General features: G+C 72.1%; 48 protein-coding genes and 3 pseudogenes (2 of these 51 only partly in view). 20 read left to right on the top strand and 31 right to left on the bottom strand.

From position 1 onward, the window contains the following. On the bottom strand, positions 1–695 hold the 5' end (the start) of the coding sequence (locus AS594_RS31640; protein ID WP_079148780.1) for an acyl-CoA synthetase. It extends 862 nt beyond the left edge of the window; only the first 695 of its 1557 coding nucleotides appear in the window; it begins with the start codon at positions 693–695; the stop codon falls past the left edge of the window. Further along, positions 692–1804 (bottom strand): NAD(P)H-dependent flavin oxidoreductase, encoded by a 1113-nt coding sequence (locus tag AS594_RS31635; RefSeq protein WP_069935620.1) that lies wholly within the window; start codon positions 1802–1804, stop codon positions 692–694. Before AS594_RS31635 ends, AS594_RS31640 begins: the two co-directional genes overlap by 4 nt. A gap of 229 nt (positions 1805–2033) precedes the next feature. On the opposite strand from AS594_RS31635, the gene AS594_RS31630 reads away from it, so the two are divergent. Beyond that, the gene (locus AS594_RS31630; RefSeq protein ID WP_069936016.1) at positions 2034–3791 is read left to right on the top strand and encodes a serine hydrolase domain-containing protein; all 1758 of its coding nucleotides are present in this window, start codon (positions 2034–2036) and stop codon (positions 3789–3791) included. A 73-nt stretch (positions 3792–3864) separates the two neighbouring features. Here AS594_RS31630 and AS594_RS31625 read toward each other — a convergent pair whose 3' ends face one another. From AS594_RS31625 to AS594_RS31615, 4 genes and pseudogenes are all read right to left on the bottom strand, one after another. Then, entirely contained in the window at positions 3865–5415 is a 1551-nt protein-coding gene (locus AS594_RS31625; RefSeq protein ID WP_069775304.1) for a phytoene desaturase family protein, read from the bottom strand. 77 nt (positions 5416–5492) lie between these two features. Beyond that, entirely contained in the window at positions 5493–7745 is a 2253-nt protein-coding gene (locus AS594_RS31620; RefSeq protein ID WP_069935619.1) for a serine/threonine-protein kinase, read from the bottom strand. Continuing rightward, positions 7727–8064, bottom strand: a pseudogene (locus AS594_RS46410) (oxygenase MpaB family protein); the annotation flags it as partial. The gene AS594_RS31620 and the pseudogene AS594_RS46410, both read right to left, overlap by 19 nt. 28 nt (positions 8065–8092) lie before the next feature. Beyond that, on the bottom strand, positions 8093–9283 hold the full coding sequence (locus tag AS594_RS31615) for an MFS transporter (protein WP_069935618.1): 1191 nt from the start codon (positions 9281–9283) through the stop codon (positions 8093–8095). Positions 9284–9416: 133 nt separating this feature from the next. On the opposite strand from AS594_RS31615, the gene AS594_RS31610 reads away from it, so the two are divergent. Continuing rightward, positions 9417–10238, top strand: a complete 822-nt coding sequence (locus AS594_RS31610; RefSeq protein WP_069935617.1) for a class I SAM-dependent methyltransferase — start codon at positions 9417–9419, stop codon at positions 10236–10238. Between the two features lie 109 nt (positions 10239–10347). Here AS594_RS31610 and AS594_RS31605 read toward each other — a convergent pair whose 3' ends face one another. Both AS594_RS31605 and AS594_RS31600 read right to left on the bottom strand, forming a co-directional pair. After that, entirely contained in the window at positions 10348–11787 is a 1440-nt protein-coding gene (locus AS594_RS31605; RefSeq protein WP_069935616.1) for a hypothetical protein, read from the bottom strand. A 208-nt stretch (positions 11788–11995) separates the two neighbouring features. After that, positions 11996–12832 carry a class II glutamine amidotransferase gene (locus tag AS594_RS31600; RefSeq protein WP_069935615.1) on the bottom strand — a complete coding sequence of 279 codons (837 nt, stop codon included), beginning with the start codon at positions 12830–12832 and terminating at the stop codon, positions 11996–11998. A gap of 523 nt (positions 12833–13355) precedes the next feature. Between AS594_RS31600 and AS594_RS31595 the strand changes: the two genes are divergently transcribed. Further along, complete coding sequence (locus tag AS594_RS31595; protein WP_069935614.1) at positions 13356–13778, top strand: DUF7144 family membrane protein; 423 nt, start codon at positions 13356–13358, stop codon at positions 13776–13778. A gap of 181 nt (positions 13779–13959) precedes the next feature. Here AS594_RS31595 and AS594_RS44820 read toward each other — a convergent pair whose 3' ends face one another. After that, entirely contained in the window at positions 13960–14124 is a 165-nt protein-coding gene (locus AS594_RS44820; RefSeq protein ID WP_167368056.1) for a hypothetical protein, read from the bottom strand. Positions 14125–14387: 263 nt separating this feature from the next. On the opposite strand from AS594_RS44820, the gene AS594_RS31590 reads away from it, so the two are divergent. Next, a complete protein-coding gene (locus AS594_RS31590) occupies positions 14388–15047 on the top strand; it encodes a DUF4389 domain-containing protein (RefSeq protein WP_069935613.1) in 660 nt (219 codons plus the stop codon). A 159-nt stretch (positions 15048–15206) separates the two neighbouring features. Here the strand turns inward: AS594_RS31590 and AS594_RS31585 are convergent, their stop codons facing one another. Together AS594_RS31585 and AS594_RS31580 are read right to left on the bottom strand one after the other, a co-directional pair. Then, positions 15207–16274: a zinc-dependent alcohol dehydrogenase family protein gene (locus AS594_RS31585; RefSeq protein ID WP_069935612.1), complete on the bottom strand. Its 1068-nt coding sequence runs from the start codon at positions 16272–16274 to the stop codon at positions 15207–15209. Positions 16275–16558: 284 nt separating this feature from the next. Continuing rightward, a pseudogene (locus AS594_RS31580) lies at positions 16559–18885 on the bottom strand (phosphoketolase family protein). 340 nt (positions 18886–19225) lie between these two features. On the opposite strand from AS594_RS31580, the gene AS594_RS31575 reads away from it, so the two are divergent. Beyond that, on the top strand, positions 19226–20626 hold the full coding sequence (locus AS594_RS31575; RefSeq protein WP_069935611.1) for an MBL fold metallo-hydrolase: 1401 nt from the start codon (positions 19226–19228) through the stop codon (positions 20624–20626). Further along, positions 20623–21375 carry a sulfite exporter TauE/SafE family protein gene (locus AS594_RS31570; protein WP_069935610.1) on the top strand — a complete coding sequence of 251 codons (753 nt, stop codon included), beginning with the start codon at positions 20623–20625 and terminating at the stop codon, positions 21373–21375. Before AS594_RS31575 ends, AS594_RS31570 begins: the two co-directional genes overlap by 4 nt. Positions 21376–21458: 83 nt before the next feature. Here AS594_RS31570 and AS594_RS31565 read toward each other — a convergent pair whose 3' ends face one another. Continuing rightward, positions 21459–21740, bottom strand: a complete 282-nt coding sequence (locus AS594_RS31565; RefSeq protein WP_018845516.1) for a metal-sensitive transcriptional regulator — start codon at positions 21738–21740, stop codon at positions 21459–21461. A gap of 73 nt (positions 21741–21813) precedes the next feature. Between AS594_RS31565 and AS594_RS31560 the strand changes: the two genes are divergently transcribed. Next, the gene (locus AS594_RS31560) at positions 21814–22377 is read left to right on the top strand and encodes a rhodanese-like domain-containing protein (RefSeq protein WP_069935609.1); all 564 of its coding nucleotides are present in this window, start codon (positions 21814–21816) and stop codon (positions 22375–22377) included. A 128-nt stretch (positions 22378–22505) separates the two neighbouring features. On the opposite strand, the gene AS594_RS31555 is transcribed toward AS594_RS31560, so the two are convergent. The 6 genes and pseudogenes from AS594_RS31555 to AS594_RS31540 all read right to left on the bottom strand — a co-directional run bounded on the left by AS594_RS31555 (position 22506) and on the right by AS594_RS31540 (position 26079). Further along, entirely contained in the window at positions 22506–23684 is a 1179-nt protein-coding gene (locus AS594_RS31555; RefSeq protein ID WP_069935608.1) for an acyl-CoA dehydrogenase family protein, read from the bottom strand. Positions 23685–23739: 55 nt separating this feature from the next. Beyond that, complete coding sequence (locus AS594_RS47320) at positions 23740–24006, bottom strand: DUF72 domain-containing protein (RefSeq protein WP_276207442.1); 267 nt, start codon at positions 24004–24006, stop codon at positions 23740–23742. Next, entirely contained in the window at positions 23922–24707 is a 786-nt protein-coding gene (locus AS594_RS31550) for a DUF72 domain-containing protein (RefSeq protein ID WP_276207441.1), read from the bottom strand. The genes AS594_RS47320 and AS594_RS31550 overlap by 85 nt, the downstream gene beginning before the upstream one ends. A gap of 15 nt (positions 24708–24722) precedes the next feature. After that, entirely contained in the window at positions 24723–25139 is a 417-nt protein-coding gene (locus tag AS594_RS46405; protein ID WP_069936015.1) for a CBS domain-containing protein, read from the bottom strand. Between the two features lie 93 nt (positions 25140–25232). After that, positions 25233–25349 (bottom strand): annotated as a pseudogene (locus AS594_RS48005) (CDGSH iron-sulfur domain-containing protein); the annotation flags it as partial. A gap of 79 nt (positions 25350–25428) precedes the next feature. Then, a complete protein-coding gene (locus AS594_RS31540) occupies positions 25429–26079 on the bottom strand; it encodes a HemK2/MTQ2 family protein methyltransferase (RefSeq protein WP_069775323.1) in 651 nt (216 codons plus the stop codon). Positions 26080–26137: 58 nt separating this feature from the next. Here AS594_RS31540 and AS594_RS31535 point away from each other — a divergent pair, with 58 nt between their 5' ends. Together AS594_RS31535 and AS594_RS31530 are read left to right on the top strand one after the other, a co-directional pair. Further along, on the top strand, positions 26138–27691 hold the full coding sequence (locus AS594_RS31535) for an FAD-dependent oxidoreductase (RefSeq protein WP_069935607.1): 1554 nt from the start codon (positions 26138–26140) through the stop codon (positions 27689–27691). Further along, positions 27688–28701 (top strand): iron-containing redox enzyme family protein, encoded by a 1014-nt coding sequence (locus AS594_RS31530; RefSeq protein ID WP_069775326.1) that lies wholly within the window; start codon positions 27688–27690, stop codon positions 28699–28701. Before AS594_RS31535 ends, AS594_RS31530 begins: the two co-directional genes overlap by 4 nt. A 111-nt stretch (positions 28702–28812) precedes the next feature. On the opposite strand, the gene AS594_RS31525 is transcribed toward AS594_RS31530, so the two are convergent. Continuing rightward, positions 28813–29013 (bottom strand): hypothetical protein, encoded by a 201-nt coding sequence (locus tag AS594_RS31525; protein ID WP_069775327.1) that lies wholly within the window; start codon positions 29011–29013, stop codon positions 28813–28815. A gap of 179 nt (positions 29014–29192) precedes the next feature. On the opposite strand from AS594_RS31525, the gene AS594_RS31520 reads away from it, so the two are divergent. Continuing rightward, a complete protein-coding gene (locus tag AS594_RS31520) occupies positions 29193–29501 on the top strand; it encodes a hypothetical protein (RefSeq protein WP_069775329.1) in 309 nt (102 codons plus the stop codon). Between the two features lie 7 nt (positions 29502–29508). On the opposite strand, the gene AS594_RS31515 is transcribed toward AS594_RS31520, so the two are convergent. Together AS594_RS31515 and AS594_RS31510 are read right to left on the bottom strand one after the other, a co-directional pair. Beyond that, positions 29509–29811, bottom strand: a complete 303-nt coding sequence (locus tag AS594_RS31515) for a type B 50S ribosomal protein L31 (protein ID WP_069775330.1) — start codon at positions 29809–29811, stop codon at positions 29509–29511. Between the two features lie 62 nt (positions 29812–29873). Beyond that, positions 29874–31001, bottom strand: coding sequence for a GlxA family transcriptional regulator (locus tag AS594_RS31510; RefSeq protein ID WP_079148778.1), 1128 nt, complete (start codon positions 30999–31001; stop codon positions 29874–29876). Positions 31002–31072: 71 nt separating this feature from the next. Between AS594_RS31510 and AS594_RS31505 the strand changes: the two genes are divergently transcribed. The 4 genes from AS594_RS31505 to AS594_RS31490 all read left to right on the top strand — a co-directional run bounded on the left by AS594_RS31505 (position 31073) and on the right by AS594_RS31490 (position 37774). After that, positions 31073–32419: an MFS transporter gene (locus AS594_RS31505; RefSeq protein ID WP_240509122.1), complete on the top strand. Its 1347-nt coding sequence runs from the start codon at positions 31073–31075 to the stop codon at positions 32417–32419. A gap of 153 nt (positions 32420–32572) precedes the next feature. After that, positions 32573–36478 carry an nSTAND1 domain-containing NTPase gene (locus AS594_RS31500; RefSeq protein ID WP_069935605.1) on the top strand — a complete coding sequence of 1302 codons (3906 nt, stop codon included), beginning with the start codon at positions 32573–32575 and terminating at the stop codon, positions 36476–36478. A 14-nt stretch (positions 36479–36492) separates the two neighbouring features. After that, the gene (locus AS594_RS31495; protein WP_069936013.1) at positions 36493–37353 is read left to right on the top strand and encodes a C40 family peptidase; all 861 of its coding nucleotides are present in this window, start codon (positions 36493–36495) and stop codon (positions 37351–37353) included. A 28-nt stretch (positions 37354–37381) separates the two neighbouring features. After that, positions 37382–37774, top strand: coding sequence for a hypothetical protein (locus tag AS594_RS31490; protein WP_240509121.1), 393 nt, complete (start codon positions 37382–37384; stop codon positions 37772–37774). 61 nt (positions 37775–37835) lie between these two features. Here AS594_RS31490 and AS594_RS31485 read toward each other — a convergent pair whose 3' ends face one another. Beyond that, a complete protein-coding gene (locus AS594_RS31485; RefSeq protein ID WP_069936012.1) occupies positions 37836–38339 on the bottom strand; it encodes a GtrA family protein in 504 nt (167 codons plus the stop codon). Positions 38340–38750: 411 nt separating this feature from the next. Here AS594_RS31485 and AS594_RS44805 point away from each other — a divergent pair, with 411 nt between their 5' ends. Next, positions 38751–39191 carry an ANTAR domain-containing protein gene (locus AS594_RS44805; RefSeq protein WP_069775336.1) on the top strand — a complete coding sequence of 147 codons (441 nt, stop codon included), beginning with the start codon at positions 38751–38753 and terminating at the stop codon, positions 39189–39191. Between the two features lie 110 nt (positions 39192–39301). Here AS594_RS44805 and AS594_RS31475 read toward each other — a convergent pair whose 3' ends face one another. The 7 genes from AS594_RS31475 to AS594_RS31445 form a co-directional block, all read right to left on the bottom strand. Beyond that, on the bottom strand, positions 39302–40939 hold the full coding sequence (locus AS594_RS31475) for a phytoene desaturase family protein (RefSeq protein ID WP_069935604.1): 1638 nt from the start codon (positions 40937–40939) through the stop codon (positions 39302–39304). A 31-nt stretch (positions 40940–40970) separates the two neighbouring features. Beyond that, on the bottom strand, positions 40971–41429 hold the full coding sequence (locus tag AS594_RS31470) for an SRPBCC family protein (protein ID WP_069775375.1): 459 nt from the start codon (positions 41427–41429) through the stop codon (positions 40971–40973). Positions 41430–41596: 167 nt separating this feature from the next. Then, the gene (locus AS594_RS31465; protein WP_069936011.1) at positions 41597–43255 is read right to left on the bottom strand and encodes a catalase; all 1659 of its coding nucleotides are present in this window, start codon (positions 43253–43255) and stop codon (positions 41597–41599) included. Positions 43256–43449: 194 nt separating this feature from the next. Further along, positions 43450–44658: a type III PLP-dependent enzyme gene (locus AS594_RS31460; RefSeq protein WP_069775377.1), complete on the bottom strand. Its 1209-nt coding sequence runs from the start codon at positions 44656–44658 to the stop codon at positions 43450–43452. Then, complete coding sequence (locus tag AS594_RS31455) at positions 44655–46418, bottom strand: IucA/IucC family protein (RefSeq protein WP_069775342.1); 1764 nt, start codon at positions 46416–46418, stop codon at positions 44655–44657. The genes AS594_RS31460 and AS594_RS31455 overlap by 4 nt, the downstream gene beginning before the upstream one ends. A 176-nt stretch (positions 46419–46594) precedes the next feature. Next, positions 46595–48337 (bottom strand): IucA/IucC family protein, encoded by a 1743-nt coding sequence (locus AS594_RS31450; protein ID WP_240509300.1) that lies wholly within the window; start codon positions 48335–48337, stop codon positions 46595–46597. A 116-nt stretch (positions 48338–48453) separates the two neighbouring features. After that, positions 48454–49644 (bottom strand): ATP-grasp domain-containing protein, encoded by a 1191-nt coding sequence (locus AS594_RS31445; RefSeq protein ID WP_069775348.1) that lies wholly within the window; start codon positions 49642–49644, stop codon positions 48454–48456. A gap of 311 nt (positions 49645–49955) precedes the next feature. Between AS594_RS31445 and AS594_RS31440 the strand changes: the two genes are divergently transcribed. After that, positions 49956–50810, top strand: coding sequence for a (2Fe-2S)-binding protein (locus AS594_RS31440; protein ID WP_069935603.1), 855 nt, complete (start codon positions 49956–49958; stop codon positions 50808–50810). A gap of 22 nt (positions 50811–50832) precedes the next feature. On the opposite strand, the gene AS594_RS31435 is transcribed toward AS594_RS31440, so the two are convergent. Next, a complete protein-coding gene (locus AS594_RS31435) occupies positions 50833–51057 on the bottom strand; it encodes a hypothetical protein (protein ID WP_069775350.1) in 225 nt (74 codons plus the stop codon). Between the two features lie 143 nt (positions 51058–51200). Here AS594_RS31435 and AS594_RS31430 point away from each other — a divergent pair, with 143 nt between their 5' ends. Together AS594_RS31430 and AS594_RS31425 are read left to right on the top strand one after the other, a co-directional pair. Continuing rightward, positions 51201–51659, top strand: coding sequence for an RrF2 family transcriptional regulator (locus AS594_RS31430; protein ID WP_069775351.1), 459 nt, complete (start codon positions 51201–51203; stop codon positions 51657–51659). A 162-nt stretch (positions 51660–51821) separates the two neighbouring features. Further along, positions 51822–53033: an acyl-CoA dehydrogenase family protein gene (locus AS594_RS31425; protein WP_069935602.1), complete on the top strand. Its 1212-nt coding sequence runs from the start codon at positions 51822–51824 to the stop codon at positions 53031–53033. A gap of 98 nt (positions 53034–53131) precedes the next feature. On the opposite strand, the gene AS594_RS31420 is transcribed toward AS594_RS31425, so the two are convergent. Then, entirely contained in the window at positions 53132–53620 is a 489-nt protein-coding gene (locus AS594_RS31420) for an isochorismatase family protein (RefSeq protein WP_276207440.1), read from the bottom strand. A 426-nt stretch (positions 53621–54046) separates the two neighbouring features. On the opposite strand from AS594_RS31420, the gene AS594_RS31415 reads away from it, so the two are divergent. After that, positions 54047–56209, top strand: coding sequence for a hypothetical protein (locus AS594_RS31415; protein WP_069935601.1), 2163 nt, complete (start codon positions 54047–54049; stop codon positions 56207–56209). Positions 56210–56326: 117 nt separating this feature from the next. After that, positions 56327–56885, top strand: partial view of a GT4 family glycosyltransferase PelF gene (gene pelF, locus AS594_RS31410; protein ID WP_069775355.1) — the 5' end (the start) only. The gene runs 941 nt beyond the window's last position; 559 of the gene's 1500 nt are visible here — the first part of the coding sequence; it begins with the start codon at positions 56327–56329; its stop codon lies beyond the right edge, outside the window.

Raw genomic sequence — 56885 nt, 5'->3', positions numbered from 1 at the left:
AGCGGATGACCGATGTGCAGGGCGGCTCCCGCGAACTGGAGTACGGCGGTGTGGTAGAGCGGCGAGCAGACGAGGTGGACGTTGTCGTCGAAGGGGCGGATGCCGAAGATGGCGAGGAAGCCGCCCAGGTAGGACTCCTCCGGGAGCTTCCCGGACAGCGGGCGGCGGATACCGCGCGGGCGACCCGTCGTTCCCGACGTGTAGTTCATGACCCAGCCGAGTGTGCGGTCGGCCGGCGCGGTGTCGGGCTGCCCGTCGAGGAGTCCGGCGTACGGACGGAACCCGGGAACGTCGCCGACGGCGTAACGGCGGTTCCCGGGAAGCTTCGCTTCGTCGGCCGCGTGGGTGGCGGCTTCGGCGAAGCGCTCGTGCGCGATGACGACCTTGGCGCCGGAATCGGCGACGATCCAGGCGATCTCAGGACCGACGAGGTGGTGGTTGACCGGGACGAGGTAGAAACCGGCCTGGGAGGCGGCCAGGTAGGCGGTGAAGAACTCGACGCCGTTGGGGAGGACGACGGCGAAGGCGTCACCCTGCCGCATGCCCGCGGCGCGCAGTCCGTGGACGAGCTGGTTGACGGCGGCGTGCAGCCGTCCCGCCGTCCACTGCTCGCCGTCGGGGGCGGTGAGCACCGTACGGGCCGGGTCTGCCGCCGCCTGGGCCCAGAAGCCGTTGGGCGGCTGGGTCACGGTCATGACCGGTCACTCCTTCCGGCGATGCGGTTGATGCGGTCCACGGCGCGTTCGAAGCCGCGGGTGAGGTCGTCGAAGACGGCCTGGACGCTGCGCTCAGATGTCATACGGCCGACGATCTGGCCGACGGGGGTGCCGAGGAGAGGCCCGATCTCGTACTTCTGGATGCGGGACACCGCTTCCGCGACGAGCAGTCCCTGGAGCGGCATGGGGAGCGTCCCGGGTCCGTTCGGGTCGTCCCAGGCGTCGGTCCATTCGGTGCGCAGCTGGCGGGCGGGCTTGCCGGTCAGCGCGCGGGAGCGGACGGTGTCGCCGGAACCGGCGGCGAGGAGTTTGGCGGTGAGGGCGCGCGAGTGGAGGTCGGCCTCCTCGGTGGTGAGCCAGATCGAGCCGAGCCACGCGCCCTGGGCACCGAGGGCGAGCCCGGCGGCTATCTGTTCGCCGCTGCCGATGCCTCCGGCGGCGAGTACGGGCAGGGGGTGGACGGCGTCGACGACTTCGGGGACGAGGACCATGGAGGCGATCTCGCCCGTGTGGCCGCCCGCTTCGTAGCCCTGAGCGACGACGATGTCGATGCCCGCTTCGGCGTGGTGCCTGGCGTGTTTCGCGCTCCCGGCGAGCGCGGCGACCAGGACGCCGTGGTCGTGGGCGCGGGCGATGACGTCGGCCGGCGGGGAGCCGAGGGCGTTGGCGAGGAGTTTGATGGGGTGGCCGAAGGCGACGTCGAGCTGATTGCGGGCGACCTCCTCCATCCAGCCGGTGATGCGCCACCCCGACGCCTCCCCCTCGGCCAGTTCGGGTACGCCGTGCTTGGCGAGGGTCTCCTCGACGTACCGGCGGTGCTCCGCGGGGATCATCGCCTCGACGTCCGCCTCGGTGACGCCCTCGACCTTCTTCGCGGGCATGACGACGTCGAGGCCGTACGGCTTCCCGTCGGTGTGCTCCGTCATCCAGCCGAGGTCGCGCGCGAGTTCGTCCGGTGCGGTGTAGCGGACCGCGCCGAGGACGCCGAATCCGCCTGCGCGGGTGATGGCGGCGGCCACCGCGGGGAAGGGTGTGAAGCCGAAGATGGCGTGCTCGACACCCAGTTTCTTGCTCAGCTCCGTCTCCATGAGCGGCAGGATGCCGCAGCGGGGCGGACGAGGGAAGAGATTTTCTGATGCTTCGTCAGATTACTTGGGCTCTTCGGGGGTGGTTGACAGCACCCATGGGCTGCAAGAAAGTTTCGCTCGTTGAACGTGTGACGGCAGTTACTTTCACAAGGAGTGGCTCGTGACCGACGGCGCGGCGGAACCGGAAGCGGGCAGAGGCATCAGCCGGCGCAGGCTGGGCGGCGGCATCATGGCGCTGGGCGGCGCCCTGGTCCTCGCGCCGCCGGCGACCGGGCGCGCGGGCGCCGCGGCGCGCCGGACGGCGGCGGACGGCGGCGTAGGCCGTGACGGCGGACGGCCGACGCTGCGCCGGGGTTCGCCCGAGCGCGCGGGACTGCTCCCCGGCCCTCTGAAGCAGCTCGTCACGGACGCGGAGCGCTTCCTCGGCCCCTCACCCAAGCACCCCTGGTACGCGGGCGCGGTGGTGCTCGCCGGGCGGGGCGGGACGGTGGCGCTGCATCAGGCGGTCGGCTCGGCGGTGCGCTACGCGGCGTACGACGAGAAGACCGACACGGCTGTGGAGTTGCCTGCGGACCAGCGGATCGCGATGGCGGAGGACACGGTCTTCGACCTGGCGTCGGTCTCGAAACTCTTCACCTCCATGCTCGCCGTCCAGCAGACCGAGCGCGGGACGCTGGAACTGGAGGAGAAGGTCGCCACGTATCTCCCGGAGTTCGCGGCCGCGGGCAAACAGGACGTGACCGTGCGCCAGCTGCTGACGCACACGTCGGGGTTCCGTGCCTGGATTCCACTCTACAAGGAGCCGACGCGGGAGGGAAAGCTGCGGCTTCTGTGGAACGAGGCGCCGACGAGCACGCCCGGCACCACGTACCGGTACTCGGACCTGAACCTGATCTCGCTCCAGCTCGTGCTCGAAGAGATCACCGGTCGCACCCTGGACACACTGCTCCGCGACGAGATCACCGCTCCACTCGGGATGCACCGCACTCGTTTCAACCCGCCGGCGTCCTGGAAGCCGGCGATCGCCGCCACCGAGGACGCCCGGCCGCCCTGGGCAGGTCTCGACCGGGGCCTGGTGTGGGGCGAGGTGCACGACGAGAACGCCTACGGCTTCGGTGGGGTCGCGGGCCACGCCGGGGTGTTCTCCACCGCCTGGGACCTCGCGATCCTCGCCCGGACGTTCCTCAACGGCGGCGCGTACGGACGGGCGCGGATTCTGGAACCCGAGTCGGTGGAGCTGATGTTCACCGACTTCAACACCGCCTTCCCCGGCGACGAGCACGGCCTCGGCTTCGAGCTCTACCAGCACTGGTACATGGGAGCCATGGCCACTCCCCGGACCGCGGGCCACACCGGGTTCACCGGCACCAGCCTGGTTCTCGACCCGTCCACCGACTCCTTCCTCGTCCTGCTGGGCAACTCGGTCCACCCCGTGCGCACTTGGCGTTCGGGCAGCGCCCCGCGTGTGGCCGCGGCCAACAACATGGCCCGCGCGGTCTCGGTACGCCCGCCGCGCGGGCGCACCGCCTGGTTCTCGGGCATGGCCTCCGCCGCAACGGCGACGCTCGGCCTGCCCGCGCTCACCCTCACCACGGACCGGCCACGGCTGCGCTGCTCGCTGTGGTGGGACACCGAGCCGGGCTCCGACCGCCTCTTCCTCGAAGTCTCGGCGGACGCGGGGACCACCTGGCGGGCAGTGCCGTTCACGACCGTACGCAAGGGGGAGGAGCCGCGGTCGCACCCGGCGGGCGCGGTCACCGGCTGGTCCGGACGCGTCTGGCACCGGCTGAGCGCCGACCTCACGGCCTGGCGCAGCCAGGAGGTGCGCCTGCGCTGGCGGTACCGGACGGACACGCTGTACGTCGGACGGGGCGCGTACGTCGACGGACTGCGGGTCACCGACGGCCGCCGCACCCTCTTCGACGAGGCCAGGCCGGCGGACGCGGCCCTGATCGAGGCGGCGGGCTGGACGGCGTCCGAGGACTGAGCGACGCGGCTGCCGGGCCGTGCGGGTGCCCGGCCGCGCGGCTGCCGGCCCGCGCGGCCGGCCGGCAGCCCTCTCAGCGCCCGAGAACCGCCATCGCCGCGTTGTGGCCGGGGATGCCGCTCACCCCGCCACCACGGACGGCGCCCGCACCGCACAGCAGAACGTTCGCGTGCGCCGTCCCGACGCCCCACCGGCCGGTCCCGGCGGCCTCGTCCGCGTACGGGAACGAGAGGGGGCGGTGGAAGATGTTGCCGCCCGGCAGCCGCAGTTCGCGTTCGAGGTCGAGCGGGGTCTTGGCCTCGATGCAGGGCATGCCGTTCCCGTCGAGCGCGAGGCAGTCGGTGAGCGGCTCTTCCAGGTACGTGTCGAGCTGCGCGAGCGTCGCGGCCAGGAGCTCGGCACGGGCCGCCTCGTTGTCGTGGGTGAAGAGCCGGGCCGGCGTGTGCAGGCCGAAGAGGGTGAGTGTGTGACAGCCCTGTGCGGCGAGCTCCGGGCCGAGAATCGAGGGATCCGTCAGGGAGTGGCAGTAGATCTCGGAGGGCGGCGCGCTCGGCAGCCGCCCGGACGCGGCCTCGCGGTACGCGGTCGCCAGTTGTCCGTACCCTTCCGCGACATGGAACGTTCCCGCGAACGCTTCCTCCGGTTCCACGGAACGGTCGCGCAGGCGCGGCAGAGCGCGCAGCAGCATGTTGACTTTGAACTGCGCCCCTTCGGCGGAGACCGAGGCCGGGTCGTCTTCGCCCAGGAGCGTCGCAAGGGCCGCGGGTGAGGCGTTCACGAGAACGTGCCTGGCGCCGACCACGGCCTCACCCGAGTCGCTCCGGAAGGTCACTTCGGCCCGGTTGCCGTCGGTGTCGATACGGATCGCCTCATGGCCGGTGGCGATCTCGGCGCCCGCCGCCCCGGCCGCGTTCGCGAGCGCGTCGGTGAGCGCGCCCATTCCTCCCACGGGAACGTCCCAGTCACCCGTTCCGCCGCCGATCACGTGGTACAGGAAGCAGCGGTTCTGGAGCAGCGCGGGATCGTGGGCGTCGGCGAACGTACCGATGAGCGCGTCGGTGAGAACCACTCCGCGTACGAGGTCGTCGGCGAAGTGTTCCTCGATCGCGACACCGAGGGGCTCCTCGAAGAGCATCCTCCAGGCCGCCTCGTCGCCGATACGGGCGCGCAGCGCCTCCCGAGTGGGCAGCGGCTCCGTGAGGGTGGGGAACACGCGCTCCGCGACGCGCCGCATGACGCCGTAGAAGGACTGCCACGACGCGTACTCCGCATCGCCGCCGGTGAGCCGGGCGAACGACTCCCGCGTCCGGTCCGGTCCGCCGCCCACCAGCAGCCCGCCCCGCCCGCTCGGCGTGTACGAGGAGACGGTGCGCTTGCGTACGGTGAAGTCCAGCCCCAGCTCGCGGACGATCCGCCGGGGCAGCAGCGACACGAGGTACGAGTAGCGGGAGAGCCGGGCGTCGACTCCGGCGAAGGGGCGGGTGGACACCGCCGCCCCGCCGGTGCGCTCCAGGCGCTCCAGTACGAGCACGGAGCGCCCCGCCCGGGCCAGATAGGCGGCGGCGACCAGACCGTTGTGTCCGCCCCCGACGATCACCGCGTCATAGCTGTCCTGTACGGGCATGGCGTGCGCTCCTGACCTCAGTCTCTCGTCCACGGGGGTCCCCGCTTACGTGTACCGATGTGCTGCCTGCCCGGCGATCAGTCGCTCCGGACTCCGCGCTGCTGCCGGAGCGCCGCCACCCGCCGGTACAGCTCGACCGCCTCCGCGCCGCGCCCGAGCTGTTCCAGACAGTGGGCCTCGTCGTTGCGGCTGGCGAGGGCGTCCGGGTGGTCGGCCCCGAGGACGCGTTCACGGGCCTCCGCGACCTGACGGTAGACGGTGAGCGCGTCGGACCAGCGTCCCAGCCAGCCGAGGCCGACGGCGACCTCCCGGCGGCTGACGAGCGTGTCGGGGTGGTCGGGCCCCAGGACCCGTTCGCGGATCGCACACACGTCACGGGCCTCCGCCAGGGCCTCCTCCCAGCGGGCGAGGCGTCCGAGGTTGACGCCCAGCCCGTGCCGCGCGCGCAGCGTCTCGGGATCCAGGGGGCCCTGCACCCGCGTACGGTCCTCGACGAGTGCCCGGTAGAGCTCGAGGGCCTCCGCGCTGCGCCCGAGCCGGCCGAGGCTGATACCGACCTCGTAGCGGGCGGCGAGCGTGTCGGGATGATCCGGACCCAGCGCCTGCGCGCGGGCGTGGGCGACCTCCCGGTACGTCTGGAGGGCCTCCGTCCAGCGCCCGAGCTGCCCGAGTGCGTACGCCACTTCGTACCGTGTGACGAGCGTGTCCGGGTGCGCCGCACCGAGCACCCGGGCACGGGCCGTGGCGACTTCGTACGCCATGCGGTACGAGTCCTCCAGGCGGCCCAGTCTGCTGAGGTTGAACGCCAGGTTGTGCCGGCACCGCAGCGTGTCGGGGTGGTCGGTTCCCATCGTGCGTTCCCGGGAGGCGAGCACGGCGGCGTACACCTGGTGCGCCTCGAAGTGCCGGCCGAGCTGTCCGAGTACGTACGCCATCTCCTGGCGTGCGGCGAGGGTCTCCGGGTGGTCGGGCCCCATGGTGCGCTCGCGCCCTTCGGCCACGCGGCCGAACTCGCGCAGGGCGTCGGCGGCGCGCCCCGTCCTGCTGAGGGTGAATCCGACCTCGTAGTGGCTGGCGAGGGTGTCGGGGTGGTCGGGGCCCAGGGCGTGTTCGCGCTCGGCGGCGACCGCCCGGTGGACCTCGCCGGCCTCGTTCCACCGGCCGAGGCGGCCGAGGCTGAGACCTGCGTTGTGCCGGCTGTTGAGTACGGCCAGCATCTCGGGCGGCGGTGTGGGCCGCTCCGGCCGGCGCGCGGCCGGGACGACGGCGGCAGGCAGGGCGACTCCCGTGGTCCACTCCCCCGTCAGTCCTGCCGAGTGGTCCGGCGGCGTCTGCGGCAGGGCCCACGAGCCGCTCGCCTTGTGACCGGTCGTCATACCGCGCGTCCAGGAAGGCAGGCGGGGGGCGCGCGTCGCGGGCTGGCCGGGGCGCACGGCGGGCGGCAGCACCGCTGCGAGAGCGGATACTGCGGCGGGGCCGGAAGCGCGCCCCGCGGTCAGGCGGTGCGCCAGTTCCCTGGCGTCGGCGGGCCGTTCCTCGGGGGTCTTGGCGAGCAGGTCGAGGACGACGCGGTCGAAGAACGCGGGAAGCTCCGGGCGAAGACTGCGCGGGGGTTCCGGTGGGGTGTCCCGGTGACCCACGAGGACCGCCCACGCGTCGTCGAGGTCGAACGGCGGCACGCCGGTGGCGATCTCGTACAGCACACAGCCCAGCGAGTAGAGGTCGCTGCGGTGGTCGACCTCGACGCCGCCGATCTGCTCGGGCGACATGTAGTGCGGGGTGCCCATGGCGATCCCGGTGCCGGTGAGCTGGGAGGTGAAGCCGATGTCGTGGCCCAGTCGCGCGATGCCGAAGTCGCAGATCTTCACCGTGCCGTCGGCGAGCCGCATGATGTTGGCGGGCTTCAGGTCCCGGTGGACGATGCCCTGCTCGTGCGTGTAGGCGAGGGCCCACGCCACCTGCTCGGCGATGTCGACGACGTCGGGGACGTCCAGCGGGTGGGCCTTGTTGTCTTCGAGGAGCTGGCTGAGGTTGCGCCCGTCGAGCAGTTCCATGACGAGGTAGAGAACGCCGTCGTGCTCGCCGAAGTCGTGGACGACGGTGACGCCGCGGTGCTGGAGCGCGGCCGCGACGCGCGCCTCCCTGCGGAAGCGTTCACGCAGCACTCCGGTGAAGGACGGGTCGTGCTGAGGCCCCACCGGCTTGAGACACTTGACGGCGACCTTGCGCCCCAACGACTCGTCGTGAGCACGCCACACCTCGCCCATGCCCCCGCGCCCGATCTGATCGAGCAGCCGGTACCGGCCCTGGATCAGCCTGGTGTCCGCCATCTCGTGCTGTCGCCCCCGTCACTCCGCTGCGCCCTCCCCGGCCCGTCCAGTATGGCCGCCTGTCTGCGGAGTTTGTACGGTGCGGGGCGCGCGTCGGGGCCGAGGCGTGCCGTTGTCTTCAGAATGTGACCGGGCGGCAGCTGCTGGCGCACCCGGGAGGGGATACGGCGCAGGCTGTCCCGGTTACGGCGGGCCCGCGGGTCACCGCGCGAGGGGCCGGAGCGGGGCGGCCGTACAGCTCGCGGGCGTAAGGAGGCAGTGAGGCGTACGCGAGTGCCGCCACGCGCCGCCACAGCGGTGCGCGCGCCGGTACGAGCAGCTGACGCACGAGGCCCACCGGACCGCCCTCACGTCCTCGCCCGCACCGGCAGCCGGAGCAGGTACACGGCCGCGGTCGAGACCAGGACGGCCATGCACGCGATGAACACCAGCCCCGCACCCTCCAGGCCGAGCGGGTCCGCCAGCACTCCCACACCGATGACCGGCACCGAGATGCCCGCGTACGCCACGACGAAAAGCGTCGAGACCACTGACGCGCGACGGTCAGCGGGAGACGCCCCGGCCACCGCGGACAGCGCGCCGCGAAACGCCAGCCCCTGGCCGGCCCCGCCGACCAGCGCGCTGAGCACCACCAGGGGCAGCAGGTCCCACCGCAGGGCGCCCGCGAGCAGCGCCAGTCCGGCGAAGAGCCCGGCGCAGCCCAGCGGCAGCGACCGTTGCGCGCCGACCCGGCCGACCGCCAGCTGCCCCGCGGTCGAGGCGAAGAAGGCCAGCGCGACGACCAGCCCGCTCACCGCGTGGTTGTGCACATCCAGGGACTGCGCGAGGAACGCGGGGCTGACCGACGTGAACACCCCGAACAGCGCGAACCCCACGAACGACGCGATCGCCGCGGGCCCGAACACGGCCCGCACCTGCGCGGGCAGGCCGGGCCGCTGCGGCCGTACGGTGCTCAGCGGCCGCCTCTCCCCTACGGTCTCCGACAGCCACAGCAGGACGCCTCCCGAGCCGGCCACGAGCACGAGGTGCACGGCGAACGGCAGGTACAGCGGCCAGGCGGCGTACTGCGCGAGGACTCCGGCGAGCAGCGGACCGCAGCCCAGCCCGCCCATGTTGGCGGCGGTCGCCACGAACGTGGCCCGCGAGGCGCCGCCGTGCGGTGCCAGCTCCAGTACGTACACCGTGGCCGCCCCGGTGAACAGGCCGGCGGACAGCCCCGACAGCAGTCGCCCGGCGTACAGCCATCCCAGTCCGGTGGCGCACAGGAAGCAGACGGCGCTCGCCGCCGCGAAGGCCAGGCCCCACAGCAGTACCGGCCGCCTGCCCACGGCGTCCGAGGCGTTGCCCGCCAGCAGCAGCACACCAATCACCCCGAAGGCGTAGACGGCGTACACGACGGTCACCGTCAGTTCGGAGAAGCCGAACTTCTCCTGATAGAGGCCGTAGAGCGGGGTCGGCAACGTGGTGCCGGCCATGCACACGGCGAACACCGCCCCGCCGAGCAAACACTGGCGCCACCCGCGGCGATCACCGTCCATGCCGCCGACGGTAACCCGCCGTCTTCCCCGTGCCGGCCGCACGCGGGTGGAGCACGAGCCGGTGTAGACCGGTTGGCCCCTCGCGCGGCGCGCCTCGGGCGTGCGGCGAGGGGCGGGGGCAGGATCGGGGGCGATGAACGGGAATCCAAGTGGCGGCGGCGACGACGCACGCCGCGCGGGCCGCTACGGCGAAGCCGTGTTCGAACCGGAGAAGACGGGTGAGGACGAGCGGATCGACCTCGGCGCGCTCGCCTACGACGACGTCACCCTGAACAGGCTGACGAAGCTGGGCGCGGGACCGGGCTGGGACTGCCTGGACGTGGGCGCGGGAACGGGCACGGTCTCCCGCCTTCTCCTGGGCCGGGCGGGCGTTAAGAGCGTACTCGCCGTCGACCGCGACGTCCGCTTCCTCGCGGCCCACCCCGTGCCCGGACTCACGACGCTCGAGGCGGACATCACCGCCCCCGACTTCGCACCCGGCCAATTCCATCTGGTGCACGCCCGGTTCGTGCTCATGCACCTGCGCTCCTGGCAGCAGATGATCAGCAAGCTCTGCTCGCTGGTCGCTCCCGGTGGTGTGCTGGTCCTCGGCGACGCGGTCGATCTGACCACTTCCACGGCTCCCACCACTGCCTACACCCGTGTGATGCGGGCGATGTGGCAGGGCCTGGAGGAGACCATCGGCACCGACGTCTCGTGGGTGCCGGGATATCCCCAGCTTCTCCGTATGGCGGGCCTCACCTCCGTGGCGGCCGAGATCCATGTGCCTCCCCTGCTGCCCGGCAGCCCCATCAGCCGTTTCTGGGCCGAGACATGGGACCGCTCGCGGGAAGCGATCGTGGCCACGGGGCTGGCCGACGACGCGACGGTCGGTACGGCGATCCGCGAACTGGACTCCCCCGACTTCGCCGCGCTCTCGCCGGGCATGCTCACCGCCTGGGGCACGAAGAGCTGAGCGCCCGGGCGCCGGAGATGCCTTTCGGCTCGTCCGTCTCCTTCACTCCATTTCTCGCCATGTGCCGGGAGTTTCTCGCCGTGTGCTGAGGGATCAGGGAGGGAGCAGATCAGGGATGCCAGCCCGGAACGCGGGGCGCGCCGCCGACGCGCGGGCAAGTTTCCGTCGTGATCGGCGGCTTGTTCATCGCGCCGCGGAAGTTGATCCAGACGTCCTGGTGGTTCATCTTCTTGTACGGGCAGACGACGACCTGTTCACGGATGCTGCGGGTGCCCACCTTCGGATGGGACTTGATCTCGGGGAAGAGCCGCTTCTGGATACCGGCGTAGTTGCAGTTGAGGCCCAGCCGGTTGCAGTTCGCCGTCACTCTGCCCGCCAGCACGGTCAGGCGGTTGTGCGAGGACGCCGCGAGCCAGTGGGTCAGGAGGCCGGAATCCTGGTCGGAGTCGCACCCCTCCCTGTCGAACAGCTCGGCCGCCGAGCCGGAGTCGAACAGCACGATGTGGTTGATGCGGGGCTTCCACTCCGACTTCGACTTGAGGAAGTAGACCGGCCCCAGCCTGCCCAGGCTCCAGCCCGCCAGTGTCGTCAACTGCTTGCCGTACTGGCCGCGCAGTGCGTCCTGCGGGGGAACCGCGCGCCCAGGGTCGCAGCGCTTGCCGGCCACCTGCCAGGCGTTGGCGTCCAGGGTGCGCGTCGCCGGTGAGACGACCTTGAGCTTGCCGCCCGGCTTGCCCGGGTAGGCGATGTCCGGCCCGTTGTAGGGCGAGTAGTACAGCGAGCCGCCCGTGGCCGGCAGTCCCTTGACCGTGACGGCCGCGTATCGCGTGACGGGGCCTGGTCCATGGGAGTCGGGCGTCGTCCGGCATACGACGTAAGCGGAGTACCAGGAGAAGCCAAAGGTGCTGCCGATGGTCTCGGTGAGTGGGGACCAGGTGCCGTTGGCCGTGTTCATCTTCAGGTTGAACGTGATCGCCTCCACCTTGTTCTCGGCGAGGCGCCGGGAGATGCCCGCAGAGGCCGACCTGCTGCCCGGCGGACAGGGGTCGACAGGCCGGAAGGTGATGCTGGTGCCGGGGCCGGTGAAGCCGGGGGTCACGGTGAATCGTCTGGCCGTACCGGCCACGGTGAACGGCACAGGTGCGTAGTCCACGCGCGCGCCCGACTCGCTGTCCAGGCAGTACGCACGGATCTCACCTGTGCCCCCGGCGGCGCCGGCCGTCAGCGGAGGCGGAACGGCCGTGCTGCGCGGGGTCGCGGTGGGGGCGGGCACGCTCAGGTGCACCGGGCTCCAGGTGCCGTCGGCATTGACCTGCTGGTTCGCCGCGTACGTGGTCACTCCGGCCGCGTCGGTGAAGGAGGCGGTGAGTTCCTGGGTGGAACCACTGACCGTCGGACACGGATCGAGCGCTGCGACGGTGAGGCCGGTGCCGGGGCGGCCCTGCGAGGCGGACACGGCGATCTTCGGTGCCGGCGCGCCCTCCGCAGGCGGCTGAGCGCCCGGCGTGAGGAGGAACGCGGCAGCGAGTGCGGCTGAAGCTGTGGCCATCTGAAGGTGACGAAGCCGCATGGGTCCCCCGACTCGGGCGCGATGGGCGCGCAGGCCCGCACGTGCGATGGGGTGTGAGCCTAGCGGCCGTGCGTCGCGCTGCGCCGCCTTTCAGCGCTTCCGGCCGGGACGCGCTGTGTCCGCACCACCCTGATGCGGACACATGTGTTACCCGTTTTCTGGCCTGCGGGGCCCGCGATGACCGCGGTCAGGCCGGCGCGAACGGGCGCAGTTCGTCCGCGCCGTTCTCCCGCACGACGCCACAGCTGTGTTCCGGTACTTCGTTCCAGGCTCCCGGCAGGCTGCCCAGGGGCTCGGACACGACGAGTCGTGTTTCCTCGGACAGGTCCCGCAGGAACGACACGTCCGGGTGCAGTGCCCGCAGTGAGTCCACGCGGCTGCTGTAGAACAGCGAACGGGCCACGCCCTCGCTGGCGTAACGGAACGCCCAGACGTCCGATCCGTCGGTCGCGGCGATGGTCATCTGGAGCGGGGCGGCGATGCCGTGTGCGCGGCCGGTGCGCTCAACCAGCCCGGCCATGCGGGCCACCGCACCGGGAGGGTCGTCCTCCAGCCCGAAGGTGAGCGCCAGGAAGAACATCACCTCGGAGTCCGTGGAGCCCTCGATCTCGGCGAACAGCGAAGGGGCCACGGCCAGGCAGAGTTCCCTGCGCAGCAGAGGGAAGCCCGCGATGGCTCCGTTGTGCATCCACATCCAGCGGTCGTGCCGGAAGGGGTGGCTGTTCGTCTGCTGTACGGCCGTGCCCGTCGACGCGCGGATGTGGGCGAAGAACAGGGGGGACCTGACGTGCGAGGCGATCTCACGCAGATTGCGGTTGTTCCACGCCGGTCCGGTGTCACGGACCACGGCGGGGGTACTGACGTCCGAGTCCTGGGCGTACCAGCCGATGCCGAATCCGTCGCCATTGGTCGTCTCCACGCCGAGGCGGGAGTGCAAGCTCTGGTCGATCAGTGAGTGCGCGGGCTTGTAGAGGATCGTTTCCAGGATCTGTGGGGTCCCCGAATAGGCGAGCCACCGGCACATGGACGATCACCTTCTCGAAGTCGGTGCCTCTCGGTCTCACGACGCAACGGGCACAGATGAAGGCTGACAGGCGGTGGCCGCTCGGCACCCGCCGGGAGGAGCGGCTGCGGAGAGAGCCGACGACAAGCGGCAAGGGCTCCGTCGGCTCCCCCGGCTCCGTCGGGGCCGCCCACAGGGTCGCCCTGAGAAGCCGCTGGCGACGATGGGCCCGGGGCGCCAGGAGGGCACCGTTCAATTGCACCACCGCGGCACCGTGAACGCACTTTCGGGCCCCCACGCCACGGCGGGACACCCCCGACCTGCCGGGCCCACGTCGCGGCTCGCTCACGGCCGGGGGTGCCGCCCCCGGTGATGTGCGCTTTGCTGGAGACAGCGCCGCGGCCCGCAAGGGGTCGCCGGAAACGCACCGGAGCCCCATGACGGCGACTCGGCAAGTGAAACGCTCCCCCAGGAAGAAGCCGCCCGCGGCGGTGCGCCCCGAACGCAGTGCGCGCCGCCGTGAGCGAACCCGAATCGAGGCATCATGACCTCCATCCGTGAAAACCGCACCGATACACCGACAGGCAAGGGCAGCGGGCTGGTGATATTCGCCGCCGTCCTCCTGCTCGTCGTGGGAATCCTCGATGTCCTGCGCGGCATCATGGCCATCGCCGAGGACGACGTGTTCGTCAGCACGCCGAATTACGTCTTCCAGTTCGACCTCACGAGCTGGGGCTGGATCCACCTGATCTTCGGTGCACTGGCGATCTGCGTCAGCGCGGGCCTGTTCAAAGCCGCCGTCTGGGCGCGCGTCGTGGGCGTGGGTCTGTCCGGACTGCTCATCATCGCCAACTTCCTGTCGCTGCCGTACTACCCGGTGTGGTCGATCCTGGCCATCGCGATGTACACCTTCGTCATCTGGGGGCTGTGCGTGGTCCGCAGGGACGAGTTCTACCTCCGCGACTAGGCAGCCGGGCCGGCAGCCGCCGTCACACGTGACGCGTGCGTGCGGTGGCTGTTGAGTGAAGCCGGCCGGGCCGGGGAGCTTCCCGGCCCGACCGGCGCCCGCCCGTGGCCGGGCGTCCCGCACGCCCTCGTCACATGCCGTGTGACCAGGACTGGTGGTCGGCACTGCGGTTCACGGCTCATCAGCGAACCACCGGCGGCACCAGTGTGTTGTCGCTGATGCGTCCGGCGCCGCGCCCCAGCTTGATGGCCGCCGCCGAACGGCCCGTGGTGTCCGTACGGAGTCGCGAAGGGCAGGCGACCGCACGCACCGCGGCCCCGTCACCGCCGGCCACACCGGGAGCCACCTCGCATCACCGTGCGCAGCAGAGGTTCGGCCGCAAGAGGCTGGTCCTCGTCCCACAGCGCGATCGCGATCGAGGCCCCCAGGGGTGCGGAAGACCTGTCGGCGCGCCCATCGACGTGTACCGACGGCGTACACGTCGATGGGCGCGCCGGAGTCCACCAGAGCGTCGATACGGGGCCGGCCGGGCGTCTGGACCACCGAGGGAAACCGAACGCGACTGAACCCACAGGGCCCGTCCCTGACCACGCGAAGGAGCTGACTCTCATGACGACGCCTCCCGCCGTCTACCGTCCTGTTCGAGTCGAGGGGAAGCTGGACACGCCCCTGTCGCAGTGGCTTTGGCTCGTGAAATGGATTCTCGCGATCCCGCACTACATCGTGCTGTTCTTCCTGTGGACAGCGTTTTTCCTGGTGAGTGTGGTCGCCTTCTTCGCGATCCTGTTCACCGAGCGATACCCTCGCGCGTTGTTCGACTTCAACCTAGGGGTGCTGCGCTGGACATGGCGCGTGTCGTATTACTCGTACGGCGCCCTGGCAACGGACCGGTACCCGCCCTTCACTCTCGCAGAGGTCCCCGATTACCCCGCACGGCTGGACATCGTCTACCCGCAGCGGCTGTCACGAGGGCTCGTCCTGGTCAAATGGTGGCTCTTCGCCATCCCGCACTACATCGTGATCGGCTTCTTCATGGGCGGCGCCCAGGGCGGCTGGTGGTCCGCCGGACTCATCTGCGTACTGGCCCTCATCGCCGCCGTCATCCTCGCCTTCACCACGAAGTACCCGAGAGACCTGTACGACCTGATCATGGGACTCAACCGCTGGGTCCTGCGGGTCTCGGCGTACGCGGGCCTCATGACGGATGACTACCCGCCGTTCCGGCTGGACATGGGCGGGACCGAACCGGGCACCGTGCCGCGCGCGTGAGGCGGCGGCGACGCCGGCGACCCGGAGTGGTCCATAACCCGGGGACTGCACCTGGGGTGCGGCGCCGCCTTGTTCAACCGCCGAAGGCAGCCGGATTACGCGTTGGGACCCCGGCCCGCCCATTCGGCGGCGGCGATGCTGTGGTGGCTGTCGCGACGGTCAAGCGGGCAGCGTGACGACGTCGTGCCGGGGACCGCCCAGTACGACCTTGAGCGCGCCGGTGTCCGCGGCCCGCGAGAAGACGTCGTACGCCTCCTCCATCTGCTCCAGTTTGAAGTGGTGGGTTACCAGTTCGGCGGAGGGCAGGCGGCCGGCCGCCATCATGCGCAGCAGCAGCGGTGTCGAGTACGTGTCCACCAGCCCGGTCGTGATGGTCACGTCCTTGATCCACAGGTCTTCGAGATGGAGGGAGGCGGGCTTGCCGTGGACGCCGACGTTGGCGACCCTGCCACCCGGGCGCACCATGCGGGTGCACGTCTCGAATGCCTCGGGCACGCCGACGGCTTCGACGACGACATCCGCTCCGAGTCCGTCGGTGAGATCGCTGACCAGCTCTTCCGGTTCCTCTCCCGCTCCGACTGTGGCGTCGGCGCCGACGGAACGTGCGGCGGCCAGCCGGGACTCGGCAAGATCGACGGCGATGATCTTCCCGGGTGTGTAGAGCCGGGCGGCGGCGACAGTGGCGAGGCCGATCGGCCCGGCGCCGACCACCACGACGGTGTCACCGGGGCTCACCCTCCCGTTGAGGACGCCCACCTCGTACGCGGTGGGGAAGATGTCGGCCAGCAGGACCGCGTCGTCACTTTCGACGGAGCCGGGCAGAGGGTGCACCGACAGGTCGGCGAAGGGCACGCGGACGAATTCGGCCTGCGTCCCGTCGATGAGGTGGCCCAGCACCCAGCCGCCGCCTTCGCGACACTGGCCGTAGTGGTTCTCGCGGCAGAAGCGGCAGCGTCCGCACGCCGAGATGCACGAGACGAGGACGCGGTCGCCCGGTCGCACGGTACGGACCTCGCTGCCGACCTCGACGACTTCGCCCACGGCCTCGTGCCCCAGCACCGTGCCCGGCGCGACCTCCGGCACATCGCCTTTGATGATGTGCAGGTCGGTGCCGCAGATGGTCACGGAGTCGACGCGCACGACGGCGTCGGAGGCATCCTTGATGCCCGGATCCGGAACCTCCTGCCAGGACGTCTTTCCCGGGCCTTGGAATACAAGAGCCTTCATGTCGTCGCACCTCTCCCTGTCAGCTGCGTCGCTCCCCAGCGTGGCGCGCGAAAGGGGCGGGCGCGTGGGCCGGTCGGTCCCCCCGAAGGGCCTGTCGGCCCGGTCCGCGCCGCCCGTGCGGGCACTTCCAGGGTCTCGCCGGGCCAAGGCGCCGCAACCTGAAGCGCGCCCGTACTTCCTGCTCGGTCGGCCGACACCCCCCGGACGGGGGGTGTCGGGGCTCCTCGCTCATGCTGCCGAGCTGTGCCGCGTGCCCGTGCGGGACACGACCGCCAGGACGCGGTTCACCCGTCCCAGGTCCAGTCGGCGATCTCCGGCATGTCTGTCCCGTGCTCGCGGATCCAGGCGTGGTGGCGTGTACGGGCGTCCGCCATGGCCTGCCGTACGCCCACCGCGCGCACGCCGAGTCCCGGGCTGCGGTCGATGACGTCCATGACGAGGCGGTAGCGGTCGAGGTCGTTGCGCACGACCATGTCGAAGGGCGTGGTGGTGGTGCCCATCTCCTTGTAGCCGCGTACATGCAGGTGAGCGTGACCGGTGCGGCGGTAGGCGAGCCGGTGGATCAGCCAGGGGTAGCCGTGGTACGCGAAGATCACCGGTTTGTCGGTGGTGAACAGCGCGTCGTACTCCGGGTCGGCCATGCCGTGCGGGTGCTCCTCGTGGGGCATGAGGCGGGCCAGGTCGACGACGTTGACGACGCGTACGGCAAGGTCGGGCAGCTGGCGGCGCAGCAGGCCGGCCGCCGCGAGTACCTCCTGAGTGGGGACGTCGCCCGCGCATGCCAGTACCACGTCCGGCTCACGGCCCGCGGTTTCGGTGCCCGCCCATTCCCAGACGCCGGCGCCGCGCGCGCAGTGGAGCCGGGCCTCCTCCAGCGACAGCCAGTCGAAGCAGGGCTGCTTGCCGGCGATGATCACGTTGACGTAGTCGCGGCTGCGCAGTGCGTGGTCGGCGACCGACAGCAGGGTGTTGGCGTCCGGCGGCAGGTAGACGCGGACGACTTCGGGGCTCTTGTTGAGGACGTGGTCGACGAAGCCCGGGTCCTGGTGCGAGAAGCCGTTGTGGTCCTGGCGCCAGACGTGGGAGGTCAGCAGGTAGTTGAGGGAGGCGACGGGGGCGCGCCAGGGCAGTGCCCGGGACGTCCTGAGCCACTTGATGTGCTGGTTGACCATCGAGTCGACGATGTGGACGAAGGCCTCGTAGCAGGAGAACAGCCCGTGGCGGCCGGTGAGGAGGTAGCCCTCCAGCCATCCCTGGCAGGTGTGCTCGGAGAGGATCTCCATCACGCGGCCGTGCCGGTCCGGGTGCTCGTCGATGTCCAGCGTCCCGGCCTGCAATGCCTTGCCGCTCGCTTCGTACACCGCCTGGAGGCGGTTCGACGCTGTTTCGTCCGGTCCGACGAGGCGAAAGTCCCGGCGGTCGGCTGTGGCCGCCATGACACTTTCCAGCAGATCGCCGAGGATCCGGGTGGGCTCGTGCTGTGTGGCGCCCGGCTTGTCGACGGGTACGGCTAACCGTTCGAGCGGTGCGACGGGCAGCTCCCGCAGGAGCAGGCCGCCGTTGGCGTGCGGGGTCGCGCCGAGCCGGCGGTCGCTTCCGGTACGCAGGCCAGGACCTCGGGCCGGGGCCGGCCGTGCTCGTCGAAGAGTTCCTCGGGGTGGTACGAGCGCAGCCATGCCTCCAGCTGCGCGAGGTGGGCGGGGTTGTCACGCACTCCCGCGAGCGGGACCTGGTGCGCGCGCCAGGTGCCTTCGACCGGCAGTCCGTCGACCTCGGCGGGGCCGGTCCAGCCCTTCGGCGTCCGCAGGACGATCACGGGCCAGCGCGGGCGCTCGGTCGAGCCGCCGGTGCGTGCGTCCTGCTGGATCCTGGCGATGCTGTCGACGGCGGTGTCCATGGCGGCCGCCATGGCACGGTGCACGTGGCGGGGGTCGTCGCCGGTGACGTGCAGGGGCTCGTGTCCGTATCCGCGCAGCAGCTCGTCGAGTTCCGCCTCGGGGAGGCGGGCGAGCACGGTCGGGTTTGCGATCTTGTAGCCGTTGAGGTGCAGGACCGGCAGTACGGCGCCGTCGTGCACGGGGTCGAGGAATTTGTTGGAGTGCCACGACGCGGCGAGCGGCCCGGTCTCGGCCTCGCCGTCACCGATGACGCAGGTGACCAGCAGTTCGGGGTTGTCGAGTGCGGCGCCGTAGGCGTGGGACAGCGCGTAGCCCAGTTCGCCGCCCTCGTGGATGGAACCGGGGGTCTCGGGTGCGCCGTGGCTGGGGACCCCTCCGGGGAAGGAAAACTGCCGGAACAGCCGCTCCATACCGGCTTCGTCCCGGCTGACGTCGAGGTAGGTTTCGCTGTAACTGCCCTCCAGCCAGGCGTTGGCCAGCACGGCGGGGCCGCCGTGGCCCGGGCCCCAGACGCAGAGCGCGGAGATGTCCCGCTGCTTGACGACCCGGTTCATGTGCGTGTGCACGAGGTTGAGGCCGGGGGACGTCCCCCAGTGCCCCAGAAGGCGCGGCTTGATGTGCTCGGGTGCCAACGGCTGGGTGAGCAGCGGATTGCCCATGAGATAGATCTGCCCGGCGGACAGGTAGTTGGCGGCCCTCCAGTGGGCGTCCAGAGCGGCGAGCTCTTCGTCTGCCGGCGTGGAGCGGTCGTGCCGCTTGCCCTGCGCATGCGTTCCTCCGACTTGTGCGTACGGTCGTTCGCTGGTTTCGAGCGAGGTGCGCGCCCCTCAACGCACGGTGGGACACCCGGACAGAACGTGACGAGAGGCCGCACGGCCCCGCTCCGCATCCATAGGTCCCCCTCGACGGGCAATCCGTGCGCAACCGGGTACCCGCAGCGGTGGAAGCAGTCATATACCGGAGCCAAATGGCCGAGAGGATACCCCCCCGGGTATCCCTGCTAGGGTGGAGGTCAGATACCCCGGGGGGTAAATTTCGGAAGGAGCCACAGTCGTGTTCTTCGTCGAGACCTTGAAGCTGGAAGGCCTGGGCAACCGCAGTTATCTGACCGGCGGGTCCGGCAGCGCGGTCGTGGTCGATCCGCCGCGGGACATCGATCAGGTGATCGCGGCCGCGGCCCGACGGGGCGTGCGGATCGCGTACGTGGTGGAGACCCACCTCCACAACGACTACATCAGCGGCGGACTGGAACTGGCCCGCGTGAGCGGGGCCCGCTATCTGGTCCCGGCCGGCGCTGCCGTGTCCTTCGCCCGTAAGCCGGTCGCCGACGGGGACAGCGTCGCGGTCGACCAGGGCCTGACGCTGCGGGCGCTGGCAACCCCTGGCCACACCCCGCATCACATGTCCTACGTCCTGGAAGAGGACGGCCGGGGGGTGGCGGCCTTCACCGGCGGCTCCCTGCTCATCGGCACGGTCGGACGGCCCGATCTGGTGGAGCCCCGGCTGACCGGGGGGCTGGCCCGCGCCCAGCACGCCTCGGCCCACCGTCTGGCCGCCGAGCTCGACGACGAGGTGGCCGTGCTGCCCACTCACGGCTTCGGCAGTTTCTGCTCCTCGTCCCAGGCCGGCGGGGAGGCCAGCACGATCGGCGCCGAACGGCGGAACAACGAGGCGCTGACCCGCGACGTGGACACGTTCGTCGCCGAGGTGCTGGCCGGTCTGGACGACGTACCGGCCTACTACGCGCACATGGGCCCGGCCAATGCCGCCGGTCCCGCCCCCGTGGATCTCACCCCGCCGCGTCAGGCGGACGCCGCTCAGATCGCTCAGCGCCTGGCGGCCGGGGAATGGGTGGTGGACCTGCGCAGCCGCGTGGCGTTCGCCGAGGGGCACGTCGCGGGGGCGTTCAACTTCGAGGGCGAGGGCAAGCCGGCCACCTACCTGGCGTGGCTGATCCCGTGGGGCAAACCCGTCACACTTCTGAGTGACACGCAGGGACAGGTCGCTGACGCACAGCGGGAACTGGCCCGGGTCGGCATCGACCGCCCGGCCGCTGCGGCCACCGGAGATCCGCAGGACTGGGTGGCCGGAGGGGAGGAACTGCGGTCTTTCCGGCGCGCCACCTTCGCCGATCTGGGCGCCGCCCGCGCACGCGGGAAGGACACGGTGGTGCTGGACGTCCGCCGCGACTCGGAGCGCTCCGGTGGGTACATCGACGGTTCCGTGCACATTCCCATACACGAGCTGCACGGCCGCCTCGGCGAGGTACCTCCCGGCGAGGTCTGGGTGCACTGCGCGGGCGGCATGCGCGCGGCGATCGCCGCCTCGCTCCTGGACGCCGCCGACCGGACCGTCGTCGCCGTCGACGACGGCTTCGACTCCGCGAGCGACGCCGGGCTGCCCGTCGCCGCGCCCGTGGCCGAGGACGACGGCGATGAAGGTCTCATAGCGTGAGCCTCCTCGTCCTGGCGCTCACGGCGGGGGCCCTGGTCGGTCTGGCGCTGGGCGCGCTGGGCGGTGGTGGGAGCGTCCTCGCGGTCCCTGTCTTGATCTACCTGCTCGGCTTCACCCCGGCGGCCGCGACCACCGCCAGCCTCCTGATCATCACAGCCACCTCGCTGACGGCCCTGTACGGTCACGCCCGCAGCGGCCATGTGCGGTGGAAGGCGGGGGCACTGTTCGCGGCGGCCGGAGCCCTGCCCGCGGCGGCGGCCGGGGCTGCGGCCTCCCGGCTGCCCCAACCGGTGCTGACCGTCGCGTTCGCCGGAGTGGCCGGGCTGGCCGCCGTCATGATGCTGCGCCCCGCCCGGGCGGCGGTCGGCGGAGGAGCCGATGCCCGGCGGCCGGCCAGGGCGGCCCGGACCGGTGCGGGGCTGGGCGCGCTGACCGGGCTGCTGGGTGTGGGCGGTGGATTTCTCGTCGTACCGGCCCTGGTCACTGTGCTGGCCTTCGAGATGCAGGTCGCGGTCGGCACCAGCCTGCTGGTCATCTCCGCCAACTCGCTCGCCTCCCTGGCCACTCGCGGCGCCACTACCGCGGGCCTGGACTGGGCGGTGATCGCACCGTTCGCCGGGGCCGCGATTCTGGGTGCCTGGGACGGGAAGCGCCTGGCATCCAAGGTCTCGGGCCCTCTTCTGCGGCGCGCCTTCGCGGCGATGCTGCTGGGTGTGGCGGCCTTCATGCTCATCGACACGATGGCGTGACCCCGCCGCGCTCCGGCGGGTCGGGTCCACGCCAGTGGGTTGGGTCTACGCCGGTGAGGCGGGTCTACGCCGGTGAGTCGGGTCTATGCCAGGGACAGGAAAAGCTTCTCCAGGCGAGCCCGCATCTGCTCGCGATCGCCACTGGCGGCCATGTCCGCGTCGGTCAGACAGTGCTGGAGACCGGTGGCGATGATCGCGAAACCCGCCTTGTCCAGGGCACGGGAGGCCGCGGCGAGCTGCGTGACCACGTCCTCGCAGTCCCGGCCCTCCTCGATCATTTTGATCACTCCGGCGATCTGGCCCTGCGCCCGGCGCAGCCTGTTGACCACCGTCTTGAGTTCCTCGGCCGCCATCGCCAGTTCCACAGTTACTCCTTCGATATACCCCTGCGGGTATCCTACCCCGGGGGGCGCATCCCGAAATGAAGAGGAATCTCCAGTGAGCACCACTGCCATCGCCCCCGACCGGGCCCGCGCCAGGCTGCACGAGCTGACCGTCATCGACGTGCGCACGCCCGGCGAGTACGCCTCCGGCCATCTGCCCGGCGCCCACAACCTCCCCCTCGACCACCTCGACGCCGCCCTGCCCACGCTCAGGAAGGTGGCCGCCCGGGGCGATCTCCTCGTGGTGTGCGCCTCCGGCGCCCGCTCCGCCCAAGCCTGCGCGGTGCTCGCCGAACACGGCATCGCGGCCGCCACCCTCACCGGCGGCACCACCGCCTGGGCGCGGCTCGGCCACGACGTCCACCGCCCCGACGGCGCCCGCACGACCTGGGCGATGGAACGTCAGGTCCGCTTCACCGCAGGAGCCCTGGTCCTGGCAGGACTGCTCATCGGTAAGCGCCGGCCGGCCGCACGCGCGCTGTCCGCAGGCGTCGCCGGAGGGCTGGTCTTCTCCGCGCTCACCGACACCTGCGGCATGGCCCGCGTCCTGGCCAAGCTGCCCCACAACCAGCCTCGCGCCACGGACGTGCGGGCCACCCTCGACTCCCTGGCCGGGTGACCCGGCGCACGCACCGACGCCGACGCCGACGCCAACGCCGGCGCCGGTGCGTGCGGGCAACCGGTTTTCCGAAACCCTTCGCCCGAAGGAACGCCGGGCAGAAGCACGGCGGGACTCGTCACATGCCGTCAGCGGCGTACGCGCGGCATGCCCAGGCCGATCCAGGAGATGATCTCGCGCTGGATCTCGTTGTTCCCGCCGCCGAAGGTGAAGATGACGGCGCTGCGGTAGCCGCGTTCCAGTTCGCCGTGCAGGACGGCGCCCGCCGACCCCTCCTTCAACGGGCCTGCCGCGCCGACGACTTCCATCAGCCAGGCGTAGGCGTCGCGGCGCGTCTCGGAGCCGTAGACCTTCACGGCGGAGGCGTCCTGGGGGGTGAGCGTGGAGTTTTGGAGGGCGGACACCATCTGCCAGTTGAGGAGCTTCATCGCGTCGAGCCTGGCGTGGGTCCTCGCGAGGCGACCGCGCACCCAGCCGAGATCGATGACGCGGCGCCCGTCTGCGAGCTTCGTGCCGGCGGCCCAGCGCTGGACGTTGCGCAGCGCGCGGATGGCCATGGTGCCGTGCGCGGCGAGGGTGACGCGCTCGTGGTTGAGCTGGTTGGTGATGAGCCGCCACCCCTTGTTCTCGTCACCGACGCGACGGGACACGGGAACGCGGATGTTCTCGTAGTAGCTGGCGGTGGTGTCGTGCGAGGCGAGGGTGTTGATGAGAGTGCAGGAGTAGCCGGGGTCGCTCGTCGGGACGAGCAGCATGGTGATGCCCTTGTGGGGCGGCGCGTCGGGGTCGGTGCGGACGGCGAGCCAGACCCAGTCGGCGGTGTCCCCGTTGGTGGTCCAGATCTTCTGCCCGTTGACGACGTACGTGTCGCCTTCCCGCACGGCACGGGTCTTCAGGGCGGCGAGGTCGGTGCCGGCGTCGGGCTCGCTGTAGCCGATCGCGAAGTCGATCTCACCGGCCAGGATCTTGGGGAGGAAGTACGCCTTCTGTTCGTCCGTACCGAACTGCATGATGGTCGGCCCGACGGTGTTGAGCGCCATCAGCGGCAGCGGCACACCGGCCTGAGCGGCCTCGTCGAAGAAGATGAACTGCTCCATGGGGGAGAGCCCTCGTCCGCCGTACTCCTCGGGCCATCCGACGCCCAGCCAGCCGTCCGCGCCGAGGCGGCGGACGGTGGCGCGGTAGAAGCGCTTCTGCGCCGCCGGTTCGGCGTAACGGGCGTACGCGTTACCGGGTACCAGCTCGGCGAAGTACGCACGCAGTTCGGCGCGCAATCGCGTCTGCTCAGGCGTGTATGCGAGGTGCACGGCCCCTCCAGGGTGTCGCGATCCCTACGACGGCGCGCACACACTAGAACGCGTTTCAGGAATCTGGAAGGGCTTCCCGCACCCGATCACCGTCGTCGTGCCCGTCCGGCCGGCCGGCCAGCAACTGGGACATCGTCCCGGCCGCCTGCACCGACGCCTGCGCACAGCAGTTGTTGAACAACACGTGCACCTGTTCCGAGCGTTCCGCGAGCGCGCGGACGCGCGGCACCCAGCCCTTCAGTTCGTCCCGGGTGTAGTGGTGCCGGAAGCGGTCCTCGTGTAGTGGTGCCGGAAGCGGTCCTCCTTGCTGCCGGTGCCCCACTGCGGGTTGCGTCCGTGGAACCGTACGACGGCGAGCCCGGGCGCCGTCACCTCCGCGACGGGCGGCACCGAATCGGGCAGTCCCTGGAGCGTGTCGACGGCCACCAGCGGTATCTGCCGCTCCCGCAGGAAGCCCGCCGTCTCGGCGACACGGTCCGGGGTGAGCCAGCCCGGATGCCGGAACTCCACCGCGATCGGCGTTCCGGCGCGCTCCTGGCACTCCTCGATGTACTCCCGCGCACGGGCGCCGGGACGGAACCAGGGAGAGAACTGGAACAGCACGGTGCCCAGCCGGCCGGCGCCGCGCAGAGGCGCGACGCCGGCCGTGAACCGCTGCCACAGTTCCGTCACCGCGTCCGCGGACAGCTGGGACTTGCGTACCCAAGCCCCCGGGTGGAGGCCCGGTGGCCGCAGATCGGCCGGAAGCGCGCCCACCCGGGCCCCGTGCCCGGTGAGGAGCGCGAACGCCTTCACGTCGAAGACGAAGCCCTCCGGGGTGCGTTCGGCCCACAGGGCGCTGACGCGCTCGGAGGGCAGCGCGTAGACCGTGCTGTCCGCCTCCACCACGGGGAACCGGGAGGCGTAGTGCCGCAGCCGCCCCTCGGCTCCGCGGGCCCCCGTCGGATACCAGCCGCTGGAAACCAGCGGCTGGTATCCGACGGGGGCCGGTCCACGAGCAGGTCCCCACCAGAATGTCGCCAAGTGTGCCGCCCGTGGTCATTCGGTGGACAGCGCCTCCAGGAGCTCACCGACCTGGGGTTCGGGCAGCGCCCTGGCGACGTCGGCCTGGGCGATCATGCCGACCAGCTTGTGGTCGTCGATCACCGGCAGCCTGCGCACCTTGTGCCGCGTCATCGTGCCGAGCACCTGCTCGACACTGTCGTCGGCCTGTGCGCACACCACTTCGCCCTGGGCGAGTTCGGCGGCACGGGTGCTGTTCGGGTCCTTGCCGGCGCCGAGCGCCTTCACCACGATGTCGCGGTCGGTCAGCATGCCCATGAGCCTCTCGTCGGTGCCGCAGACCGGCAGGGCGCCCACGCCGAGCCGCGTCATCATCCGTGCGGCGTCCGCGAGGGTCTCCTGCTCACCCACGCACTCCGTGCCCTTGGACATGATCTGCCGTGCGGTCGTCATCGTCCCTCCCGATCGCGATCTGACGGTCCGTTCGCCGGAATCCGCCGGGTACCCCGGCGCGGGCCGTGCAACCGTTCTGCGGCGGTGGCTCGTGTCGCACCAGGGGTAGCGGCGGCTGCGCCGACACGTGCAGACGGCCACCATGAACCGGTCCGAGCGGACGGTCGTGCCGTCCGCCAGCGTGATCTCGACCGGACCCTCGACAAGCACCGGCCCCTCGGGGTCGACGACGACCCGCCGGGCAGGGCGTACGTCCGCCGTTCGGGTACCCTCCGCCGTTCGGGCACTCTCAGTCTCTCCGGGCACGGATGACCACCAGCTCCTCTTTCGTCTCACCCGGGTCCACCAGGCCCCGGGCCTCCAGCCAGGCCGCGTGCCGCCGCATCACGGGGCCGTAGGGCACCGTCTCGCGGGCGACGGGCTCGGCCCGCAGCCCCTGGGCGGTCAGGGCGTCCACGGTGGCCTCTACCCCCGACAGCGCCGACTGCACCAGAAGGATCACGCCGCCCTCCCTGAGGAGGGGCGGCGCCTGTGCGCACAGCCGGTCCAGCACGGCCCGGCCGTCCGCACCGGCCCACCAGGCCAGGTCGGCGCTCTTCACCGGAACGTCACCGGGCGATGCGACGTACGGTGGGTTGGAAAGGATCAGATCGAAGCTCCGCCCCGCCAGCGAGCTCAGCAGGTCGCCGCGGTGGACACGGATCGGATGTCCTCGCAACCGGGCATTGAGCCGGGCGGCGAGGACGGCTCTGCGCGACAGGTCGGTCGCCGTAACACTCGCGGCACCGCATTCGGCGGCCGCCAGGGCGAGCGCGCCCGTGCCGGTGCCGACGTCGAGTACGTCGGCACCGCGCGTCCGGGGCTCCTCCCGGGTCACCCGTGCGAGCAGTTCGGTGTCTTCCAGTGGTGCGTAGACACCAGGTGGTCTGAGTAGGCGCATGGGACGGGGGTACCTCAAAAACCCCTGGTCATAACGGTCTCGCCGTAAGGAGCAGCAAATGACGGATGTCCCCGTCCGCTCTGGTTCGTACTGGATGGAGTACGGCGACGGACCGGTGTATCCACGTCCGCCCGACGGCCTCGAGGTGGACGTGGCGGTGATCGGCGCCGGCATCGCCGGGATCTCCACGGCGTGGGAGCTGGCGCGGGCGGGGAAATCGGTCGCGCTGCTCGAGGCCGACCGTGTCGCCTCCGGGGTGACCGGACACACGACGGCGAAGGTGTCCGCCCTGCACGGGACCGTCTATCAGCGGCTGCGCAGCACCCGCGGCCCGCAGGGCGCCGCGCTGTACGCCCGTTCCCAGCAGGACGCGATCGGCCATCTGGTGGCCGTGTGCGAGGAACTGGGGATCGACTGCGACCTGGAGCGCGCCCCGGCCTTCACGTACGCCGAGACGGCCAAGGAGGCCCGTACGGTCAAGGCGGAGGCGGAGGCCGCACTCGCGGCGGGGCTGCCCGCGTCGTACGTGACGGAGACGGGACTGCCGTTCCCCGTCGCGGGCGCGGTGCGCGTCGAGGGCCAGGCGCTGTTCCATCCGCGCAAGTACCTGTACGCCCTGGTCGCCGATCTGGAACGGCGCGGCGGGCAGATCTTCGAGGGGACCCGGATCGTCGGGCTGCGCGAGGGGGAACCGTGCCGGCTGACGACGGAGGACGGACGTACCGTCTCGGCCCGCGACGTCGTGGTCGCCACGCACTACCCGGTCTTCGACAGGTCGCTGCTCTTCGCGCGCCTGAAGCCGCACCGCGAACTGGTGGTGGCCGGGGTGATCCCGGCCGCACAGGACCCCGGCGGGATGTACCTGACGCCCGAGGGGTCGACGCGTTCGGTGCGGACCGCTCCGTACGGCGAGGGGGAGCGGCTGCTCATCGTGACGGGTGAGAAGTTCACCCCGGGAACGGGCCGCGTCGAGGAACGGTACGAACGGCTTCAGCAGTGGACCACCCGGCGCTTCCCGGAGGTACGGCTCACCCATCGCTGGGCCGCCCAGGACAACGAGCCGACGGACGGTGTTCCCTTCGTGGGAGCGCTGCACCCGCGCGCCCGTCACAGCTATGTGGCGACGGGTTTCAACGGCTGGGGCATGGCCGGCGGCGTGATGTCGGGCAAGCTTCTCGCCGCGCGGATCACCGGGGAGAAGCCGCCCTGGACGGACCTGTACGACCCGGTGCGGCTGCGTCCGGTGAAGGAGGCCCCGTCGATGATGCGGTTCCAGGCCGCCGCGGCCGGGCACTTCGTCGGGGACCGGCTGCCTTTCGTCACGGGCGGCGGGCCGGCTTCGAGGATCGCGCCCGGCGGAGGCGCTGTGGTGCGCAAGGGCGCCCGTCATGTGGCGGTGCACCGCGACGACGCGGGTGAGCTGCACGCGGTGTCGGCCCGGTGCACGCACCTGGGGTGCCTGGTCCGGTTCAACGACGCGGAACGCACCTGGGAATGCCCGTGTCACGGATCGCGCTTCGGTATCGGCGGCGAGGTCCTCCAGGGACCCGCTCTCCACCCGCTGGAGCGCGTCCATGACCTGAAAGAGACCGAGGAGGGTGACGACGCATGACGGCCGCTCCTGAGCTGCCCTCCGCACGCGGGACCCTTTCGGGCGCCGTGCGCGACATACTCCTGGGCTCTCCCCCGCCCGTACCGCCGCTCGACGAGGCCGCTTCCGCGGATCCGTTCGGGGACGATCTCCAGTTGGCCCTGTACATGGCGTACGAGCCGCACTACCGGGGCTTCCGGGGTGTCTCCGACGCGCGGGAGTGGGACCTGGAGCTGCTGCGGCTGCGCGGCGCCATGGAGGACACGTTCCTCGGAGCGCTGCGCGAGGCCGCGTCCGGCGGGGACGACGTGACGGCGGAGCTCGACGCCCTGCTCGTCGAACCCGTCGAGGGGCACGGTGTCTCGCACGAGCTGATGCACGACGGCACCTGGGAGCGGATGCGTGAGTACCTCGCCCACCGTTCGCTGTACCAGCTGAAGGAGGCCGACCCGCAGGCCTGGGTCATTCCCCGACTGGAGGGGCAGGCCAAGGCGTCGCTGGTGGCGGTCGAGTTCGACGAGTTCGGCGGCGGCCGGGGTGAGAACGTGCACGCCAGGCTGTTCGCCGGCCTGATGGAGGGCGCGGGAATGGACGCGCGCTACGGCCTGTATCTGGACTTCGCGCCCGCCGTCACCCTGGCCCCCGTAAACGCGATGTCGCTCTTTGGGCTGCGCCGCGCGCTGCGCGGTGCCATGGTGGGGAACTTCGCGACGCTGGAGATCACCTCTCCGCCGGGCGCGCGCCGGATGGCGAAGGCCCTGGAGCGGCTGGGCGCGGGCGAGGAGTGCACGCACTTCTTCACCGAGCACATCGAGGCGGACGCCGTGCACGAGCAGGTGATGCGCCGCGATGTCATCGGTGACCTGCTCGCCAGGGAGCCGGAGCTGGCCGGGGACGTGGCGTTCGGCATCCGGGCGAGCGTGCTGCTGGAGTCGTGGTGGGAGGAGCACGTGCTGGGCGCCTGGCGGGAGGGCCGCGGTTCGCTGCTGCCCGGTGCCCCCGGCATCAGCGAACCGCCCGCGCCGCGCTGAGCTCCCGGGCGTGCGGCCACGTGCGTCATGCCCGTACGTACGCGCTGCGCCCCGCACAGGATCGCCTGTGCGGGGCGCAGCGCGTACGTACGGGTGTGGCGTTTCCCGGCGCTAAGGAAGCTGCGTGTCGATCGCCGCCCGGCCCTCCTTCTCCAGCCGGCGCCGCGCCCATTCCAGAGTCGACGGAGTCACGTCACGCCCCGAGGAGAGCACCAGGTCCTCGGGCGTCACGTCGTCGCTGGCACCGGTGTGCAGCAGGCTGTCGGGGGTCACCTCCGACGGCTTCGGCCTCGAAACGGATTCCTCGCTCATACCGCCTCCTTGTTTCGTCCTCAGTCGGCATTCTGGTTCTCGCGTACCCGTACCGCATCCGGTGAACATTCCCCAGAGCCACTGGTTGTGCCGCTCCGGATGCGAGGGACGCCCGGCTGCGGGAGCGTGGGCAATGTGGGGCAGCCCAATCGGGCCGATCGAGGCACGGAGTGGGACACATGAGCGAAGACAACACGATTCCTCCCGAGGACGACGGCGTGCTGGACGCGCAGGACACGCTCGAGAGCGACGACCTGGAGTACGACCCGCTCGACGCGGGCATCGCGCCCCCCGAGCACTGGTCCCCCGCCGAGTTCTTCGGCAACACGGCGGAGGAGGCGCACCGGGGCGAGTCGCTGGACCAGCTTCTCGCCGAGGAGGAGCCGGACATCGATCCGGACGCCCTCGACGAGGAAGAGGAGGACGACGAGCTCAAGGATCTGGACGAAGAGCTCGAAGGTCTCGACGAGGAACTGGAAGACACGTAGCCGGCGGCTACGCGGGCGACTGGCCCTCACCGGCCGGACCGCCTTCACCGCCCTGCCCGCCCTGCTCCTCCTGCCCGTACCGCCGCTCGAACCGCGCGATCCGCCCCTCCGTGTCCACGGTCCGTGCCTTGCCGGTGTAGAACGGGTGGCTTTCCGAGGAGATCTCGACATCGACGACGGGATACGTGTTGCCGTCGTCCCATTCGATCGTGTTGTCACTGGTGGCCGTCGAGCGGGTGAGGAACGCGTATCCCGCGGCCCGGTCCCGGAAGACCACCTGCTGGTAGGAGATGCTGGCGTCCGGCTTCACGTCTGGCTCCTTGCCTCGTTGTACGGGGGGAATCACGTGCGTACGGATCGGGCTTTCTCAGGCTAAGCCGGACGGCGCCCGTCGGCATCCGTCGCCGTCGCTTCCCGCGCCACCCGCCCGGCCGCTCCGGGCTCCCCGGGCGCTGCCGCGCCCCTGAAGGTGGAGCGGTAGGCGCTCGGCGAGACCCCCAGTGCGGCGTGCAGGTGCTGCCGCAGCGACACCGCCGTGCCGAACCCGGCCGCTGCCGCCACCCGGTCGACGGGCAGGTCCGTCTCCTCCAGCAGCTGCCGGGCCCGGTCGACGCGCTGCCGGGTGAGCCACTGGACCGGTGTCTGCCCGGCCTCCTCGCAGAACCGGCGCGAGAACGTGCGCGTACTCATCGCGGCGCGGCCGGCGAACTCGCGCAGGCTGATGGGGCGGTCCAGGTGCTCCAGGGCCCAGGTGCGGGCCGGTTCCGTGGACGACTGGCGCGGGGCGGTGACGGGGCGCGGGATGTACTGGGCCTGGCCGCCGTCGCGGTGCGGTGGGACGACCGTGCCGCGGGCCACCTCGTTGGCCACCCGCGAGCCGTGGTCGCTGCGGATCATGTGCAGGCACAGGTCGATGCCCGAGGCGACGCCGGCCGCCGTCAGTACGCCGTCCTCGTCGGTGTAGAGCACGTCCGGGTCGACGCGTACCTCCGGATGGAGCCGCTGGAGGTCGGCGGCGGACCGCCAGTGCGTCGTCGCCCGCTTCCCGTCGAGCAGCCCGGCCGCCGCGAGCACGAAGGAGCCGGTGCAGATGGAGGCGATGCGCGCGTCGGGGCGGATCCCTGCCAGGGCCTTCGCCAGAGCGGGCGGGAGGTGGGGCGCGGTGCGCGGGGTGTAGTCCTCGTCGGAGGCCGGGACGATCACGGTGTCGGCCTCGGCGAGGATGTCCGTGCCGTGCGTGACACGGACCGTGACATCGGCGTCCGTACGTACGTCACCGGGCTCGGGCGTGCAGGTCAGGACCTCGTAGAGGGGTACGTCGGCGGCCGAGACGGCCTGCCCGAACAGGCGGTGGACGATGCCCAGCTCCATGGTGAGCAGGCCGTCACGCACCAGGACCGCGACGCGGTGCCGGCCGTCCGGGCTGCTGAAGGCCGGGGCCGGTGGTGCCGGGGCCGGTGGTGCCGGGGCCGGTGGTGGCGTGGGCGGGTCGAGCGGCATGGCGAGATTCTTTCACATCGCGGCGATCTCGCCACTGGTCCGGGGCCGGGCGCGGGCGCAGGGTCGGACGCATGGTTGAGATTCGGATGCGGTCCACGGACAGTCCGTACGCACGGCCGCCACGGTCCTCGGGCCCGCCCGGGCGGCCGCCGGTACGGTCCCGGGTGCACCGGGCCTGGCTGGTCGCCGCTGTCGCCGCCCTCGCGATCGTCACGGCCGGTGCGTTCACCACCCTGGCGGGGCTGCTGACCGGCCCGCTCCACCGGGAGTTCGGCTGGTCGCGCTCCGCCATCGGGCTCGGCGCGTCGGTGAACATGGTTCTGTACGGCCTGACCGCGCCGTTCGCGGCCGCCCTGATGGACCGCTTCGGGATGCGCCGGGTCGTGGGCGGCGCCCTGGGGGCCGTCGCGACGGGTGCGCTGTTCACGACGGTGATGACGCAGCCGTGGCAGTTCGTATTCACCTGGGGCGTCCTGGTCGGTGCGGGGTGCGGGTCGATGGCGATGGCGATGGCGTTCGCCGCGACCGTTACCGAGCGCTGGTTCGTACGCCGCCGGGGACTGGTCACCGGCGTGCTCACCGCGGCCGGCGTGTTCGGGCAGTTCGCGTTCCTGCCGCCGCTGTCCTGGATCACCGAGCGGTACGCGTGGCGAACCGGGACGGTGACGCTCGTGGTGGCGGCGCTGGTCGCGCTGCCGCTCGTACTCCTGTTGCTGCGCGATCGTCCGAGGGACGTCGGACTACGGCCGTACGGCGCTCCGGAGCCTGCCGCGGATACTTCCCGGGAACAGTCCGCGATCGTTCCCGGGGCCGCTCTGCGGACCGTTCACGTGTTCGCACGGTCGGCGCGCACGGGTCCCTTCTGGCTGCTGGCGGCGACGTTCGCGATCTGCGGCGCGTCGACGAACGGCGTCATGTGGACCCACTTCACCCCGGCCGCGCACGACCACGGCATGCCGGCCACGGTCGCCTCGTCGCTGCTCGCGACGATCGGCGCCTTCAACGTCGCGGGAACGGTCGCCTCGGGCTGGCTGACCGACCGCCTCGACCCCCGTCACCTGCTGGCCGCGTACTACGCGCTGCGCGGCCTCACCCTGTTCGCCCTGCCCCTCGTCCTCACGGCGCGCATCGGGACGCCCCTGGTGGTCTTCGTCGTGCTCTTCGGTCTGCTCGACGTCGCCACGGTGCCGCCGACGCTCGCACTCTGCCGGGAGTTGTACGGCGAGGACAGCGCCATCGTCTTCGGCTGGGTCGGGGCGGCCCATCAACTGGGCGCCGGACTGGCCGCGTTCGCGGGCGGCGCGGCACGCGACGCGTTCGGTTCCTACGATCCACTGTGGGTGGGCGTCGGCGCGCTGTGCGGGGCGGGTGCGCTGCTGTCCCTGATGGCGGCACGGCCGCGGGCAGCGGCGGCATGACCAGGACGCCCCCCGGCGGATCGGTCCGAGCGCGCGGGCAGGACCCGGCCCCCTACCCTGCCGACGAAGCAGACAAGCCACACCGGCCCGAATTCAGGCAAAAGCGTTACTACATAGGGAAACTGATCGTAATCGGCCTGTACCGTGCCCCGCATGGACGGGGTTCGGGGCACACGCTCCTTCGGGGAAGAACTGCGGCGCCTGCGCGGCGAGCGCGGCATCTCGCTCACGGCGCTGGCCCGGTCGATCCACTACAGCAAGGGCTACCTCAGCAAGATCGAGAACGGCGGCAAGCCGCCGACACCCGACGTGGCCGAGCGCTGTGACCAGGCACTGGACGCGGGCGGCGCCCTCGTGCGGCTGGTGGCCGACGTACCGTCCGCGCGCCGGCCCGCGGAAGCGTCGGCGTCGGCGACCACCACGCCCGCGACGTCGCAGCCGCCCCAACCGCCGGGCCCGGCCGACGCGGTGTGCCCGTACCGCGGCCTCGCAGCCTTCGGCCCCGAGCACGCGCAGTGGTTCTTCGGGCGCGAGCGGGCCACGGCCGAGCTGGTCGGCCGCCTGGCCGAACGGGCCGGCAGCGGCCCCGTCGCGGTGGTCGCCTCCTCGGGTGCGGGAAAGTCCTCGCTGCTGAGGGCCGGTCTGGTGCCCGCGCTGCGGCGCGGCGCGCTCCCCGTCGAGGGATCGAGTAACTGGCCGGTGGTGCTGTGCACGCCCACCGCGCATCCGCTCAAGGAGCTCCTGCGGTGCGTGGGCGAGGCACTGCGGGCCGAGTTGGGGATGAGCCCGGAGTCGCTTCGAGTACGGCCCCGGGCCCTCGCGGACGCGGTGCGACGCCTGCCGACGGCGGGGCGGGGGCGTCTCGTGCTGCTGGTCGACCAGTTCGAGGAGACGTTCACGCTGTGCGCGGACGAGAGCGAACGGCGCGCGTTCGTCACGGCGCTGTCCGCGCTCGCCACCCCCGCGCCCGAAGGGGACGACGTGCCGCCGGGCCTCGTGGTGCTCGGCGTACGGGCCGACTTCAGCGGCCGGTGCCTCGACCACCCGGAGCTGGCGTCCGTCTTCTCGCACGGTCTGTTCGCGCTCGGTCCGATGACCGGCGCCGAACTGCGCGAGTCCATCACACTCCCCGCCCGGCGCGCGGGGCTGTCCCTGGAGCCCGGTCTGGTCGGCCTGCTGCTGCGGGACGTGGGCGCCAGAAGCACCGGGCAGGGCGGCCGGGACGATCTCACGCCCGCCTCCCCCGGCGCGCTGCCCCTGCTCGCCCACGCCCTGCTCGTCACCTGGCAGCAGCGCACCGGCCGCACGCTGACCGTCACGGGTTACGAGACGACCGGCGGCATCCACGGCGCGATCGCGCGGACGGCCGAGGCCGTGTTCACCCGGCTCCACCCCGCCGAGCGGGAGATGGCGCGGCGGGTGCTGGTGCGGCTGGTCCAGGTCGGCGCCGGGGACGGCGGCGCCGATGGGGGCGGGGACATCGACACGGCGACCCGGCGCAGGACCAGCCGCGAGCTGCTGCTGGAGCAACTGCCCGACCGGCACGCGGTGGAGACGGCCCTGGACGCGTTCGTACGCGCGCGGCTGATCACCGTCGACAGCGACGCGGTGGAGATCACCCACGAGGCGCTGCTGCGCGCCTGGCCCCGGCTGCGCCGCTGGATCGGCACCAACCGGGCGGGGCTGCTCATCCACCAGCAGCTCGCCGAGGCCGCCGCCGAGTGGGTGCGCGGGGACCGCGATCCCGGGCTCCTCTACCGGGGAACGCGGCTCGCCGCCGTGCGGGAATGGGCCGAGCAGACTGACGGCCGCGCTGAACTGGGCCCGTACGAGATGCAGTTCCTCGACGCGAGCCGGGCACAGGAAGTGGCCGGGAAGGAGGCCCGGCGGCGCCAGGTCCGCACCCACCGCAGGCTGCTGGTGCTGCTGGGGGCGCTGCTCGTACTGGCGCTCCTCGCGGGCGGAACGGCGTTCCACCAGCGCTCGCGCGCCGTCGACGAGCGCCGGGTCGCCCAGTCCCAGGCGATGGCTGTACGGTCCGGCGCTCTGGCGTCGGGGCAGCCCGAGGCGTCGATGCGTCTGGCGGCCGACGCGTACCGCACGGCGCCGACCACGGAAGCGCGCGGCGCCCTGCTCAGCACGCAGGCGCAGTACTTCGCGGGGCGGCTCGGCGGACACACGGGCCCCGTCAACGCGGTGGCGTTCAGCCCCGGCGACAAGCTGCTGGCCTCGGCCAGTTCGGACGGCACCGTGCGGCTGTGGGGAGGGGCGGACCACCGCCGCGCCACGGACACGCTCACGGGCCACGGCGGTCCGGTGATCGCGGTGGCGTTCAGCCCCGACGACAAGCTGCTGGCGTCGGCGGGCTCGGACGGGACGGTGCGGCTGTGGAACCTGGCGGACCGTCAGCCGGCCGGAACGCTGCTCGGCCACGGCGGCGCCGTACGGTCGGTCGCCTTCGGCCCCGACGGGCGGACCCTGGTGTCCGGGGGCGCCGACCGGACGGTGCGCGTCTGGGACGTGCCGCGCCGGCGGGAGCGGGCGACGCTGCGGGGGCACGGCGACACGGTGCACGCGGTGGCGTTCGGCGCGGACGGGAGGAGCGTCGCTTCGGGCGGTGCGGACCGTACGGTCAGGATCTGGGACGTACGCCGCCACCGGATCCGCGCCACCCTCACCGGCCACAGCGACGGTGTGCTGGGCGTCGCCTTCAGCCCGGACGGGAACAGCCTCGCTTCGGGCGGTGCGGACCGTACGGTCAGGATCTGGGACGTACGCCGCCACCGGATCCGCGCCACCCTCACCGGCCACAGCGACGACGTCAACGCGGTGGCGTACGGCGCGGACGGGGCCAGTGTCGTCAGTGCCGGCGGCGACGGCGCGGCGAAGGTGTGGGACACGGCGAGCCACCGGGTGACCGCCACGCTGGCCGGGCACACCGACTACGTGCTCGGCGCCGCCGTGAGCGGTGGTCATGTGGTGGCGACCGCGGGCTTCGACCGGTCGGTGGTGCTGTGGGACCTGGACCGGACGGCGCTGACGGCGCGTCCGTTCGCCGAGGCGTGGCAGTCGGCGGTCGCGCCGGACGGCGGGCTGGTGGCGTCGGCGAGCGTGGACCGTACGGTCAAACTGTGGGACTTACGGCGTCACGGACTCCTCACCACCCTCACCGGCCACACCGGGTCCGTCTTCGGCGTCGCCTTCTCCCCGGACGGACACCTCCTCGCCTCCGCGAGCGCGGACCGCACGGTCAGACTCTGGGACGTACGCCGCCACAGACTCCTCACCACCCTCACCGGCCACACCGGGTCCGTCTTCGGCGTCGCCTTCTCCCCCGAGGGACACCTCCTCGCCTCCGCGAGCGCGGACCGCACGGTCAGACTCTGGGACGTACGCCGCCGCACCTCGCTCAGCACGCTCACGGGCCATCAGGACTTCGCCAACGCGGTGGCTTTCAGCCCGGACGGACGGACGCTCGCGACCGGTGGTGACGACCTGACCGTGCGGCTGTGGAGAGTGGCGGACCGCAGGACCCGCGCGGTGCTGCGCGGTCACACGGGTTCGGTGCGCGGTGTGGCGTACAGCCGGGACGGGCGGACGCTGGCGAGCAGCGGCAACGACGGGACGGTGCGGCTCTGGGACAGCCGCCGCCACAGCCTCACCGCCGCACTCACCGGCCACAGCGGGGCGGTGCGGGCGGTGGCGTTCGGCCCGGGTACCGGTACGCACGCGAAAACACTGGCGAGCAGCGGCAGTGACGGGACGGTGCGGCTCTGGGACACCGGGCGCCGCAGCCTCACCGCCACACTCACCGGCCACAGCGGCGCGGTCTGGGGCGTCGTCTTCGATCCCCGGACGCGCGCCCTGGTCAGCAGCAGCAACGACGGCACCGTCCGGCTCTGGAACACCGACGTGAGGGCCGTTTCCCGGGCCGTTTCCCGTTTCCTGTCGCACCAGGAGACAGCTGGATCCTCGACAGCCGCCGGCTTCGCGGCCCAGTCTCGAAGGGCCGGACCGACCGGAACGAAACCGGCGGACCGGAAGCCTGACGGAAGATGAACGGGGATCAGAACATGCGCGAACGATGGAGAGCGGCAGCCGCGGCGGCGGCCGTCGGACTGGCGCTCATCGCCTGGCCGGTGCTGCCGGGCCAGCCCGCCCGGGCGGCGGCTCCGGAGACGGTGGCCGCCGCGGAGTGCGACGTCCTCGCTCCCGGAGCCTCGGCCGCGGCCGAGAAGGCGGTACGGACCGCCTGCTCGCAGGTCGGCGTCTGGTACTCGTGGGGCGGCGGCCACGGCCCGGCGCCGGGACCCACGTACGGGGTGGTGGACCCCACCGACCCGGCCAGTGAACACGACCCGGAGCGGCGCGGCTTCGACTGCTCGGGTCTGGTCAGGTACGCCTACGCGGAGGCGACCGGCCGCGACATCCTGAACGGCACGGCCCACAGCCAGTACAACACCCCCCACGCGACGGCCCGCTTCGGTGCCGGGGAGGGGATCGGGCCGCTGGTCCCCGGCGACCTGGTGGTCTACGGGAACGCCCGCAAGGTGCATCACATCGCGATCTACGTCGGCGCCGGGAAGATGGTCGAGGCGAGGCAGTCCGGCACCCGGATCACGGTCAGTGATGTGCGCCTGGGCGGCGACTACTTCGCCGCCGTGCGGGTCAACGGCTCTCCGGGACAGGGCACGTTCAGCACCTGGGGCACGGACGTGTGGACGCACACCGAGGCGTCCACGACGAGCGGGCGGGTGCACAAGTTCGCCGGTCCGACGTCCGTGCGCATCGCGTTGCAGAAGCACGCCCAGTCCGTCACCGCCGAGGGCATCACCAACGACGCCTGGTCCTATCTGCCGGACTACCGGGCGTGGATCACCAACATCTACATCAAGGGCCCGGCCTGGCTCGACGGCGTGCCCACCTGCCGGTAACAAACCCAACCTCAAGGGAGAAGCAGAAATGAAGACGAACGTGCGCCTGAACCTGACCAGGAAGCTCGCGGTCACGCTGGCGGCGACCGCCCTGACGGCCGGTCTGGCCGGCGTCACGGCCCCCGCCACCGCCGCGCCCGCCGGCCCCGCCGCCGAGTGCGGGGTCCGCTCGGACGGCAAGCTGTACTGCGGCAACCGGGCCGGCGCCAAGGGCTACGAGCACCGGTCGTACGCCTCGGCCGTGCGTGGTCAGATGAACACCAGGTTCAGCTGGTTCCAGTGCTGGGGCCGCGGCGACAGCCACCCGGGCGGAAACAACATCTGGTACTGGACCAAGCTGGACAACGGCCAGTGGGGCAACATGGCGGCCGTGGACGTCCACACCTCGGTCGACCCGGCGCCCGGCCTGCGCGAGTGCTGACCACACTCCCGCACTGAACGGGTGGGCCGCCCCGCGGACGTGGGGCGGCCCGCTCGCGTGCCTATGCCGCGATGGCCACGGCCCTCCGGCTGAGCGCGGGTGCGGCGGCCGGTTCCGGTGCCGCGGCCGGTCCTGTTCCGACGCCCGGCGCCGGGCGTTCGGCGAAGACGACGAGCCGCAGGACCGCGAAGCGGCCGACGCCCGCCAGCGCGGAGGCCGCGAGGTAGACCGTCTGCTGGACCGCGACCGAGGGCGTGGACTGGACGGCGTACAGACCGAGCAGCGCGCCGGTCGTGAACGCGTAGCTCACCAGGACCGTGAGCCCCGACCGCAGGTGAACGCCCCAGCCACCGCGCTCACTTCGGAAGGTCACCCGGCCGTGCAGCTCGGTCGCGACCAGGGTGGACACGACGGTGACCAGGGCGTTGGCGACGGCCAGCGGCATCCGGTCGTGGAGCAGCACGAGCACACCGCTGGAGGCCAGCCCGACGCCGCCGCCGCAGACGACGAAGCGAACGAAGGCCGCGGTCGTCGGCGGGAGCGGACGCGGGCGCGTGCGGGTGATCACGGGGAAGCCTCCGGGGAGCGGTCGAAGCGTTGCTGCGATTCCACCGCACGGCCCGGTGACCGGGCATCCCCCGAAGGGCGGGGCCCGCCCCCGACTGTTGTAGGGGTTGTCCCCACCGCCGTCCCTAGGGCAGCCCCCGGCCCGGGGGTGCCGCCGGTCGCGGCCATGCTGAGGCAGGCGGGCGGCATCCGCGCGCACGGCGATCAGCCACTGAATACGGCCCGATCCGGGCGGCTCGGTGGGTCACCAGGAGAATCTACGGAAAATAGACCCACAGAAAAAAGACCCACAGCCTCAAACCGGCAGAAACAGGGAATCAGTCAGGAAGCACGTCCGAACGGCGGGCCGCCGGCCGCCCCCTGCTTGTGTCCGGGGCGGCCGGCAGACTGGTCAAAAGGAGCCGGAGTCATGACGACGAACGACAACCGCACGATCACTGCGGACAGTGAGGCTCCCGTTCACCGGGAACACGACGACCAGTCCTGGGCCGCGTCGGACGCGGCGCAGTACCACGCCGCCCAGGCCGCGTTGGAGGCGGTCCCGTCACCGGCGCCCGCCGAGAAGGCGCTCAAGAAGGAACTCAACCAGCTCTGGCACACCCTGGAGACCCGCCCGGTGATCGGCTTGGCGCGCGGTATTGTCATGACCCTGGGGGGCTGCACCCACGAGGAGGCGTTCCAGGTCCTGGTGGATGTGTCCCGGTACACCAATATCGAGCTGCGGGAGATCGCGCAGCGCCTTGTCGACAGCGTCGACGGACCGCCCCCGAGCGGACCACTGCGTACGGCCCTGCACAACGCCTTCGAGCGGCTCGGTACCCGCGCCGTCCAGCCCGACACCGCCGTGTGACGGGCGCGCCCGCCTCCCTCCGCGCGGGGGAGGCGGGCCTCCGCTCCCCCGCTGCCCGAACCGGTGGCCCGCCGCTGGATCACGGCGCCGCCGTCCTGGGCCGAGGGTGCTCACCGTGAGGCGGGGGTCACGGCTTCGCCGCTTCTGTCGCGGCGGCTCAGAGCGCGCTGGGTACGGCTGAGTACGTCGCCGAGGGAGCGGCCGCGCAGCGCCGCCCTGGCCGCGTTGGCGCCGGGCGCGCCGTGGACGCCGCCGCCGGGGTGCGCGCCGGCCGAGGCGAGGTAGAGCCCTTTGACGGGCGTTTCCGGGCGGCCGGTGCCCGGAACGGGGCGGAAGAGAAGCTGCTGGTGGACGGCGGTCGTGCCGCCGTTGATCGCGCCGCCGTGGAGGTTGGCGTTCATCGCCTGGAGCGTCGGAGGGGCGAGGACGCGGCGGGCCCGGATCATGGCCCGGAATCCCGGCGCGTACCGCTCGACCTGCTCCTCCACCCGGTCCGCCATCGCTTCCCGCTCGCGCGGGTCCCACGCGCCGGTGAGGCCGTCGGCGCCCGCGTCACCTTTGACCACCTGTGGGACGTGGGTGTAGGCCCAGGCCGATTCGGTGCCCGCCGGGGAGCGGGAGGCGTCGGCCGTCGTCATCTGGCCGAACAGCGCGAAGGGCCGGTCGGGCACCTGGCCCATGGCGATCTGCGCGGCGAACCGGGTGAGCGCGTCGACGCCGTCGGCCAGGTGAACCGTGCCCGCGGTGGACGCCTGCGCGGCGGTCCACGGAACGCGCCCGTCGAGCGCCCAGTCGACCTTGAAGGTGGCGAAGTCCCACTGGAAACCGCGCAGGTCGCGTACGAAGCGGGTGGGCAGGTGCGTTTCGTCGACCAGCCCGCCGTAGAGGTCGGGCACGGCCACGTCCGCCAGCACGGCCCGCCGCGCCGGCACGGTCTCGCCGCCCGCGGTGCGCACGGCCACGGCGCGGCCGGCCCGCACCACGACCTCCACGACGCGTTCGCCGCACCGCACGGCCCCGCCGCGCTCCTCCAGGCGCCGTACGAGCGCCCCGGTGAGCTCGCCCGCGCCGCCGGCCGGCACCGGAAAGCCGTAACGCTGGCCGAGCATGGACATCAGCCACCCGAAGCCGCCGCTGCCCGCCGCTTCCGGGGCGAGGTCCGCGTGCAGGGCGTTGCCCGCGAGCAGCAGCCTGCCCGCCTCACCCTGGAACTCCTCCTCGCCCAGGCGGCGTACCGGCAGCAGCATCGTCCGGGCGAGCCGCAGTCCGCCGGCGCCGCGCAGCCGGGCCGCGAGGCGGGCGGCGGCGCGTACCGGCGGGAAGGGGGTGAAGAGGGAGCCGAGGATGTCGGGGCCGAGCCGGTCCCACACGTCGCACAGGCCCTGCCAGGCCGCGCCGTCGCCCTCGGCGAAGCCGTCGAGCCCCGCGACGGTGTCGGCGGTAAGGCGCTCCAGGACCGCGCACCGGCCGTCGTCCAGCGGGTGCGCCAGCACGCTGGGGGCGTGACTCCAGCGCAGCCCGTGGTCCTGGAGACGCAGCCGGGCCAGCACCGGGGACGCGGCGGCCAGCGGGTAGAAGGCGCTGAAGAGGTCGCTGACGTAGTCGGGGTGGACTCCCCGGTCGCTGCGGACCGCGCCTCCCGGCCGGGGCTGGGCCTCCAGTACCTCGACGGTCCAGCCTGCGTCGGCCAGCACATTGGCGGCGACGAGCCCGTTGGGGCCCGCGCCGATCACTACGGCGTCCGGCATCGCTGGCTCCCGTTCACCCTGGCCGTGCGGGTCAGGCCGGTACGCCGGCGCGGCGCGCCGCGGCGCCCTCGACCACCTTGGCCAGTCTGCCGAGCATGCTGCGGTGGCGCAGTTGGATCACGGCGTCGAGCGCCGCGTTGTGCAGCGCCCCGCCGACGCCGCGCAGGGGGTGTTCGTCGAGGATGACCAGGGCGTCGTTCCCCCAGGGGCGGATCTCGATGGCGATCCTGGCCGTGCCGAGCGGACCGCTGTCGACTTCGAGTTCCAGCTCGTACGGCGGTTCGGCCCGGCGGACGATCGTCTCGCCCGTGAGCGTCCACGGCCCGACGGGCACCATGTAGTCGATCGTGGAGCCGACCTCCGGCCAGTGACCTGTGCCGGGCTTGGAGTCCGAGGTGCCGACGACCCAGTCGCTGTACCGCGACCCGTCCGCGAGGACTTCCCACACCGCCTCGGGCGAGGTGCGGATCAGCTGATGACGTACGGCCATGGGTCCTCCAGCGTCTCGACGGAAACGATCACCCACCCCCGGGTGCCCAGCCTAGGGCGCGCCACTCCCCCCGACCTCCCGGAGACGTCGGCGGGCCCGGCGGGTGGCCTCCGCACGTAACCGCGCGTGGACCTCCCGCCGGGCCGTCGGCGGCTGTACTCCCGGCGTCAGCGGGTGACGAGGTGCCGTTCGTTGGGAACGCAGTGCGTCATGGTCAGACCGGTCACGTCACGCGGAGGGTTGTCCCCCAGATTGGCGAGCCGCTTGCGGTCGTCGTCGGTCAGGTCCTGACTGGCGAGGGGCTCCAGACCGGCCACGTCCTGAGGGCTGATCCCGAGTCCGTCGCCGACCCGCACGCCGAGCTCGTTCTCGACCAGCAGGAAGTGCCACACCATCCGCTCCTGCACGGGACGGTCGCAGTCCGAGAGCAGGGTGACGAAGTTGTGCACCAGGTCGTCCCGCTCCCAGTCCTCCATGAGCCGGAAGCGCTGTCCGGCCTGCATGTAGTCGTTGGTGCGCGGGATGCGCTTGCGTGTGAGCCTGCCGTGGATCTCCGGGCCCTGCTCGTCGTGCGTGGGGTACTGGCCCTCGCGCAGGCCGCCGGTGATCGACGGTTCGTAGTTGACGCTCGGGTTCTCCCCGGCCCCGTCGACGTTGTACGTCATCTGGCCGTCGCGCTGGTTCGTGCGGACATCGGCGTTCTTGGCCTGGTTGACGGGGAGCTGGAGGTAGTTCGGCCCCACGCGGTGGCGCTGGGTGTCGCTGTACGAGAACGTACGGCCCACCAGCATCTTGTCGTCGGAGAAGTCGAGGCCGTCGACCAGCACGCCGGTGCCGAAGGAGATCTGCTCGTTCTCGGCGAAGAAGTTCTCCGGCATCCGGTTGAGGACCATCTTGCCGACCGGCTTCGGCGGGAAGTCCTGCTCGGGCCAGGTCTTCGTGTCGTCGAGCGGGTCGAAGTCCAGCTCCGGGTGGTCGTGGTCCTCCATCATCTGGACGACCAGCTCCCACTCCGGGTAGTCGCTCCGGTTCACCGCCTCGTAGAGGTCCTTCGTGGCGTGGCCGAGCCCCTCGGCCTGGACGTTGGCCGCGTCCTCCTCGGTCATGCTGCGTACGCCCTGCTTGGGCAGCCAGTGGTACTTGACCAGGACGGATTCGCCCTCGGCGTTGATCCACTTGTAGGTGTTGACGCCGAATCCCTGCATGTGACGGTAGTCCGCCGGGATCCCGCGGGGGCTGAACAGGTTGACGAGCATGTGCATGCTCTCGGGGGTCTGCGACATGAAGTCGAAGATCCGGCGCGGCTGTTGCTCGAAGCTGATGGGGTTCGGCTTGAGCGCGTGGATGACGTCCGGGAACTTGATCGCGTCGCGGATGAAGAACACACCCAGGTTGTTGCCGACGAGATCCCAGTTGCCGTCTTCGGTGTAGAACTTCACCGCGAAGCCGCGCGGGTCACGGGCCGCCTCGGAGGAGTCACGGCCGCCGATCACGGTGGAGAAGCGTACGGCCAGGTCGGTGCGCTTGCCGCGTTCCTGGAACAGCTTGGCGCGGGTGAACCGGCTGATCGGCTCGTCGCCCCAGGACCCGTACGCCTCGAAGTAGCCGTACGCGGTGACGCCACGGGCGTGCACGACGCGCTCGGGGATGCGCTCGCGGTCGAAGTGGCTGATCTTCTCCAGGAACTGGTAGTTCTCCAGGGTGGCCGGGCCCCTGGCTCCTACCGTGCGCTGGTTCTGGTTGTCGTAGACCGGGTGGCCCTGCCGGTTGGTCAGTACCTTCCGGTCGTCGCCCGGGGACGGGCCCTTGCCCGATACATCCGTCACGATCTTCAACCCCTTCTGTACTTATTTGTCGGATATTCCACACTATTCCCCTTTGTGTGGAACCCCGGCTCGCCCGATGGGGTTGCGAAGGCGCGTCGCCGCCCTCCGCCCGCCCCGGGCACGGCTTCGGCGTGTGGCTGCCCCGCCAGTACCCACGGGAAAAGAAGTCATACGACCGGCCCGGCGAAAACCGGCTACGGGCCGTCCAGGTAGTGGAAGCCCGGGCGCGGGTGCATCAGGAAGTCGTGGTGCGAGATGTTCCAGGCGTACGCGCCGGCCAGCGAGAAGGCCACCCGGTCCCCCGCCCGCAGCCCCGCAGCCGGGACCCGCCGGGCGAGGACGTCCTTCGGAGTGCACAGCTGCCCGGTGAGGGTGATCAGGCCCTGCCGGGCCGCCGGACGCGGCCAGGGGTGGGGCCAGTCGTCCACCGGCAGTACGGAACACGGCTGGTCGTGGCCCTTGGTCGCCGGGGTGCGCAGGTGGTGCGTACCGCCGCGGACGACCGCGAACTCCTCGCCGTGGCTGTGCTTCACGTCCAGCACCTCGGTGGCGTACCAGCCGCAGTACGCGGTGAGCGCGCGTCCCGGCTCGATGCGCAGCGTCAGGTCCGGGTGCGCCCCGGCCAGTTCGCCGAGCCCCTCGCCGTACGCCGCCCAGTCGAACCGGCGCCGCGGCCCAGCGTAGTCCACCGTCATGCCGCCGCCGACGTTGACCTCGGAGAGGCGCAGGCCGTGCCGGTCCGCCAGGCCGGTGGCCCAGCCCACCACGGACCGCGCGACCGCCAGCTGCTGCGCGGCCTCCAGGCCGCTGGCCAGGTGGGCATGGACGCCGACAAGGTCCAGCTGCGGATACGCGGCGCCGGTGAGCAGACGTACGGTCTCGTCGGCCTGGGCCGGGTCGAGGCCGAACGGCGTCGGGCGGCCGCCCATGGTCAGCGAGCTGTTCTCCAGCGAGCCGTCCGGCACCGGCAGATTGAAACGCGGCAGTACCGCCACGCGGGCGTCCGGGACCGTCCGGGCGGTCAGTGCGGCCAGCATGCGCAGCTCGTGGACGCTCTCCACATGGAAGCGGCGTACGCCCAGCTCCAGCGCCGTGACGATCTCCGCCGGCGTCTTACCCGGGCCGCCGAAGGCCAGCGGATGACCAGGGACGGCCTCGTGGACGTGGGTGAGCTCGCCGCCGGAGGAGACCTCGTAGCCGTCGACGTACGGGGCGAGCGCGGCCAGGATCTCCCGGTCCGGGTTGGCCTTGGCGGCGTAGTACAGCTCGACGCTCCCGGGCAGGGCGGCCCGGACCTCCCGGGCGTGCTCGCGCAGCGCCGCAAGGTCGTAGAGGTACGCGGGGAGGGCGGCGGCGGGCAGGGACAGGGCGCGGTCGCGCACCGCGGGGGTGGGCTCGGTCATCGGGTGTTCCAGGGGGTGTCGGTACGGGTCGCCCCGGACAGGACGTCCTCGGCGAGCGGTGAGGGGAGGCGTACGTAACCGGCCTCGCGATCGGCCCTGCGCTCCCAGCGGGTGAGCAGGTTGGCCTTGGCGGGCAGCGGCGCGCCCGCGAGCAAGGCCGCGAGCCGGGGCGGGCGGCCGTGCCGGGCGGCGCAGTCCTGGAGAGCGGCGCGGACCATGGCCCACAGGGCGGGCTCGGTCCCGGGGTGCAGGTCGGCGAGGGCGGCGAGCATCTCCGCGACGTGGTTGACCAGCAGGCAGTAGACGACACGGTCCCAGCCGCGTTCCGCGTCGTACGTGAGGGGCCCGGCGACCTCGGCCGGAAGTTCCGCGAGAGCGTCCCTGTGGTGTTCGGGGAGGAGCTTCGCGCCCTCCAGGTCGCGCAGGAGCACCTGGACGGGCATGCCGTCGCCGTCGACGCGGACGACGACGTTCTGGAGGTGCGGCTCCAGCACCAGGCCGTGGTCGAAGTACGCGGCGAGGACGGGTGGCAGGAGCAGTCCGAGGTACGCCTCCCACCAGTCCAGCGCGGCCCGGGGGCCCGCCCCGCCGACGAGGTGGGAGATGTGGCCGGGCCCGGTCGGGTACTCGTCGGCGACGGCGGCGGCGAGCAGCGCCGTGCTCCCCGGCAGGCTGTGCCGGGACAGTCCGTCACGGACGATCACACCGAAGCCTTCGAGCAGGCCGAGGTCCGGCACGCCGTCCGGGCCGGGCAGGGCGAGGCTGCGGTAGGCGGGCTCGCTGAGCACGGCGGCGCCGGGGAACCTCTCCGCGAGGGCGGCCAGGGCCGGGCGCAGCAGACGGGTCAGGGCGACGGCTCCGGCCAGCTCGTAACTGGCGTTCTTGCGGACGCAGTTGGTGATGCGGACGTTGAGGCTGAACTTCAGGAAGGTGTCGCCGTCGTACAGCGTGCGCACGGACGCGGTGGCGGCGAACGGTGTGCCGCCTTCCCCCAGGTCGACGACGTCGCCGCACGTCAGCGCGTTGCGCAGCGCCGGGTGCTCGCGCAGCAGTGCGTACTGCCAGGGATGGGCAGGCAGCAGCCGGTAGCCGGCGGGGACGGCCGGGGCGGCATCGCCGCGCAGCCGGTCCAGGGGGTCGGCGGCGCCCGGCTCGGCGGTCTCCTCGGCGATCAGTTCCTCGCGTACGGCCAGATGGCGCAGCGGGAAGGACGCCGCCGCCTCGGGGGCGTACGACGACCAGGTGTGCCGGTCGCCGCTGCGGGCCTTCGGGGCCGGGTGGAAGCGGTGGCCGAGGGCGAGGGACTGCTCGGACGCGAGGTAGGTGAGGCGGGGGTCGGCAGCCGCGGGGCGGGGCCCGGCGGCGAGCGCGGCGCGCACGCCCCGGTGGCTGGAGGCGACCTGCTCCAGGAACTCATCGTTGTGTACGCCCGTACGGAGCGACAGCTCGGCATGCGCGTGGTCGGCGAGCCGGCGCCAGCCGACCTCGGTCCAGGCTCCGTCGGCCCGCTGCTCGCTCACCGGGCCGGTGAAGCGGTGCGCGCCGAGCAGCGAGGTGCGGCGCAGCGCGACGCGCAGGAGCACGCCGCACCGTGGCAGGCGCAGCAGCAGCCGCCCCGCGGCGACGGCGCTCTGGTGCTCGGGGCCCGACACCTCGCGCAGCAGACAGTTCAGCAGGGTGTGGGCCACGGCCTCGTCGGCGGTGGGCAGACCCCGGGGGGCGGACGCGTGTCGGGGTGCGGCGCCGGTGGGCAGTGTCATCAACGGCTCCTGCGAGGACGGAACGAACGGCGGATCATGGAACGGCTGATCATGGGGGAAGCGGCCATGGCGGCGGAGTGACTACAGCGGCGGCGGTACCCGGGGGCACGGGCACACCGGGCACGGGCGGTCGGCGCCTGCGGCGAGGCGGGCGAGCGGGGCCGGCGGCGGCCCGCTCATCGTGTGTCCCCCGCTCGCAGGAGGTAGTTGGGGCCGTCGGTGTAGTGCTTGTTGATGTCGGCGGCTCCCGAGCGCTCCTTGCTGAGCAGGGTGCCCGCGGTGACCATCGCCTTGACCGGGAGACGCGGTGCGTCCAGTACGTGGGCCCGCAGCACCACGGCGGGCCCGCCGGACCGGCGGCCGAGGCGTTCGACGGCTTCGGCGAGCCGGTCGCGCACGAGGCGCAGCAGCGCGTCGAGCGGCGCCCGGCCGTGGCGGGCCAGCCCGAAGGCGTACGCGCCCGCGCACAGGTGGACCGTGATGGTGGTGAACAGATCGGTGAGCTCACGGTCGTCGTCCGTGAAGATCCGCCGGTCGGCGAAGCCGGACGGCGCGGGAGCGTCGGCTCCGAGGGTGGCGCGCAGCCGGGCGGTGTGGAGGCGCGGGCCGTCGTTGTCCTTCAGCAGGAGCCGCAGCCGGGTCGCGCCCGCGTCGGTGTCGAGCACGAGGGAGATGTTCTGCTGGTGGGACTCCAGCGCGATGCCGTACCCGAACAGTGTGGTCTGCCAGTCGAGGAGGAGGGTGAGGCAGGCGTCGAGCAGGGCCACGGGGTCACCGCCGTAGAACCGGCGGGCGAGGTGGTCGATCACGAGGCCGCCGCCGGGAGCCCCGCTCAGCAGCGCGGCCATGGGGACGACGGCCGACGCGTCGAGGCCCGCCGGGTAGCGGCGGCAGAGTACGGCGAGGAGTTCGTCACCGGCGTGGGCGTACGTCGTCTCGTCGGCGAGCAGGACCGTGTCCGCGAACCGCTTCTCGCGCGCGATCACGCTCTCCAGCAGCCGCTGTCCCGCGGCGCCGTCGACGAGCGTGCCCGGTTTGATGGTGCGGCGGTTGAGCCGGCCCAGGGAGGCGGTGGCCAGCGGCAGCTTGAGGTGGAGGGCGGGGTCGTCCACGAGCGCGACCGTCCGCATCGACAGGGTCGGGACGGCTTCGAGGTACGGGCGGCCGGCCAGGACCGTACGGCCGGTGAGGCCCGTACGCCGCAGGGCTTCCCGCAGCGGGGCACCGGCCGACAGGGGGTGCACCGGGAGCGCGAGATGGCTGCGGTCGAGACGGGGCAGGCCGAGGACCGCGGGGGTGGGCCAGCGTAGGGGCAGCGCCGCCCGGCCGCCGGGCAGGGTGACCGCGTCCTCGGGTAGGACGATCCAGCGCAGCGCGAAGCGGGGATGGAACTCGGGTGCGTACGCGCGCAGTTGGGAGCGGCCGAATCCGGACCGGCCGCGTGCGGTGGGATAGACGGGGTGGTCGAGGCGGGCGGCGAGGGTGTCGTGGGCGAGGCCGCCGGCGAGACCGGTCCAGTCGGCGGGCTCCGGGCCGTACCTGGCGGTGAGGGCCTCGGTGACCTCCGTGCGGGTCTCGGCGTGCAGACGGACGGTGTCCAGGGTCTGCCCGCACTCCTCGGCGAAGTGGTCGAAGCCGCCCCGGTCGGCGGGGTCGGCCAGCGCGCGGAGCGCCGCCACGACCTCGTCGGCGGTGGTCAGTTCGGCGCCGTCGGACTCCCGGCGCAACAGCGGCAGGCGGGCGGCGTCCGCGCACTGGAAGCCGTCGTCGGTGACCGGGAGCAGCAACGCGTCGGCGCCGGGCCCGTCACCGGCGGCCAGCCGCAGCCAGCGGCCGTCCGGCAGCCGTACGGGGGTACCGCGCGTCCGCAGCCCGACGACGTCCTCGCGCAGCAGCGCGCCGAGGACCCGCAGCAGCAGCCCGGCTTCCGCGGCGTCGGCGTCATTGCCGGCGGGCGCGGGCTCCGTCGCGGCCGGGTCGGCGGGCGCGGGCTCCGTCGCGGCCGGGTCGGCGGGCGCGGGCTCCGTCGCGGCGGTCACGGCGTGAACTCCCAGCGCTGCCCGGCGAGGAAGCCCGTCGCGGCCCGGTCGACCGATTCCTGGTCGTTGCCGACGGCCCGGAGCACGCCGATGTAGTCGCGGTTGGTGTGGTGCAGTTCGTGCCGCTCCCCGGCCTCGCGCAGGGGCCGGTAGGCCAGTCGTACGCCGTCCGCCGTCAGATCGGCGGCCGCCGGCGCCGCGACCAGGGTCCCCGCGCTCCGCGCGCACACGTAGTCGACGCGGGCCCGTCCGTCGGAGCGGGCCCCGAGAGCGCGGGGAAGCGGCTCGCCCAGGTGCGTACGCAGGATGTGCTCGAACAGCGGGATACCGAGGAGTTCCCGCAGCAGCAGGTCGCCCTGGTCTCCGATCACCCGGTAGTTCACCTCGATGATCCGCGCCCTGCCCTCGTGCACCACGAACTCTGTGTGGCAGGCGCCGAATCCGACGCCGAGCGCGTCGAGCTGCGCGAGCACCTGGGCGACGACCGGCTCGGGGTGCGCCGGGACGTAGGTGAGGCGCGTCTCGATGAAGTACGGCGGCGCGGACAGCTCGGTGTGGAAGCCGCCCAGCACATGCCGCAGCCGGCCGTCGCCGAGGGTCTCCAGCGTGTACAGCTCCCCCGGCAGGTACTCCTCGACGACCAGCGCCGCTTGCGGCCGCCGCGCCCGGATCTCCTCGCAGCGCCGCAGCAGTTCGCCGTCCGAACCGGCCAGCACGACGTCCTCACTGGCCACGCCCTCCCGGGGCTTGACCACACAGGGGTACGGCACACCGCGAGCGGTCAGCTCCACGGGGTCCTGCCCCGCCGCGAGTTCGGCCGCCCACACGGCGTCGGCCCCAGCAGCAGCCAGGTGCCTGCGCATCTCCGCCTTGTCCTTGGTGCGCAGGGTGGCGCGCCAGTCCTTGGTGGGGAGGCCGAAGTACGCGGCCGCCAGGGCCGCCTGGGTCTGGAGGTGGTCGCTGTTGGTGAAGACCGCGTCGGCCCGGTGGTGCGTGGCGATCCTGGTGACGACGGCGCGGTAGTCGCGTACGTCGCACTCCAGGACCTCGATGTCCGGAGCGAGGCGCCGGTGGGGGCCGGGCTGGTCGGTCAGCAGGGTGACGTCGACACCGAGCCGCCGGACGGCGGGCAGGAAGCCCTCGGTGACCGAGTCGGTGGGGTTGAGGGCAAGCAGGTACATCCGCACGGGCGGGAGCCCCTTCCGGGCCGGGGTGGGGTGGGGGGAATCGGCTGCGCCGGGCGGAGGCGACCCGTCAGCGGGCGGGCGCCGACGGCGGGGTGCGGGATCCGCCGCCGGGCGGTCGTGGAGGGGGTGGCACACCCGGCGAGGCCCCCGACTCGTTCATGGACACGAGGCGAAGGTTAGGTTAGGTCTACCTAAGCCTGTCAACTTCGCACCTGGACCCGCCACATGGCGGACCCCTGATCGCATCGCAGCGCCATTTATGACTAAGGTGAGCCTTCCCTAACCACAGCGATCTCGGAGGGGAGCCGCCGATGCCGGCCCCGGCACCCGTCGCACCCGCCCCGCAGCACACGAGTCGCGCCGCACCGCTGGCCGGCTCGTACCAACGCCTCACTCGCCTCTGCACGTCACTGCGTGTGGAGCAGGCGCGGACAGCACATCCGGCCGAGGGATGGACCGACAGCGCGCGACTGGTGGCCGAGTCCGGCAGGCTCGACGACTTCGTCGACGGCGAGGCCGCGCGCATCCAGGCCGCGCACGGCCATACCGCCCGCCCCGACGTCGCGGCCTCCCGGGCGCTGCACCACTACCTCTGGTCGGTCTGTCTGCTGCTCAGCGGTCCCTGGTACCTGGAGCGGCGGGTGCCCGTGCTCCGCCCGCGGGATGTGCACATCGAGCCCGTCACCGGCGACTTCGCCGTCGTACCCGGTAAGTTCACCTGCCTGCCGGACGATCCGGCGGCCGGGTCACCCGGCGCACGCGTCGTGTCCGACGAGGAGGCGCTGCGCGCCGAGTTGCGGACCGCCACGGCCGATCACGTACGCCCCCTGCTCACCGCGCTCGCACCCCGACTGCGGCGCGGGCCCCGGGTGTTGTGGGGCATGGCCGGCGACGACCTGATCTCCGGGATCTGGTACCTGGGCCGCATGCTCGGGGATGAGGACCGGTCGGTCCGCGCCGCCACCGAGCTTCTCCCCGGTCCGGTCGCGCCGTTCCCCGGCGGCGCCGACTTCCGCCGCCTGCGCGACGCCGGCGGCCTCCCGCACACCACTCGCACCCGGCTGGGCTGCTGTCTCTACTACACGATCCGGCCCGACGACGCGTGCCTGACCTGCCCCCGCCTCTGCGACAGCGAGCGCCTGGAGAGGATCGCCGCGCCCGGCTAGTCCGACCGGCGCGTCCGGAGCGTCACAGCCTCGGCTCGGGCCCCCAGTAGTCCGGGCCGCCGCCCCGCCAGTCGATCAGCGGCGACACCACGGCTTCGGTGTCCTCCATGTCGAGCCCGGCGCGGCTCAGGAACTCGACGAGGTCGGGAAGACCCGACGCCAGACCGAAGTCCTCACCGTGCACGGTCACGCGGCGGTTGCCGTCGCCGAGCGGTGGATGAACGATCACAGGCATGTGTCCGGACATGGGTCCAGCGTGCCCCCGGACGGGCCGGGACGCATCCGGACGGCCCGGGACGCGTCCCGCCGCCCCGAGCGCCTCTGCCCTCCACGACGGACCGCTCCCCCGGCTCCCGGGGTGCACCCGTACCGGTGCGGGATAATGCGGGCATGCGGATTTCAGCCAAGGCGGACTACGCGGTACGTGCCGCCCTGCAACTCGCCGCCGCGGCGGAGGCCGAGCCGCTCAAGGCGGAAGCCATCGCGGCTGCCCAGGACATTCCGCACAAGTTCCTCGAAGGCATCCTCAACGACATGCGCCGGGGCGGGCTCGTCCTCAGCCGGCGCGGCGGCAACGGCGGCTACCGGTTGGCCAGATCTGCCGAGTCCATCACCGTCGCGGACGTCATCCGCGTCGTCGACGGACCACTCGTCTCGGTGCGCGGGGTCCGCCCGCCGGAACTGTCGTACACCGGGCCGGCCGAGTCGCTCCTGCCCCTGTGGATCGCGCTGCGGGCCAACGTCCGCGAGGTGCTGGACGGTGTGACCCTCGCCGACCTGGCGGCCTCCGAGCTGCCGGCCGCCGTGTCGGCGCTCGCCGACGAACCGGAGGCGTGGACGAACCCCTGACCGCCCGCCCGGCTTCCCGCCGTCGCCGCCGGTTCGCCGTCCCGAAGTGCGGACCCGGACGTCCGCCCCTCGGTCGCCCTCTTGGGATGCGGCGCGCTCCCGTGGCAGTATCCCTACTAATCCAGTCGGAATACTGGGAATACGAGGAATCGGAGACCGGAGATGGTGGCCGACGAGGCGATATGGGCGCGCGTCACCCGCGAACTGGCGGACGATCTCGCCGTGGACGCGCCGGCCCGTGACCGCGCGGGCAAGCCGCCGTTCGACGAGGTGTCACGGTTAAGAGAAGCCGGCCTGCCCGCGCTCCTGACCCCGCCCGGCCCGGCGGGCCGGGGCGCCCACTGGCGCACCGCCTGTTCCGTCGTGCGGGAGATCTCGGCAGCCGACGGTTCCATCGGTGAACTGCTCGCCCACCACTACGCGCTGTCCTGGAGCGCCCGTTTCTTCGGCTCCCCGGAGAAGCGGGACGCGTTCGAGAGCCGGGCAGTGGCCGAACAGTGGCTGCTGGGCGGCAGCACCCACGTCGAGGGGAAGGACGCCGGGTCCGGCCTCACCCTCACCCCGGTCCGGGGAGGTTACGTTCTCGACGGCCGGGGCGGCTTCCGGGCCGGTGTCACGGTGGCGGACCGGCTGGTCCTGGGCGCGACGTGCAGGGCCACCCGGGAACACCTGATCGTGCTGGTGGACCCCGATCACACCGGCGTACGGACGGACACCGCGAACGACCGCCTGGGACAGCGCCTCTCGGGGGCCGGCGAAGTGGACTTCGACCACGTACCGGTGAGCGCCGACCAGGTGCTCGGGGCCCTCCCCCGCGACGAGCACACCGCCTCCCCGTTCACCTCGCTCGCCCCTCTCGCGCTCAGCCTCCTGCTCGCCCACGTCGGCCTGGGCATAGCCGAAGGAGCTCTGGCCGAGGCACGGGACATCAGCCGCGGCGCGCCGCCCGCGCGGCTGCCCGCGAGCGCGCGCGAGGAGTACGCCGACCGGCCGGGTGGCGACCCGTACGTCCTGCTCGCGTACGGAGAACTGGCGACCGCCGCCCACACGGCCGCGGCCGTCACCGAACGGGCGGCCGAGGCCCTGGCCCGGGGGCTGCTCGCGGGACCCCAACTGGGCGTCGACGACCGCGCGGACATCGCGGTCCGGGTCGCCGCCGCCGAAGCGGTCACCAGCAGATCGGCCACGCACATCACCGCGCGCGTCCTCGAACTCACCGACGACGCCGACGCGCTGGACGGCGGGGCGGGGCTCGACCGGTTCTGGCGAGACGCACACGCCCTGACGGCCGGGACGTCCGCCGCCCACAGACTCCGCGACATCGGGGACGACTACCTCAACGGAACGCACCCCAGGCTCACCCGCGGCACCTGACCCCGGCCGACGACGGCTACGGACGTACGGGCTTACGGGCATACGGGCATACGGGCATACGGGCTACGGACTACGGACTACGGACCACGGTCGGCGATTCACTCGTAGTCCGCCGCGTTCCGCACTTCCCCGAACCGGGGGAAGATCCGCTCCACGGTGAAGTCGTGCTCGTCCGCCGTGAATCCGGACATCGCGTCGGCGACGAACTCCACCTCGTAACCGTGGTCGCTCGCCGCTCGCGCCGTGGACTCCACCCCCATGGTGGTAACCAGGCCGGCGAGTACCACGCTCGCCACGCCACGCCTGCGCAACTGGTCGTCCAAGCCGGTGTCGTGGAACGCCCCGACGGTGCGCTTGACGACCACGATGTCACCGGGCCGCACCAGACCGTCGACGAAGCCGCTGCCGGGCGGCTGTTCGGCGACACCCGGCCGTTCCACCCGGACCAGCACCACCGGGCGACCACTGGCCCTGAACACCTCGGCGAGCCGGCGGCAGCGTGCCAGTACCTCCTCGCCGGAGTGGGGAGCGAGCGGCAGGGCGACGATGCGCGGCATCAGGTCAATCAGGATCAGTGCAGTGGTCACGCACAGGATCGTAGGCCCGATGTACGGGGGCGCGCGATGCTCCGTGCCGGAACGCGCCGGTTCGCCGTGACCGGCGGGCGTGGCCGAATCCGATATCCGGCCCCGCGACATTTTCGGTGGACTGGACCACTGGAGTGCGCCGGTCAGCGCAGCAGGCGCTTACCGTACGCGTGAGCTGTGGCGGAGAAGCCGAACCTGTGCCGTCGGGGGCGTCGAAGGCGTGCCGAGTGGCCCGCCAGAAGGAGCCCGGCCGCCTCGGGGACTGGTGTGTTTCGCGCCAGGTTTCACGACGCCCTCACAAAACCTCCATGGCTGACCCCAGTATGTGATCCGACAGAGCGGGACGGGCATTGACTGTTCGAACATTCCGCTGGGGGCAGGGGCACGCCGACCGCACGTTCGGCATGCCCCTACGGGGAGGGACCCATGCACTCGAGAAGCCGTACGGTCCGATGGGCCGCGAGATCCACGCTGTCCGCCGCGCTCGTGCTGACGCTCTTCGCTCCGGCCAACCAGGCCGCGGCGGCGCCCGCGCCACCGCGCATCGACCTGCGCGTCCTGGTGGTGAGCGACGGAGGCCCCGCCACCGCCGCGATCGCCGCCGAACTCGACGGCGCGGGCACCCCGTACACCGCGCTCGACCTGACCCGCCCGGACCGCCCGAGGATCGATGGCGGCTTTCTCGCCGACACGCTCGACGGCCGTCGGCGGGCCAAGTACCAGGCCGTCGTGCTGCCCAACGACAACCCGTTCGGGGCCGGTTCCGCCGAGATGGCGGCGCTCGTCTCGTACGAGAAGACCTTCGCCGTCCCGCAGGTCGACGCGTACACCTACGCCCGCCCGGAGGTCGGCCTCGACCACCCCGCGAACGGCGGCTACAGCGGGTCGCTGGACGGCGTACGCGCCGAGGTGACGGCCGCCGGAGCCGCAGGGCCCTTCGGCTACCTCGACGGCGGCATCCCCTTCGAGAACAACTCCTCCTCGGTGAGCGAGAGTTACGGATACGCCGCCAGGCCACTGCCGGGCGCGGACTTCACCAGCTACGTCGAGGCGCCGGTGCCCGGCACCGGGCAGCGGGGTTCGCTCGTCGGCGAGTACCGCCACGACGGGCGGCGCGAGCTGGTCGTCGGCTTCGTCTACAACCAGTACCAGCAGCAGTTCCGGCTGCTCGCCCGCGGCATCGTGGACTGGATGACCCAGGGCGTGCGGCTCGGCGCGTCCCGCAATTACTTCGCCGTACACGTCGACGACGTCTTCGCCGCCGACGACCGGTGGGACACCGAACTCAACTGCACCCCCGGCGACGTGGACTGCGCGCCGGGGCAGGGCGGCGAGCCCGACCCGATCCGGATGACGGCCGGTGACGCGCAGTACGCCGCCGAGTGGTCCGCGGCCAGGGGCTTCACGCTGGACATGGCGTACAACGGCGGTGGCAGCGAGCTCTACAAGGAGGAGCACGGCGGCACCGACCCGCTGGCGCAGCGGCTGACCGCCGACAGGAACACCTACCGGTGGATCAACCACACGTACAACCATCCCTTCCTCGGCTGCGTCCAGGACGTCACGGTCGTGCCCTGGGTCTGCGCCCAGAACCCCGACGGGAGCACCCGGTACGTCAGCCGCGCCGAGATTTCCACCCAGATCAGGGAGAACCGCGCCTGGGGGCAGCGTGCGGGGCTCCCGCTGGAGACAGGTGAGCTGGTGACCGGTGAGCACTCCGGTCTGAAGATCCTGCCGCAGCAGCCGGACGACAACCCGAACCTCGGGCCCGCCCTCGCCGACAACGGCGTCACCTGGCTCGGCTCGGACAACTCGCGCGACCGCGCCCAGCGGAAGGTCGGCCCGGCGCTCACCGTGCCGCGCTACCCCATGAACGTGTTCTACAACGCGGGCCGGACCACCGAGCAGATCGACGAGTACAACTGGATCTACACCAGTAGGGCCGACGGCGGCAGCGGCGTCTGCGAGAGCGCTCCCGGCACCACCTGCCTGGACGAGCCGCTCGACACCGTGACCGGCTACGCCGACTACATCGTGCCCCTGGAGGCCCGCATCGGCCTGGGCCATGCCCTCGCCAACGACCCCCGGCCGCACTTCATCCACCAGTCGAACCTCGCCGAGGACCGCATCGCCTACCCGGTGCTGGACCGCGTCCTGGACGACTACGCCGGGCTGTACGCCGCCAACACGCCGCTCGTGAACCTCCGCCAGCAGCAGATCGGCGCGGAACTGCGCGACCGGGCCGCCTGGAACACCGCCGTCAAGGCCGGCCAGGTGACGGCGTACCGCATCGGCGACACCGTCACCGTGCGGGCGCCGGGCGGCGTCCGCGCCACGGCCACCATGCCCGCCGGCACCCGGCAGAGCCTGCTGCTCGGCAGCCAGACGTTCGGCAGCCCGTACGCCGGTGCGCTGTCGGGCTGGGTCTCGCCCGCACTCCTCCAGGACCGCGTGACACTCACGCTGCCGGCCGGCGCCACGGCCGGGGCGGCGGCGCCCGACCGGGCCGAGCCGGTGGCGGACAGCGCTAAGCGCCTGCCGGTTCCGGCCGGGGTGCGAAAGAGAGTGCCGTACGGCGTCACCGGCTGACGCACGCCCCACCCGCACCACCCCGGACGCGGCCGGGCGCGGCCGGCCACGGCCGGGCGCGATCCGGCCGGACACGACCAGCGACGTACCAGCATCTCCACGGGGGACCATCTCGTCATGCCCGATTTACTCCGCGTGCCGCAGTCCGGCGCGGTCCGGGTCACGCTCCTCACCGAAGGCACCTATCCGCACAGCCACGGCGGCGTCAGCGTGTGGTGCGACCAGCTCGTCCAGGGAATGCCCGACTTCGACTTCCGGGTCATAGCCGTGACCGGCACGGGCCGGGAACCGCTCGCCTGGGAACTGCCCCGCCACGTCTCGCCGCCCGTCACCGTGCCCATGTGGGGCCCGGACCCGGTCGGCAGGGCGCCGCGCGGCCGTCGCCGCCGACAGCTGATGACGGCGTACGAAGACTTCCTGACCGCACTCCTCGATCCCTCCGCCGAGGGCCGGTTCGGGCCCGCGCTGCACGAGCTGGCCCGGGCCGCCCGGGACGGTCTGCTCGCACCCGCCCTCCGTACCGACCGGGCCGTCGGCGTCCTGGCCGCCGTCTGGAACCGCCCCGGCCTGCCGGTGCACGCGGCCCGGCCCACGCTGCACGACGCCCTGACCGCCACCGACCTGCTGGAACACGCCCTGCGCCCGCTCACCGCCGCTCCGCCCGAGAACGGCGTGT

This window comes from Streptomyces agglomeratus, assembly GCF_001746415.1.
GTDB classification, from domain to species: Bacteria; Actinomycetota; Actinomycetes; order Streptomycetales; family Streptomycetaceae; genus Streptomyces; species Streptomyces agglomeratus.
This window is presented reverse-complemented; position numbering and strand designations above follow the sequence as displayed.

Excerpts from the sequence above, each read along its gene's own strand:
- AS594_RS31635 (WP_069935620.1), bottom strand. The coding sequence starts at position 1,804 with ATGGAGACGGAGCTGAGCAAGAAACTGGGTGTCGAGCACGCCATCTTC.
- AS594_RS31630 (WP_069936016.1), top strand. The coding sequence starts at position 2,034 with ATGGCGCTGGGCGGCGCCCTGGTCCTCGCGCCGCCGGCGACCGGGCGC.
- AS594_RS31625 (WP_069775304.1), bottom strand. The coding sequence starts at position 5,415 with ATGCCCGTACAGGACAGCTATGACGCGGTGATCGTCGGGGGCGGACAC.
- AS594_RS31620 (WP_069935619.1), bottom strand. The coding sequence starts at position 7,745 with ATGGCGGACACCAGGCTGATCCAGGGCCGGTACCGGCTGCTCGATCAG.
- AS594_RS31615 (WP_069935618.1), bottom strand. The coding sequence starts at position 9,283 with ATGGACGGTGATCGCCGCGGGTGGCGCCAGTGTTTGCTCGGCGGGGCG.
- AS594_RS31610 (WP_069935617.1), top strand. The coding sequence starts at position 9,417 with ATGAACGGGAATCCAAGTGGCGGCGGCGACGACGCACGCCGCGCGGGC.
- AS594_RS31605 (WP_069935616.1), bottom strand. The coding sequence starts at position 11,787 with ATGGCCACAGCTTCAGCCGCACTCGCTGCCGCGTTCCTCCTCACGCCG.
- AS594_RS31600 (WP_069935615.1), bottom strand. The coding sequence starts at position 12,832 with ATGTGCCGGTGGCTCGCCTATTCGGGGACCCCACAGATCCTGGAAACG.
- AS594_RS31595 (WP_069935614.1), top strand. The coding sequence starts at position 13,356 with ATGACCTCCATCCGTGAAAACCGCACCGATACACCGACAGGCAAGGGC.
- AS594_RS31590 (WP_069935613.1), top strand. The coding sequence starts at position 14,388 with ATGACGACGCCTCCCGCCGTCTACCGTCCTGTTCGAGTCGAGGGGAAG.
- AS594_RS31585 (WP_069935612.1), bottom strand. The coding sequence starts at position 16,274 with ATGAAGGCTCTTGTATTCCAAGGCCCGGGAAAGACGTCCTGGCAGGAG.
- AS594_RS46405 (WP_069936015.1), bottom strand. The coding sequence starts at position 25,139 with ATGACGACCGCACGGCAGATCATGTCCAAGGGCACGGAGTGCGTGGGT.
- AS594_RS31540 (WP_069775323.1), bottom strand. The coding sequence starts at position 26,079 with ATGCGCCTACTCAGACCACCTGGTGTCTACGCACCACTGGAAGACACC.
- AS594_RS31535 (WP_069935607.1), top strand. The coding sequence starts at position 26,138 with ATGACGGATGTCCCCGTCCGCTCTGGTTCGTACTGGATGGAGTACGGC.
- AS594_RS31530 (WP_069775326.1), top strand. The coding sequence starts at position 27,688 with ATGACGGCCGCTCCTGAGCTGCCCTCCGCACGCGGGACCCTTTCGGGC.
- AS594_RS31525 (WP_069775327.1), bottom strand. The coding sequence starts at position 29,013 with ATGAGCGAGGAATCCGTTTCGAGGCCGAAGCCGTCGGAGGTGACCCCC.
- AS594_RS31520 (WP_069775329.1), top strand. The coding sequence starts at position 29,193 with ATGAGCGAAGACAACACGATTCCTCCCGAGGACGACGGCGTGCTGGAC.
- AS594_RS31510 (WP_079148778.1), bottom strand. The coding sequence starts at position 31,001 with ATGCCGCTCGACCCGCCCACGCCACCACCGGCCCCGGCACCACCGGCC.
- AS594_RS31505 (WP_240509122.1), top strand. The coding sequence starts at position 31,073 with ATGGTTGAGATTCGGATGCGGTCCACGGACAGTCCGTACGCACGGCCG.
- AS594_RS31500 (WP_069935605.1), top strand. The coding sequence starts at position 32,573 with ATGGACGGGGTTCGGGGCACACGCTCCTTCGGGGAAGAACTGCGGCGC.
- AS594_RS31495 (WP_069936013.1), top strand. The coding sequence starts at position 36,493 with ATGCGCGAACGATGGAGAGCGGCAGCCGCGGCGGCGGCCGTCGGACTG.
- AS594_RS31490 (WP_240509121.1), top strand. The coding sequence starts at position 37,382 with ATGAAGACGAACGTGCGCCTGAACCTGACCAGGAAGCTCGCGGTCACG.
- AS594_RS44805 (WP_069775336.1), top strand. The coding sequence starts at position 38,751 with ATGACGACGAACGACAACCGCACGATCACTGCGGACAGTGAGGCTCCC.
- AS594_RS31475 (WP_069935604.1), bottom strand. The coding sequence starts at position 40,939 with ATGCCGGACGCCGTAGTGATCGGCGCGGGCCCCAACGGGCTCGTCGCC.
- AS594_RS31470 (WP_069775375.1), bottom strand. The coding sequence starts at position 41,429 with ATGGCCGTACGTCATCAGCTGATCCGCACCTCGCCCGAGGCGGTGTGG.
- AS594_RS31460 (WP_069775377.1), bottom strand. The coding sequence starts at position 44,658 with ATGACCGAGCCCACCCCCGCGGTGCGCGACCGCGCCCTGTCCCTGCCC.
- AS594_RS31455 (WP_069775342.1), bottom strand. The coding sequence starts at position 46,418 with ATGACACTGCCCACCGGCGCCGCACCCCGACACGCGTCCGCCCCCCGG.
- AS594_RS31440 (WP_069935603.1), top strand. The coding sequence starts at position 49,956 with ATGCCGGCCCCGGCACCCGTCGCACCCGCCCCGCAGCACACGAGTCGC.
- AS594_RS31435 (WP_069775350.1), bottom strand. The coding sequence starts at position 51,057 with ATGTCCGGACACATGCCTGTGATCGTTCATCCACCGCTCGGCGACGGC.
- AS594_RS31430 (WP_069775351.1), top strand. The coding sequence starts at position 51,201 with ATGCGGATTTCAGCCAAGGCGGACTACGCGGTACGTGCCGCCCTGCAA.
- AS594_RS31425 (WP_069935602.1), top strand. The coding sequence starts at position 51,822 with ATGGTGGCCGACGAGGCGATATGGGCGCGCGTCACCCGCGAACTGGCG.
- AS594_RS31415 (WP_069935601.1), top strand. The coding sequence starts at position 54,047 with ATGCACTCGAGAAGCCGTACGGTCCGATGGGCCGCGAGATCCACGCTG.